The 56,044-nt window shown below is 71.6% G+C and carries 50 protein-coding genes and 3 pseudogenes (1 of these 53 cut by a window edge); 16 read left to right on the forward strand and 37 right to left on the reverse strand.

Annotated features, from left to right (window positions below):
* Positions 1-91 precede the first annotated feature (91 nt).
* Together AB0J04_RS13130 and recO are read right to left on the reverse strand one after the other, a co-directional pair.
* The gene (locus AB0J04_RS13130) at positions 92-943 is read right to left on the reverse strand and encodes an isoprenyl transferase (protein WP_363168461.1); all 852 of its coding nucleotides are present in this window, start codon (positions 941-943) and stop codon (positions 92-94) included.
* A gap of 71 nt (positions 944-1,014) precedes the next feature.
* A complete protein-coding gene (recO, locus tag AB0J04_RS13135; protein WP_363168462.1) occupies positions 1,015-1,764 on the reverse strand; it encodes a DNA repair protein RecO in 750 nt (249 codons plus the stop codon).
* A gap of 112 nt (positions 1,765-1,876) precedes the next feature.
* Between recO and AB0J04_RS13140 the strand changes: the two genes are divergently transcribed.
* Together AB0J04_RS13140 and bla are read left to right on the forward strand one after the other, a co-directional pair.
* Positions 1,877-3,151, forward strand: coding sequence for an MFS transporter (locus AB0J04_RS13140; RefSeq protein ID WP_363168537.1), 1,275 nt, complete (start codon positions 1,877-1,879; stop codon positions 3,149-3,151).
* Positions 3,152-3,225: 74 nt separating this feature from the next.
* Complete coding sequence (bla, locus tag AB0J04_RS13145) at positions 3,226-4,056, forward strand: class A beta-lactamase (protein WP_363168538.1); 831 nt, start codon at positions 3,226-3,228, stop codon at positions 4,054-4,056.
* A 63-nt stretch (positions 4,057-4,119) separates the two neighbouring features.
* Here the strand turns inward: bla and AB0J04_RS13150 are convergent, their stop codons facing one another.
* Entirely contained in the window at positions 4,120-4,611 is a 492-nt protein-coding gene (locus AB0J04_RS13150; RefSeq protein ID WP_363168463.1) for a protein-tyrosine phosphatase family protein, read from the reverse strand.
* Between the two features lie 81 nt (positions 4,612-4,692).
* Here AB0J04_RS13150 and AB0J04_RS13155 point away from each other — a divergent pair, with 81 nt between their 5' ends.
* Positions 4,693-5,241 carry a SigE family RNA polymerase sigma factor gene (locus AB0J04_RS13155; protein WP_363168464.1) on the forward strand — a complete coding sequence of 183 codons (549 nt, stop codon included), beginning with the start codon at positions 4,693-4,695 and terminating at the stop codon, positions 5,239-5,241.
* Between the two features lie 23 nt (positions 5,242-5,264).
* Positions 5,265-6,173: a hypothetical protein gene (locus tag AB0J04_RS13160; RefSeq protein WP_363168465.1), complete on the forward strand. Its 909-nt coding sequence runs from the start codon at positions 5,265-5,267 to the stop codon at positions 6,171-6,173.
* On the opposite strand, the gene AB0J04_RS13165 is transcribed toward AB0J04_RS13160, so the two are convergent.
* From AB0J04_RS13165 to leuA, 5 genes are all read right to left on the reverse strand, one after another.
* A complete protein-coding gene (locus tag AB0J04_RS13165; protein ID WP_363168466.1) occupies positions 6,152-6,877 on the reverse strand; it encodes a response regulator transcription factor in 726 nt (241 codons plus the stop codon). The genes AB0J04_RS13160 and AB0J04_RS13165 overlap by 22 nt on opposite strands.
* The gene (locus tag AB0J04_RS13170) at positions 6,874-8,094 is read right to left on the reverse strand and encodes a histidine kinase (RefSeq protein WP_363168467.1); all 1,221 of its coding nucleotides are present in this window, start codon (positions 8,092-8,094) and stop codon (positions 6,874-6,876) included. The genes AB0J04_RS13165 and AB0J04_RS13170 overlap by 4 nt, the downstream gene beginning before the upstream one ends.
* 55 nt (positions 8,095-8,149) lie before the next feature.
* Positions 8,150-10,234 carry an MMPL family transporter gene (locus AB0J04_RS13175; protein WP_363168539.1) on the reverse strand — a complete coding sequence of 695 codons (2,085 nt, stop codon included), beginning with the start codon at positions 10,232-10,234 and terminating at the stop codon, positions 8,150-8,152.
* Positions 10,235-10,426: 192 nt separating this feature from the next.
* Positions 10,427-11,110, reverse strand: coding sequence for a TerB family tellurite resistance protein (locus tag AB0J04_RS13180; RefSeq protein ID WP_363168468.1), 684 nt, complete (start codon positions 11,108-11,110; stop codon positions 10,427-10,429).
* Positions 11,111-11,296: 186 nt separating this feature from the next.
* Positions 11,297-13,018, reverse strand: a complete 1,722-nt coding sequence (leuA, locus tag AB0J04_RS13185; RefSeq protein WP_363168469.1) for a 2-isopropylmalate synthase — start codon at positions 13,016-13,018, stop codon at positions 11,297-11,299.
* 332 nt (positions 13,019-13,350) lie between these two features.
* Here leuA and AB0J04_RS13190 point away from each other — a divergent pair, with 332 nt between their 5' ends.
* From AB0J04_RS13190 to AB0J04_RS13200, 3 genes are all read left to right on the forward strand, one after another.
* Positions 13,351-14,421 (forward strand): M4 family metallopeptidase, encoded by a 1,071-nt coding sequence (locus AB0J04_RS13190; RefSeq protein WP_363168470.1) that lies wholly within the window; start codon positions 13,351-13,353, stop codon positions 14,419-14,421.
* A gap of 61 nt (positions 14,422-14,482) precedes the next feature.
* On the forward strand, positions 14,483-14,749 hold the full coding sequence (locus AB0J04_RS13195) for a protealysin inhibitor emfourin (protein ID WP_363168471.1): 267 nt from the start codon (positions 14,483-14,485) through the stop codon (positions 14,747-14,749).
* Positions 14,750-14,819: 70 nt separating this feature from the next.
* Positions 14,820-16,148, forward strand: a complete 1,329-nt coding sequence (locus AB0J04_RS13200; protein ID WP_363168472.1) for a GH1 family beta-glucosidase — start codon at positions 14,820-14,822, stop codon at positions 16,146-16,148.
* 16 nt (positions 16,149-16,164) lie between these two features.
* Here AB0J04_RS13200 and AB0J04_RS13205 read toward each other — a convergent pair.
* Positions 16,165-16,278 (reverse strand): annotated as a pseudogene (locus tag AB0J04_RS13205) (NAD(P)-dependent oxidoreductase); the annotation flags it as partial.
* A gap of 19 nt (positions 16,279-16,297) precedes the next feature.
* On the opposite strand from AB0J04_RS13205, the pseudogene AB0J04_RS13210 reads away from it, so the two are divergent.
* Positions 16,298-16,645, forward strand: a pseudogene (locus tag AB0J04_RS13210) (transcriptional regulator); the annotation flags it as partial.
* A 9-nt stretch (positions 16,646-16,654) separates the two neighbouring features.
* On the opposite strand, the gene AB0J04_RS13215 reads toward AB0J04_RS13210, so the two are convergent.
* Positions 16,655-17,071, reverse strand: a complete 417-nt coding sequence (locus tag AB0J04_RS13215; RefSeq protein ID WP_363168473.1) for a cupin domain-containing protein — start codon at positions 17,069-17,071, stop codon at positions 16,655-16,657.
* 84 nt (positions 17,072-17,155) lie between these two features.
* On the reverse strand, positions 17,156-18,109 hold the full coding sequence (era, locus tag AB0J04_RS13220) for a GTPase Era (RefSeq protein ID WP_351917721.1): 954 nt from the start codon (positions 18,107-18,109) through the stop codon (positions 17,156-17,158).
* A gap of 174 nt (positions 18,110-18,283) precedes the next feature.
* Here era and AB0J04_RS13225 point away from each other — a divergent pair, with 174 nt between their 5' ends.
* On the forward strand, positions 18,284-19,594 hold the full coding sequence (locus AB0J04_RS13225; RefSeq protein WP_363168474.1) for an ammonium transporter: 1,311 nt from the start codon (positions 18,284-18,286) through the stop codon (positions 19,592-19,594).
* A complete protein-coding gene (locus AB0J04_RS13230) occupies positions 19,591-19,929 on the forward strand; it encodes a P-II family nitrogen regulator (protein ID WP_363168475.1) in 339 nt (112 codons plus the stop codon). Before AB0J04_RS13225 ends, AB0J04_RS13230 begins: the two co-directional genes overlap by 4 nt.
* Here AB0J04_RS13230 and AB0J04_RS13235 read toward each other — a convergent pair.
* From AB0J04_RS13235 to AB0J04_RS13250, 4 genes are all read right to left on the reverse strand, one after another.
* On the reverse strand, positions 19,823-20,863 hold the full coding sequence (locus AB0J04_RS13235; RefSeq protein WP_363168476.1) for a DUF916 domain-containing protein: 1,041 nt from the start codon (positions 20,861-20,863) through the stop codon (positions 19,823-19,825). The two genes, AB0J04_RS13230 and AB0J04_RS13235, sit on opposite strands and share 107 nt — an antisense overlap.
* A 119-nt stretch (positions 20,864-20,982) precedes the next feature.
* Entirely contained in the window at positions 20,983-22,305 is a 1,323-nt protein-coding gene (locus AB0J04_RS13240; protein WP_363168477.1) for a beta-xylosidase, read from the reverse strand.
* Between the two features lie 173 nt (positions 22,306-22,478).
* On the reverse strand, positions 22,479-22,955 hold the full coding sequence (locus AB0J04_RS13245) for a hypothetical protein (protein WP_363168478.1): 477 nt from the start codon (positions 22,953-22,955) through the stop codon (positions 22,479-22,481).
* Between the two features lie 248 nt (positions 22,956-23,203).
* On the reverse strand, positions 23,204-23,557 hold the full coding sequence (locus tag AB0J04_RS13250) for a cytidine deaminase (RefSeq protein ID WP_363168479.1): 354 nt from the start codon (positions 23,555-23,557) through the stop codon (positions 23,204-23,206).
* Positions 23,558-23,696: 139 nt separating this feature from the next.
* Here AB0J04_RS13250 and AB0J04_RS13255 point away from each other — a divergent pair, with 139 nt between their 5' ends.
* Positions 23,697-24,746, forward strand: coding sequence for a ferritin-like protein (locus tag AB0J04_RS13255; protein WP_363168480.1), 1,050 nt, complete (start codon positions 23,697-23,699; stop codon positions 24,744-24,746).
* Positions 24,747-24,753: 7 nt separating this feature from the next.
* Here AB0J04_RS13255 and AB0J04_RS13260 read toward each other — a convergent pair whose 3' ends face one another.
* The 7 genes from AB0J04_RS13260 to AB0J04_RS13290 form a co-directional block, all read right to left on the reverse strand.
* Complete coding sequence (locus AB0J04_RS13260; protein WP_363168481.1) at positions 24,754-25,113, reverse strand: MmcQ/YjbR family DNA-binding protein; 360 nt, start codon at positions 25,111-25,113, stop codon at positions 24,754-24,756.
* Positions 25,110-26,414: a hemolysin family protein gene (locus AB0J04_RS13265; RefSeq protein WP_363168482.1), complete on the reverse strand. Its 1,305-nt coding sequence runs from the start codon at positions 26,412-26,414 to the stop codon at positions 25,110-25,112. Before AB0J04_RS13265 ends, AB0J04_RS13260 begins: the two co-directional genes overlap by 4 nt.
* Positions 26,411-26,908 (reverse strand): rRNA maturation RNase YbeY, encoded by a 498-nt coding sequence (gene ybeY / locus AB0J04_RS13270; RefSeq protein ID WP_363168483.1) that lies wholly within the window; start codon positions 26,906-26,908, stop codon positions 26,411-26,413. Before ybeY ends, AB0J04_RS13265 begins: the two co-directional genes overlap by 4 nt.
* A gap of 13 nt (positions 26,909-26,921) precedes the next feature.
* Positions 26,922-29,060: a PhoH family protein gene (locus AB0J04_RS13275; protein WP_363168484.1), complete on the reverse strand. Its 2,139-nt coding sequence runs from the start codon at positions 29,058-29,060 to the stop codon at positions 26,922-26,924.
* 181 nt (positions 29,061-29,241) lie between these two features.
* The gene (locus tag AB0J04_RS13280; RefSeq protein ID WP_363168540.1) at positions 29,242-30,375 is read right to left on the reverse strand and encodes a PfkB family carbohydrate kinase; all 1,134 of its coding nucleotides are present in this window, start codon (positions 30,373-30,375) and stop codon (positions 29,242-29,244) included.
* 223 nt (positions 30,376-30,598) lie between these two features.
* On the reverse strand, positions 30,599-31,888 hold the full coding sequence (locus tag AB0J04_RS13285; RefSeq protein ID WP_363168485.1) for a glucarate dehydratase family protein: 1,290 nt from the start codon (positions 31,886-31,888) through the stop codon (positions 30,599-30,601).
* Entirely contained in the window at positions 31,885-32,832 is a 948-nt protein-coding gene (locus AB0J04_RS13290; protein WP_363168486.1) for a 5-dehydro-4-deoxyglucarate dehydratase, read from the reverse strand. The genes AB0J04_RS13285 and AB0J04_RS13290 overlap by 4 nt, the downstream gene beginning before the upstream one ends.
* Before the next feature lie 90 nt (positions 32,833-32,922).
* Between AB0J04_RS13290 and AB0J04_RS13295 the strand changes: the two genes are divergently transcribed.
* Together AB0J04_RS13295 and AB0J04_RS13300 are read left to right on the forward strand one after the other, a co-directional pair.
* A complete protein-coding gene (locus AB0J04_RS13295) occupies positions 32,923-33,711 on the forward strand; it encodes an IclR family transcriptional regulator (RefSeq protein ID WP_363168487.1) in 789 nt (262 codons plus the stop codon).
* Between the two features lie 19 nt (positions 33,712-33,730).
* Positions 33,731-34,024 (forward strand): annotated as a pseudogene (locus AB0J04_RS13300) (ABC transporter substrate-binding protein); the annotation flags it as partial.
* Positions 34,025-34,040: 16 nt separating this feature from the next.
* Here the strand turns inward: AB0J04_RS13300 and AB0J04_RS13305 are convergent.
* The 9 genes from AB0J04_RS13305 to hrcA all read right to left on the reverse strand — a co-directional run bounded on the left by AB0J04_RS13305 (position 34,041) and on the right by hrcA (position 44,530).
* On the reverse strand, positions 34,041-35,030 hold the full coding sequence (locus tag AB0J04_RS13305; protein WP_363168488.1) for an adenosine deaminase: 990 nt from the start codon (positions 35,028-35,030) through the stop codon (positions 34,041-34,043).
* A gap of 114 nt (positions 35,031-35,144) precedes the next feature.
* Positions 35,145-36,050, reverse strand: coding sequence for a ribonuclease Z (locus AB0J04_RS13310; RefSeq protein ID WP_363168489.1), 906 nt, complete (start codon positions 36,048-36,050; stop codon positions 35,145-35,147).
* A gap of 6 nt (positions 36,051-36,056) precedes the next feature.
* Positions 36,057-36,410, reverse strand: coding sequence for a histidine triad nucleotide-binding protein (locus AB0J04_RS13315; protein WP_363168490.1), 354 nt, complete (start codon positions 36,408-36,410; stop codon positions 36,057-36,059).
* 115 nt (positions 36,411-36,525) lie between these two features.
* Positions 36,526-39,726, reverse strand: a complete 3,201-nt coding sequence (locus tag AB0J04_RS13320) for a S41 family peptidase (RefSeq protein ID WP_363168491.1) — start codon at positions 39,724-39,726, stop codon at positions 36,526-36,528.
* Positions 39,727-39,771: 45 nt separating this feature from the next.
* The gene (locus tag AB0J04_RS13325; protein WP_363168492.1) at positions 39,772-40,263 is read right to left on the reverse strand and encodes a hypothetical protein; all 492 of its coding nucleotides are present in this window, start codon (positions 40,261-40,263) and stop codon (positions 39,772-39,774) included.
* A gap of 80 nt (positions 40,264-40,343) precedes the next feature.
* Entirely contained in the window at positions 40,344-41,090 is a 747-nt protein-coding gene (locus tag AB0J04_RS13330) for a 16S rRNA (uracil(1498)-N(3))-methyltransferase (protein WP_363168493.1), read from the reverse strand.
* On the reverse strand, positions 41,087-42,232 hold the full coding sequence (locus tag AB0J04_RS13335; RefSeq protein ID WP_363168494.1) for a nitronate monooxygenase: 1,146 nt from the start codon (positions 42,230-42,232) through the stop codon (positions 41,087-41,089). Before AB0J04_RS13335 ends, AB0J04_RS13330 begins: the two co-directional genes overlap by 4 nt.
* Positions 42,233-42,376: 144 nt before the next feature.
* Positions 42,377-43,513 carry a molecular chaperone DnaJ gene (dnaJ, locus tag AB0J04_RS13340; protein ID WP_363168495.1) on the reverse strand — a complete coding sequence of 379 codons (1,137 nt, stop codon included), beginning with the start codon at positions 43,511-43,513 and terminating at the stop codon, positions 42,377-42,379.
* Positions 43,514-44,530, reverse strand: coding sequence for a heat-inducible transcriptional repressor HrcA (hrcA, locus tag AB0J04_RS13345; RefSeq protein ID WP_363168496.1), 1,017 nt, complete (start codon positions 44,528-44,530; stop codon positions 43,514-43,516). It lies immediately after the preceding gene.
* A gap of 195 nt (positions 44,531-44,725) precedes the next feature.
* On the opposite strand from hrcA, the gene AB0J04_RS13350 reads away from it, so the two are divergent.
* Positions 44,726-45,451 carry an MBL fold metallo-hydrolase gene (locus AB0J04_RS13350; protein WP_363168497.1) on the forward strand — a complete coding sequence of 242 codons (726 nt, stop codon included), beginning with the start codon at positions 44,726-44,728 and terminating at the stop codon, positions 45,449-45,451.
* 31 nt (positions 45,452-45,482) lie between these two features.
* The gene (locus tag AB0J04_RS13355; protein WP_363168498.1) at positions 45,483-46,286 is read left to right on the forward strand and encodes a DUF3097 domain-containing protein; all 804 of its coding nucleotides are present in this window, start codon (positions 45,483-45,485) and stop codon (positions 46,284-46,286) included.
* Between the two features lie 112 nt (positions 46,287-46,398).
* Here AB0J04_RS13355 and hemW read toward each other — a convergent pair whose 3' ends face one another.
* The 5 genes from hemW to lepA form a co-directional block, all read right to left on the reverse strand.
* Positions 46,399-47,631, reverse strand: a complete 1,233-nt coding sequence (gene hemW, locus AB0J04_RS13360; RefSeq protein ID WP_363168499.1) for a radical SAM family heme chaperone HemW — start codon at positions 47,629-47,631, stop codon at positions 46,399-46,401.
* A 48-nt stretch (positions 47,632-47,679) separates the two neighbouring features.
* Positions 47,680-48,732 (reverse strand): Dyp-type peroxidase, encoded by a 1,053-nt coding sequence (locus AB0J04_RS13365; RefSeq protein WP_363168501.1) that lies wholly within the window; start codon positions 48,730-48,732, stop codon positions 47,680-47,682.
* 152 nt (positions 48,733-48,884) lie between these two features.
* Positions 48,885-50,783: a SpoIIE family protein phosphatase gene (locus AB0J04_RS13370; protein ID WP_363168502.1), complete on the reverse strand. Its 1,899-nt coding sequence runs from the start codon at positions 50,781-50,783 to the stop codon at positions 48,885-48,887.
* Positions 50,784-50,999: 216 nt separating this feature from the next.
* A complete protein-coding gene (locus tag AB0J04_RS13375) occupies positions 51,000-52,877 on the reverse strand; it encodes an AMP-dependent synthetase/ligase (RefSeq protein WP_363168503.1) in 1,878 nt (625 codons plus the stop codon).
* Between the two features lie 246 nt (positions 52,878-53,123).
* Entirely contained in the window at positions 53,124-54,992 is a 1,869-nt protein-coding gene (gene lepA / locus AB0J04_RS13380) for a translation elongation factor 4 (RefSeq protein ID WP_363168504.1), read from the reverse strand.
* Positions 54,993-55,181: 189 nt separating this feature from the next.
* Between lepA and rpsT the strand changes: the two genes are divergently transcribed.
* Entirely contained in the window at positions 55,182-55,448 is a 267-nt protein-coding gene (rpsT, locus tag AB0J04_RS13385) for a 30S ribosomal protein S20 (protein ID WP_020127768.1), read from the forward strand.
* A gap of 227 nt (positions 55,449-55,675) precedes the next feature.
* Here the strand turns inward: rpsT and AB0J04_RS13390 are convergent, their stop codons facing one another.
* Positions 55,676-56,044, reverse strand: partial view of a nuclear transport factor 2 family protein gene (locus tag AB0J04_RS13390; RefSeq protein ID WP_363168505.1) — the 3' portion only. Its footprint extends 27 nt past the window's final position; 369 of the gene's 396 nt are visible here — the last part of the coding sequence; its start codon lies off the right edge, out of view; the stop codon is at positions 55,676-55,678.

The following is a 56,044-nucleotide window of genomic DNA, read 5'->3' on the forward strand; positions in this document are numbered from 1 at the left end:
AAGTACGTCCAGTACGAGGACTTCCGGCCGGCACACCGAGAGCACGCACCGGACGCCGCTCCTTGACGGGCGAACGTTGCCTGCCGCGGCACTAGGAGGTGGCCTGCTGGTCTGGAGTCCTTCCCTCCATGGCCAAGAGTTCCTCATTGGGGATCGCGCCGCCGAAACGACGGTCCCGGGAGGCGAACTCCAGGCAGGCCCGCCACAGGTCGCGGCGGTCGAAATCCGGCCACAGCACGTCCTGGAAGACCATCTCCGCGTACGCGCTCTGCCACAGCAGGTAGTTGGAGGTGCGCTGCTCGCCGCTCGGCCGCAGGAACAGGTCGACGTCCGGCATGTCCGGGTAGTACAGGTACTTGGCGAGGGTCTTCTCATCGACCTTGGCGGGGTCCAGCCGGCCGGCCTTCACATCCTGCGCGAGCGCCTGCGCGGCGTCCGCGATCTCCGCCCGCCCGCCGTAGTTCATGCAGAAGTAGAGGGTGAGCCGGTCGTTGTCCTTCGTCTGCTCCTGGGCGACCTGGAGCTCCTTGGCGACCGACTTCCACAGCTTGGGCATCCGGCCCACCCAGCGCACCCGGATGCCGAGCGAGTCGAGCTGGTCGCGGGACTTGCGGATGAAGTCCCGGTTGAAGTTCATCAGGAAGCGGACCTCGTCGGGCGAGCGCTTCCAGTTCTCGGTGGAGAAGGCGTACAGCGAGATGTTCCGCACGCCCATCTCGACACCGCCCTGGAGCACGTCGAGCACCTGCTCGGCGCCGACCTTGTGCCCCTCGGTGCGCGGCAGCCCGCGCTGCTTGGCCCAGCGGCCGTTGCCGTCCATGACGATCGCCACATGCTCGGGGATGAGCTCCCCGGGGAGCTTCGGCGGGCGCGCGCCGGAGGGGTGCGGCTCCGGCGCCGTGTACTCCCGCCGCTGCCGCCCCAGGAACCCGCGTACGACCATGGTGTCTCTGTCTCCCCTGCTTGCTGCTTGCTGCTTGCTGCTTGCTGTTCGCTGTTCGGTGCTCGCTGCTTCTACTTTTCCACGTACCGCAGTGAGCGCAGTCCGCGCTCCAGGTGCCAGTGCAGATAGGCGGACACCAGCCCGCTGCCCTCCCGGACGTACCGCGGCTCGCACGCGTCGGCCGTCTCCCAGTCTCCCGTGAGCAGCGCGCCCAGCAGGACCAGCGTCTGCGGCGAGGGTACGACGCTGCCGGCCACCCGGCAGTCGACGCAGACGGAGCCGCCGGCGGCGACGGAGAAGAACCGGTTGGGTCCCGGCATTCCGCACTTGGCGCAGTCGCCGAAGCTGGGGGCGTAGCCGTTGACGGCGAGCGACCGCAGCAGGAACGCGTCGAGGACGAGGTGGGGGGCGTGCTCGCCGCGGGCCAGGGTCCGCAGGGCCCCCACCAGCAGCAGGTACTGCTGGACGGCCGGTTCGCCCTCGTGGTCGGTGAACCGCTCGGCGGTCTCCAGCATGGCCGTCCCGGCGGTGTAGCGGGCGTAGTCGGTCACGATCCCGCCGCCGTACGGGGCGATGATCTCGCTCTGCGTGCACAGCGGCAGCCCGCGTCCGACCAGCTCGCTGCTGCCCCGCGCGAAGAACTGCACGTCGACGTGCGAGAAGGGTTCGAGACGCGCCCCGAACTTGGACTTCGTCCGCCGCACCCCCCGCGCCACGGCCCGCACCCGCCCGTGCCCGCGCGTCAGCAGCGTGATGATGCGGTCGGCTTCGCCGAGCTTCTGGGTCCGCAGGACGATGCCGTCGTCCCGAAAGAGACTCATCGCACACCGCCAGCGAACCGCCGGGGGCGGAACAGGCTCATGCCCCCCATTCTCGCCTACCCGGACGGGAACGTGTGCCCACCTCTACGACAGGTCCTAGGATCCCCGGGTGGTGAAGCGGGCGCTGGGGCGCGACTTCGGGTGGTTGTGGGCGGCGTACGCCGTGAGTGCCATGGGCACCTGGCTCGCGTTCAACGCGTTCCCGATGATCGCCGTGCTGGAGCTGCACGCCGGGCCGTCCGAGGTGGCGGCGCTGGCGGCCGTGGGCCCGGCGGTGGGGGCGCTGCTGGCGGTGCCGCTCGGACCGTGGGTGGAGTTCCGCCGCAAACGTCCGGTGATGATCACGGCGGACCTCGTGCGCTGCGCGGCGATGCTGAGCGTCCCGGCCGCCTACGCGCTCGGCGCGCTCGGGCTGGGGCAGCTGCTGCTGGTCTCGATGATCGTCGCGGCGGCCGACATCTCGTTCACGGCGGCGAGCGGCGCCCTCCTGAAGAGCCTGCTCCCACGGGAAGACCTCCTGGTGGCGAACGGCCGCTTCGAGTCCACGACCTGGACGGCGACGATGCTGGGCCCGGCCCTCGGCGGAGCCTCGATCGCCCTGCTGGGCCCGGTGGCGATGATCACGGCGGACGCGGCGAGCTACCTGTTGTCGGCACTGGGGCTACGGGCGATACGAGCCCGGGAACCGAATCCGGATCCGGCGAAGACGGTTGCGGACGGCCGCGGGCCGCGGCTCACCGCCGGGGATCTGGTGGTCGGCTGGCGGCATCTGCTCTCCCATCGTGCGCTCCGGCCGCTCTTCCTCAACACGGCTCTCGTGAACGGGCTGATCATGGCCGGGGCGCCGCTGTTGGCCGTGCTGATGCTCGGGCCGTTGCACCTCGCGCCATGGCAGTTCACGCTCGCGTTCGCCGTGCCCTGCACCGGCGGGCTGATCGGCTCGCGGCTGGCCCCTCCCCTGGTCGCCCGCTACGGACGACGCCGCGTGTTGCTGACGTCCGGGACGCTGCGCGTCTGCTGGCCGCTCGGGCTGGCCTTCGTGGGGCCGGGCGCGGGCGGCATGGTCCTGGTGATGGTCGTGGAGTTCGGCCTGATCACCTGCATCGGCGTCTACAACCCCGTCCTCGCCACGACCCGCCTGGAGCTGACGCCGACGGACCGGGTGGCCCGTACGCTGTCGGCGTGGTCGGTCGGCACCAAGGCGACGACGGCCGTGCTGACGGCCCTGTGGGGTGTCCTGGCCTCCTTCACCAGCGCGCGCATCGCCCTCGCCGCGGCGGGAGTGGCCCTCCTGGCGACACCGCTGCTGCTCGCAACCGGACGGCAGGCCGAGGCGTCCGTGACGGGTGAGACACCGGTTCCCGAAGGACGGAGAGAACGATCTTAGGATCGCCCACCACCCACACCGCCCCCACCACCCGCCGCGCGCTCCTCACGGCGGGCGCGGCCACCGCGGCCGCCCTGCTGACCACCGCCCCGGCCCGCGCGACGACCGCGGCCGCCGACCCCGTCACCGCCCGGCTGCGCGACCTCGAAGCCGGTCACGGCGCCCGGCTGGGGGTGTTCGCGCACAACGTCCGCACCCGCCGCTCGGTCAGGTACCGCGCCGACGAGCTCTTCCCGGTCTGCTCGCTGTTCAAGCCCCTCGCGGTGGCAGCCGTCCTGCGGGACCTGGACGTGGACGGCGAGGTCCTGGCCCGCCGGATCCACTACACCGCCGACGAGGTGGTGGCGAACTCCCCGGTCACCGCACTCCATGTGGCCGACGGCATGACCGTCGCCGAGTTGTGCGCCGCCGCGATCCAGGTCAGCGACAACACGGCCGGCAACCTGCTCCTGCGCGAGCTGGGCGGCCCGACCGCGGTCACCCGCTTCGCCCGCTCGGTCGGCGACCGCGTGACCCGTCTCGACCGCTGGGAGCCCGACCTCAACTCGGCCGAGCCGGACCGGATCACGGACACCACGAGCCCGTACGCGATCGGCCGCTCCTACGCCCGGCTGGTCCTCGGGAACGCCCTGAGCGCCCCGGACCGCACCCGGCTGACCGACTGGATGCTCGGCACGGTCACCAGCGTCAACCGCTTCCGCAAGGGCCTGCCCCCGACCTGGACCCTCGCCGACAAGACCGGCGGCGGCTGGTACGGCGCCGACAACGACGCCGGCATCGCCTGGACGCCGGACGGCACCCCGATCGTCCTCTGCGTCCAACTCACCAAGCCGGACCGAGAAGCCGCCTACGACCACGACCTGATCGTGGAAACGGCGGCGCTGCTGGCGAACACGCTGGGCTGAGAGCGCGCTTCGCCCAGGCTGTTCGTGGCAGGCGCCCGGCACAAGGGCGGTCTGGGCGTCGTTCTAACTTCGGCCCTCCGTGTCGTCGGCAGGGCCGAACCGCCGCACGTACCTCCGCTGCCAAGGCGTCTCCACCGCCCGGCGGTCGTAGCCCCGGCGGACGAACTCCACCGCCTCCTGCGGGGGGACGCCGTCCAGGATCGCCAGGCAGGCCAGGGCTGTGCCGGTGCGGCCTCGGCCGCCGTTGCAGGCGATCTCGACTCTTGCGTCGGCCGCCCTGCGCCACGCCTCGAGCAGGGTCGCGCGGGCGTTCCGGTGGTCGGCGGGGAGGCGGAAGTCGGGCCAGTGGATCCAGCGGGACTCCCAGGGGGCCCGCTCGGGGCGCGCGCCGAGGAGATAGACGCCGTACGCGGGCGCGGGGGCCGTCGGGTCGAGTGGGTGGCGCAGTCCGCGTCCTCGGATCAGCCGTCCGGACGGCAGTGCCAGCACTCCGGGTTGTCCCGGCTGCCAGGCCCACGCGTCGGTCTCCGTGTTCTCGTCCAACGTTTCGTCCATTCCCTCATTCGAACGTGGTCGCGGGCGTCGGGCAACCGATTCGGGGTGACCGGTGGTCTGGAGGGCGAGGAGGGGTGCTTGATGCAGGCCGAACAAGAGGAGCGGTTCCAGGAGTTCGTCAGAGCCCGGTGGTCCCGGCTCGTGCGAACCGCCTATCTGCTCACGGGGGACGTCCACCACGCGGAGGATCTGACGCAGACCGCGCTGGCCAAGGCCTACCGGTCGTGGCGGCGGATCTCGCGCAGCGACAACCCGGAGGCGTACGTCCGGCGGATGCTGGTCAGTTGCAACAGCGACCGGTTCCGCAAGCGGCGGGTCAGCGAGGCGCTGACCGCCGCGCCGCCCGAGCGGGCGGGCCGTGACGAGAGCGCCGGGCGGGTGGAGGAACGCGGCTCCCTGCTGGCCGGACTGGCCCAACTGCCGCCGAGGCAACGGGCGGTGGTGGTGCTCCGGTATTGGGAGGACCTGTCCGAGGCGGAGGTGGCCGAGGTGCTCGGCTGCTCGCCCGGCACGGTCAAGAGCCAGGCCTCGAAGGGGCTGGCGAAGTTGCGTACGTATCCAGGGCTGGCCGCCGGTCGCACCGGTGAACGGGTTCAGCCTCAACGTCAGGGGCAGGGAGGCCTTCGGTGAACGGGGCAGAAAATCAAAGGGACTTGGGGTTCGAGCAACGGATGCGGGAGTTGCTCGCCGAGGACGCGTACGCCGTGCAGCCCTCGTCGGCGCCGTATCCGGCCATCCGGCGGCGCGGACTGGCCGAGCGGCGGCGGCGCGTCGCGGTGACCGGAGCCGCGCTGGCGGCGCTGGCCGCGGTGCCGGTGGGGGCGTATGCCGTGGCCGGGGGGAGCGGGGGGCGGGGCGCCGACACGGCGGCTCCGAAGCCGTCGGTCAGCGCCCCGCCCAGTCCGGCCGCGTCCCCGACGACGTCGTCCGGGACACCGTCGTCCGGCGGACCCGCGCGGCCCGCCACGGACGGACAGCTGCTCGACGGGATCACGTTCGCGCAGGCCGCGGACGGGCTGGCGGAGTGTCTGACCGCCGAGGGCGGGCCTGCCCTGTCCGCCGGGGATCTGGGCGAACCCGAGGACTACCGGATCGTCCTGGCGATGAAGAAGACCGGCGACTCCAACGCGCCCGGCGACGGCATGTACGTCGTCGCCGTGAAGGAACAGCCCGCGGGCTTCCGGGTGGTCTGCTCCCTCACGGACGGCGTGTCCTCCGGCATCAGCACCAGCTCGAGCGAAGCCGGCGGGCCGGACGCGGGCCCGGTCGTCCCCGACATCAACGGCGGCGACCTGTACCAGCAGTCGATCATGGACAAGGGGAACTGGAAGCTGCCGTTCCGCTGGGGGGTCATCGGCACGGTCGAACCGTCGGTGGCCGAGGTGACCGTCTCCTACGGCGAGACCAGCGCGACGGCGACCCTGGACCACGGCTGGTTCGTCGCCGTCGGCACATTGAACCGGCAGGTCACGCTCGCCCCGCACATCAAGGGCTTCGACGCGGCCGGCAAGCTCGTCTACGACTCCGACACGGACAGCTCCTACGAGCGAACGCTGCCCTGAGGATCTGTCCTTCCCGGGGTCACCAGTCCCGACTCGTAGGCCACGATGACCAGTTGGGCCCGGTCGCGCGCACCCAGCTTGCCCATGATCCGGCTGACGTGGGTCTTCGCGGTGAGCGGGCTGAGGCCCAGCGCCTCGGCGATCTCGGTGTTGGTCAGGCCCCGCGCGACCAGGGCGAGCACCTCGCGCTCCCGTTCGGAGAGCCCTTCCGGACCGCCTACGGGGGGCGGCCCGGAGGGGCTGCGCAGGAAACGGGCGATCAGCCGGGCCGTCGGTCCGGGCGACAGCAGCGCCTCGCCGGCGGCGACCGTGCGGATGGCGTCCAGGAGCTCGGCGGGCCTGGTGTCCTTCACCAGAAAGCCGGAGGCGCCCGCGCGCAACGCCTCGACGATGTGCTCGTCGGTGTCGTAGGTGGTCAGGACGAGGACGCGGACCCCGGCCAGCTCCTCGTCGGCGGCGATCAGCCGGGTCGCCTCGATGCCGTCGAGGTCGGGCATGCGGATGTCCATCACGATCAGGTCCGGGCGGGTGTCACGGGCCAGGGCGACCGCCTCCCGGCCGGTGCCGGCCTGTCCGACCACCGCCGTGTCCGGCGCCGACTCCACGAGCATCGCGAACGCGGCCCGGACCAGCCTCTGATCGTCGGCGAGCAGCACCCGGATCGGACCCGGAGCGCCCGACGGGTCGTTCCGTGGGACGCTCATCGGACGGCCTCCGTCGGCAGTACGGCACGCACCTCGTAGCCCTCCCCCTCGTCGTCCCTCGGCCCGGCCTCCAGTGTGCCGCCCACGCTGCGCGCCCGTTCGCGCATCCCGACGAGCCCGAACCCGGGCGGGCCCGCCCCGTCGCCCGCCCCGTCGTCGGTCACCGTCACCCGCAGGGCGCCCCGCTCCTCGCGCACCCGCACGCCGACGGCGAGATCCTCCCGTCCGCCGTGCCGCACCGCGTTCGTCAGCGCCTCCTGCACGATCCGGTAGGCGGCCGCGCCCACCGCGGGCGGCACCTCCCCGGCCCCCACCGAGAGCTCGACCTTCGCGCCCGCCGCCCGGGCCGTCTCGGCGAGGTCCGGCAGACCGTGCAGGCCGGGCAGCGGTCCGCGCGCCTCGGGGGCGTCGTTCTCACGCAGCACCTCCAGCGTCGTCCGGAGTTCGCCGCGCGCGTTGCGGCAGGTGTCGGCGATGTCGTCCAGGGCCCCGGCGACGGCGGCGCGGTCGAGCCGGTCGGGGTCCGCGGCCAGGACATGGGCGGCGACGGAGGTCTGCACACCGATCAGGGTGATGGTGTGGGCGAGCAGATCATGCAGGTCACGGGCGATGCGCAGCCGCTCCTCGGCGACCCGGCGGCGGGCCTCCTCCTCGCGGGTGCGTTCGGCGCGCTCGGCGCGTTCGACGATGGCGGCGAGGTACTGCCGGTAGTAGCGGGCGCTCATCCCGCAGAAGAGGACGGCGACGACCCAGCCGGAGATCCGCAGCACCTCCAGCACCCCGTCGGGGTTGGTGAGGCCGTTGATGATCAGCGTCAGGCTCAGGACGGTGGCGCCGGTGAGCAGTGTGCGGCGGGCCGTGCCGCTCGCCGCGAGCGTGTAGAGCGCCACCATGGTCGCGGGGACGGGCGCGGTGTGGTCGTTGTCGAGGACGTGGTAAGGGACGACGCAGGCCACCACCGCGAGCAGCACCGGCAGCGGGCGGTGGCGGCGCCGGGCGAGGGGCACGTGCGCGGTGAGGAGCAGCGTCCAGCCGAGCGCGTCGGGCCGCGGCCCGTCGCCGCCGACGAGAGCGAGGGCGGCGGCGAGGGCGGCCGTCGCCGCGGCCAGCAGCGCGTCGTTGCGGGTGCGGTGCGGGGCGGTGCGGGGGTCGCGGTGGACCGCCGCCATGATCCGCTCGCCCCGGCGGTGCCGCGCCGTTGTCGTGGTTGCCTGCACGGGACCATCCTGCGGCACACGGGCGCCCCTCCGGGAGGGAGGGGCACCCGTGTGCTCACGCCAACTGCCGCTCACGGTCGGCCGGTTCGGGTTCCGGCGCCCGCGACAGCGGTCCCGGCCACCACACCCGCCGGCCCAGTGCCACGCTCGCGCTGGTCACCAGGTAGGTCCGGACGAGGAACGTGTCCAGCAGGACGCCCACCGCGATCACGAAGCCCAGCTCGACGAGTTGCACGAGCCCCATGTTCGTCAGCACGGCGAAGGTCGCGGCGAGGACGAGGCCGGCCGAGGCGATCACCCCGCCGGTCGTGCGCAGCGCGCTGAGCGCGGCGGCCGCGGGTTCGGCGCCGCGCATCGACTCCTCCCGCATCCGGTGCATCAGGAAGATGCCGTAGTCGACGCCGAGGGCGACCAGGAACACGAAGGACAGCAGCCCGAGCCCGGGATCCGTGCCCTCGAAGCCGAACACCGGCCCGAACACCAGCCCGCCGAGGCCGAGCGCCGCGCCCCACACCGCGACCACGGCGGCGACGAGCATCAGCGGCGCGACCAGCGAGCGCAGCAGCACGATCAGGATCAGCAGCACGGAGACGAGGACGATCGGCACGACGACGAGCCGGTCGCGGGCGTTCGCGTCCACCAGGTCGATCTGCTGGGCGCTGGGCCCGCCGACGTAGGAGCCGGTCAGCCGGTCCCGGAGGTTCTCGATGGTCGCCGTCTCGGCCGCCGACTGCGGCGGTGCGGCGGCCGTCACCGCGATCTCCGTCCAGCCCCCGCCGGTGCGGCCCGCGCGGGCGTCGGCGACGCCGTCCGTGTCCCGGATCGCGGCGAGCGTGGCGTCGGCCCGGCCGGCCGGGGTCATGACCTCGATGGCCTGGGCGGACTGTTCCGGGAAGGCCGCGGCGAGGGTCCGCATCGCGGAGACCGACTCGGGCCGGTCGACGAAGGAGTCCTGCTGTTTGACCGCGCCGGGCAGATTCAGCACGCCCAGCGCGAGCGCGCCGAGCAGGACGGCGCCGGCCGCCAGGACGGTCCGCGGGCGCCGGCCGGCGGACGTGCCCATCGCGGAGAACAGCGACCGGCGGGCCTTGGGCGTGGAGCCGTAGGCGGGCACCAGCGGCCAGAACACCCGGCGGCCCAGCAGGACCAGGAGCGCGGGCAGCAGCGTCAGCATCGCGAGCAGCGCGCACAGCACGCCCACGGTGCCGAGGGGGCCCATCCCCCGGTTGGAGTTCAGGTCGGCGGCGAGCAGGCACAGCAGTCCGGCGGCCACGGTCCCGGAGGAGGCGAGCACGGCGGGTCCGCAGCCGCGCAGCGCGGCCGCCATCGCCTCGTACGGCCGCTCCACGCGCCGCAACTCCTCCCGGTAACGGGAGACGAGCAGCAGGGCGTAGTCCGTGCCGGCGCCGAAGACGAGGATGGTCATGATGCCCGAGCTCTGCCCCGACACGGCCGTTCCGAAGGCCTGGTTGAGGCCGTAGGCGACGCCCATGGACAGGAAGTCGGCGATCCCGGCCACGACGAGCGGCACGAGCCACAGCACCGGGCTGCGGTAGATGACGATCAGCAGCAGCGCGACGACCCCGACGGTGGTGTAGAGCAGCGGCCCGCCGAGCGACTCGTACACCTTGCTCGCGTCGGTGGCCAGCGCCCCGGCCCCGCCGACCTCGACCGTCAACCCGCCCTCGCTGTGGGCGACTTGACGGACGTCGTCGACGAAGGCGTCCCGCTTGGTCTCGTCGGTGCCCGGCTCGTTGGTGGCGACCGGGTACATGAGCGTGGCGCCGTCGGCGGACGGGACGCCCTCGGGGGTCCCGGTCAGCGCGTGGTCCCCGGCGATGCGGGCGACCTGCCCGCGGGCCGTCGTGCGGTCGGCGGCGGTGAGACCGCCGTCGCGGTGGTAGACGAGCACGAGCTCGGTGCTCTCGCCGCCCGGCAGCTGCTCCTGGAGCTTCGCGACCCGGGTCGAGTCGGCGCTCGCCGGCAGGTAGTCGGTGACCCGGTCGTGCTGCACGTCGGCGAGCTTGGCGGCGAACGGCGAGGCGAGCGCGAGCACGCCCACCCACAACGCGAGCATCAACCAGGGCACCGCCCTGCGGACGCTCTTCCCTTTCCCGGCACTCGTCTTCCCGGCCCTCATCACATCTCCGGCCCCCATGAGACGGGCCCTCCCTTCGGCACGGCTGTCTGGATACACGTCCCAGACTCCCGGCGCGGGAGGCGCCGTTCGTCGCGCGCAAGGGCGAGTTCGGGGGTACTGCCGGGGGTGGCCGGGCGGCCGCGTTACTCCCCGGGGAGTATCCGAGGAGCGACCGAGAGCGGCCGAGGCGTGTCAGGACGGCGTGCGAGCCGCGGCCAGGAGCCGGGTCACGTCGTCCGCGCAGATGGTGAGGGCCGCGCCCACCGTCGCGAGGGCCTCTCGCTCGGACGGGGTGTACGGGCCGTCCGCCAGGGCGATGCGGGCGCCCTGGAGCAGGATCGATTCTCGTCCTACCGGAGCGAGGTGCGGGGCGAGCGGGTCGAGGGCCTCGTGGAGCTCTATGGCGAGGCCGGCGCCGTAGCTGCGGCCGGTGTCGGTGGCGAGGGCCTCGACGAGGGCGGCGAGCTGTTCCTCCGTGCAGTCGGCGAAGCCGGCCGCGCGCACCGCGCCCGCCGCCGCCTCCAGGGCCGCCCGGGCGCAGGCGCCGCCCGCGGACAGGACCGCGAGGGCGACGGTGTGGACGGCGTCGCGGAGCATCGCCGAGAAGCGCACGGTGGTGGGGTGGTCCAGGACGTCGGTGCCGAAGTGGCGACGGCAGGCCGCGCACTCGACGACCGGGCCGGTCTCGCCGCGCGGCACGACCGGCACACCGAAAACGGTGAAGCGGCGCTGCCCGGTCAGCCGCTGGTAGTTGCGGTCGCCGCCGCAGCCCGGGCAGAAGAACTCGCCGTCGCCCATGGGCGTCCATGCGGTGCGGGTGCCCAGGATGCGCGCACGCCTGGTGACACGGCCGTCTCGTCCCCGTCCTGGCAGCACGTCGCACCTCCGCGTAATGCCGCGGCAACATCGCCGCGTCTGCGTGATGTTAGCCACAGGTAAGACGTGCAGTCAGCACCCTGGAGGAGACCTTTCCGTGACCTCCACGGAAGCGTGGCTGATAAACGACGGGGCCCTGACCGCCGTATACAGCGGTCAAGGCCCCTAAACCACCGGTCAGGGCGGTCAGCGGGTCGCGCGGTTGACGGCGGAGACGACCGCCTTCAGCGACGCACGCGTCGTGTTCGCGTCGATGCCGATGCCCCACAGGACCTTGTCGCCGATCGCGCACTCGATGTACGAGGCGGCCTGCGCGGAGGCGCCCTCGCTCATCGTGTGCTCCTGGTAGTCCAGCAGGCGTACGTCGATGCCGACGGACTCCAGGGCGTCGAAGAAGGCCGAGATCGGACCGTTGCCGGTACCGGTCAGGACCGTGTCCGCGCCGTCGACCGTGGCCTCGACGGTCAGGGTGTCGACGCCGTCGGTGTCGGTCGTGGACTGGCCGGTGCGGACCTGGATGCGGCCCCACGGGTTCTCGGGGTTCGGCAGGTACTCGTCCTGGAAGACGGCCCAGATGGCGCTGCCGGTGACCTCGCCGCCCTCGGCGTCGGTCTTGGCCTGGATCAGCTTCGAGAACTCGATCTGCATCCGGCGCGGCAGGTCCAGCTTGTGGTCGTTCTTCAGGACGTACGCGATCCCGCCCTTGCCGGACTGCGAGTTGACCCGGATCACGGCCTCGTAGGAGCGGCCGACGTCCTTCGGGTCGATCGGCAGATAGGGGACCGCCCACTCGATGTCGTCGACCGTGACGCCCTTGGCGGCCGCGTCGGCCTCCATCGCGTCGAAGCCCTTCTTGATGGCGTCCTGGTGGGAGCCGGAGAAGGACGTGTAGACCAGGTCGCCCACGTACGGGTGGCGCGGGTGGACCTCCATCTGGTTGCAGTACTCCCACGTACGACGGATCTCGTCGATGTCGGAGAAGTCGATCTGCGGGTCGACGCCCTGCGAGAACAGGTTCATGCCCAGGGTGACCAGGTCGACGTTGCCGGTGCGCTCGCCCTGGCCGAACAGACAGCCCTCGACGCGGTCGGCGCCGGCCATCAGCGCCAGCTCGGCCGCCGCGACGGCCGTGCCGCGGTCGTTGTGCGGGTGGACGGAGATCACGACGTGCTCGCGGCGCGAGATGTTGCGGCTCATCCACTCGAAGCGGTCGGCGTGGGTGGAGGGCGTGGAGCGCTCGACGGTGGCCGGCAGGTTCAGGATGATCTCGCGGCCCGGACCGGGCTGGTAGACGTCCATCACCGCCTCGCAGACCTCCAGGGCGAAGTCCAGCTCGGTGTCGGTGAAGATCTCGGGGCTGTACTGGTAGCCGAACTCCGTCTCGGGGCCCAGCAGCTTCTCCGCGTACTCCATCACCAGGCGGGTGCCGTCGACGGCGATCTGCTTGATGTCGTCCCTGGAGCCGCGGAAGACGACCCGGCGGAAGACGGGGGCCGTGGCGTTGTACAGGTGGACGGTCGCCCGCTTGGCGCCCTTCAGGGACTCCACGGTCCGCTCGATCAGGTCCTCACGGGCCTGGGTCAGCACGGAGATCGTGACGTCGTCCGGGATCGCGCCCTCTTCCTCGATGATCGAGCGCACGAAGTCGAAGTCGGTCTGGCCGGAGGCCGGGAAGCCGACCTCGATCTCCTTGTAGCCCATCTTGACCAGCTGGTCGAACATCCGGCGCTTGCGCTCGGGCGACATGGGGTCGATCAGGGCCTGGTTGCCGTCGCGCAGGTCGGTGGAGAGCCAGCGGGGGGCGGCGGTGATCCGGTTGTTCGGCCACGTGCGGTCGGCGATGTCGACCTGCTCGTACTGTCCGTACTTGTGGATCGGCATGTGGCTGGGCTGCTGGCGGTTCGCCATGATGCGGTGGCTCCTCAGAATGACCGGAAGTGTCCGGACGGAAGGACGGCCGACACGCAACACCAAGCTCCGCGGGGAGGGAGTCGGCCTCGACTACAGGCCCTCGCCGCGGCAGCTAAGGAGAAGCAGCCCGAAATGCATAGTGCTCCGCACTGTAGCCGAGCCCCCTGTGCCGCGCGGGTCCGTATCAGTATGCGGGACCACTGGAACCAATGGTGCGAAACGTGCGCCATACCACTCAAAGCCATGGATCGGCCATGTTTGTCACCGTTTTTCACCGATCATGGTTGCCGATGGTGACACCGGCATCACGCAGTGCAAAGGTGCCGGGCATGACGACTCACGGGGGCTTCGAGCCCGTCTTCTGCACCGTCGTACCGCCGCACATCCTCGACCGGCTGGCGCGTAGCGACGACCCCGCTCTCGCCGGCCCCGCCCAGCGCACCCTGCTGCGCGACGGCGAGCTGCGCACGCTGCGCCAGGTGACCACGGAGTACCGCCTGGCGGCCGTCCCGACCGCGAAGGCGCCGTCGGACCAGCCGCTGCGCACGATCTACGACGCCGAGCACGGCACCTCGCTTCCCGGCACGAAGGTCCGCGGCGAGGGCCAGGACCCCGGCCGGGACGCCACCGTCAACCGCGCCTACTCCGGCCTCGGCGCCACCTTCGACCTGTTCCTCAAGGCCTACCAGCGCCACTCGATCGACGGCGACGGCCTGCCCCTCGACGCCACCGTGCACTACGACGAGGGCTACAACAACGCCTTCTGGAACGGCGAGCAGATGGTGTTCGGCGACGGCGACGGCGAGATCTTCGTCGACTTCACCAACTCCATCGACGTCATCGGGCACGAGCTCGCCCACGGCGTCACGCAGTACACGGCGAACCTGACCTACAACGGCCAGCCCGGCGCGCTCAACGAGTCGATGTCCGACGTCTTCGGCTCGCTCATCAAGCAGTACTCCCTCGGCCAGACCGCCGCCGAGGCCGACTGGCTGATCGGCGCGGAGCTGCTCGCCCCGGACGTCACCGGCACCGCCCTGCGCTCCATGAAGGCCCCGGGCACCGCCTACGACGACGACGTCCTCGGCAAGGACCCGCAGCCCGCCACGATGGACGGCTACGTCCGCACCGGCCGCGACAACGGCGGCGTCCACATCAACTCGGGCATCCCCAACCACGCGTTCTACCTGGCCGCCACCGCCCTCGGCGGCTACGCCTGGGAGAAGGCCGGGCAGGTCTGGTACGACGTCCTGACCGGGGGCGAGCTCGGCGAGCGGGCCTTCTTCACCGACTTCGCGGGGCTCACGGTGAAGGCCGCGCGCGAGCGCTTCGGCGACGGCGGGGAGGAACTCCAGGCCGTGGCGAAGGCGTGGGAGCAGGTGGGGGTGCGGATTCTCTGAGTCCGCGGCGCGTTCTCCAAGTGCGTAGCGCATTCTCCGAGTCCGTAATAGACAGGGACCCATGCGTATTCAGGTAGCACGCACGGGCGGATTCGCGGGCATCGAGCGCAGCGCCGGGGTGGACACCTCGGGGCGGCCCGATGCCCGCGCGTTCGAGTCGCTGGCGGAACGGGTCCTCGCCGCCGGCCACCGGTCCCGTCCGGCCGGCGTCCCGGACGGGTTCTCGTACGAGATCACGATCGACGGGAAGACGGTGTACGCGGCCGACCCCCGGCTCACCGAGGAACAGCGCGAACTGATCTCGCGGGTGCTGAAGGAAGGTGCGTGACCAGGCCCGTAACCGGCATTTCCCGTGGGGGCGTTGACTTCCTTACCGATCGGTAAGGATGATCCCGCCCATGGCGAACGATCCGCGCGACGCGGCGCACCCGATCCCCCAGTTCCCGGCCGATTTCCTGTGGGGTGTGTCCACCTCCGCCCACCAGATCGAAGGCGCGGCCGACGAGCGCGAGCCGTCCGTCTGGGACACGTTCACGGCCGAGCCGGGACATGTGAAGGACGGCTCGACGGCGGCGGTGGCCTGCGACCACTACCACCGCTACCCCGAGGACGTGGCCCTGCTCAAGGGGCTCGGCGTGGACGCCTACCGCTTCTCGATCTCCTGGCCCCGGGTGAACTCCCCCGGCGGCCTCGACTTCTACGACCGTCTCGTCGACGAACTGCACGGCGCCGGCGTCCGCCCGGTCCCCACCCTCTTCCACTGGGACCTGCCGGCCGAACTCGACTGGCTGGAGCGGGACACCGCCGCCCGGTTCGCCGAGTACGCGTCGACGGTCGTCGGCCGCCTCGGCGACCGGGTGAACAAGTGGATCACCGTCAACGAACCTGCCGAGCACACCCTGCTGGGCCACGCCCTCGGCACCCACGCCCCCGGCAAGCAGCTCCTGTTCGACGCGCTCCCGGCCGCCCACCACCAGCTGCTGGGGCACGGCCTCGCCGTCCAGGCCCTGCGCGCCGCCGGGGCCACGGACATCGGCATCGCCAACTCGCACGGCCCGACCTGGCCGGCCTCCCGGGAACCCGCCGACCTGGAGGCGGCCGCGTTCTACGACCTCCTGCTGAACAGACTGTTCGCCGAGCCCGTCCTGCTCGGCGAATACCCGGACGGGCTCGGCGAGTTGATGCCGGGCGATGTGAGCGCCGACCTGAAGACGATCTCCGAGCCGCTCGACTGGTACGGCGTCAACTACTACGCCCCGACGAAGGTGGGCGCCCCGCAGGGCGCCGAGATCGAGTTCGGCGGGATCACCATCCCGGCCGAACTCCCCTTCTCCGTCCAGCAGATCGAGGGCGTCCCGGTGACGGACTTCGGCTGGCCGGTGGTCCCCGAGGGCCTGACCGAACTGCTCACGACCTTCAAGGACCGCTACGGCGACCGCCTCCCGCCGGTCGTCATCACGGAGAACGGCTGCTCCTACGAGGGCGTCGACGACCAGCAGCGCATCGCCTACCTGGACGGCCACCTCCGCGCCCTGCACCGGGCGGTCGAGGCGGGCGTCGACGTGCGCGGCTACTTCGTGTGGTCGCTGCTGGACAACTTCGAGTGGGCGGAGGGGTACGCGCGCCGCTTCGGCCTCGTCCACGTCGACTACGAGACGCTCCGGCGCACCCCGAAGGCGTCGTACGCCTGGCTGCGGGACGTCCTCCAGGCCCAGGCCCGGCGCTGACGACGGCCGACCCGGGCTACAGCGCCCCCGCGTCCCGGGCCGACCAGACGGACGGGTGGATCGGCCGGAAGCCCAGGTCCCGGCGGATCCGCTCGGTGGACATGACCCCGAACCACGGGTCGGGGTCGGTCCGGGTGTGCGACGTCCGCGAGGACCGGCCGGAGCACGCCCGCGCGACCGTCGCCAACCTCCGCGCGGTGGCCGCGGCCCGCCCCGACGACCCCGAACCGACCGCCCTGGTCGCCGAACTACGCGCCGGGAGCGAGGAGTTCGCCCGCCTCTGGGACGAGCACGAGGTCGCCCTGCGGCACCGGGCGACGAAACGCTTCCAGCACCCCGTGGTGGGCCTGCTGGAACTGGACTGCGAGGTCCTGCTCAACCACGAGCACCACCAGCTCCTGGTCATCCACCCGGCCCGCCCGGGCACTCAGGCGCATGAGCGGCTCCAGCTGCTGCGGGTGGTGGGCCTACAGGATCTCGCGCCGCACGGTGGGTGAGGCGAGTCCTCACCCGCCGGAGGGGTCGAAACGCAGGTGGCGCCGTTCGGCCAGCTCCTCGGCGCTGAGCACGGTCAGCAGCGGGGTGCCGGGCGGCGCGAACATGGTCACCACAATCTGCGACTGCGCGTCCGGGAGGTTGTTGCCGCCCTGATAGTGGACGACGTCGCCGCCGGGCTCGAACACGGCGTCACCGGCCTTGAGCACCCGGGGCGGCTGCCCTTCCAGCTCGAAGAGGACCTCGCCCTCGGTCACGTAACCGAAGAGCGGCCCGGGGTGCCGGTGCGGCGGCGCGCCCGGGTCACCGGGCGCCAGGGTGATCTTGACGCTCCGCGCCTCGGCGTCAGCCGGAATGCGTGCGGCCGCCCCCGGCATGGTCGTGATGACCTCGATGCCCGGGGGCAGGTGCGTGTGCTCGGCACTCATGTCGTTCCTCCAGCGGTGAAGACTGTCCGAAGTAACGACAGGAGCACCCTGTTGTTTGTGACGCCGTTGCCGGTGACGCCGCGCTCAGAAGCCCAGCTTGCGCAGCTGCTTCGGGTCGCGCTGCCAGTCCTTGGCGACCTTCACGTGCAGGTCCAGGAAGACGGGCGTGCCGAGCAGCGCCTCGATCTGCTTGCGGGACTTGATGCCGACGTCCTTGAGGCGCTTGCCCTTCGGGCCGATGATGATGCCCTTCTGGCTGGTGCGTTCGATGTAGATGTTCGCGTGGATGTCGAGCAGCGGCCGGTCCGCCGGACGGTCCTCGCGCGGGAGCATCTCCTCGACGACCACCGCGATGGAGTGCGGAAGCTCGTCCCGGACGCCCTCCAGCGCCGCCTCGCGGATCAGCTCGGCGACCATGACCTGCTCGGGCTCGTCCGTCAGGTCGCCCTCGGGGTAGAGCGGCGGGCTCTCCGGCAGCATCGGGATCAGCAGGTCGGCGAGCAGTTCGACCTGCTGGTCGCCGACGGCCGAGACCGGCACGATCTCCGCCCACTCGAACCCCAGCTCCTTGCCGAGCTGGTCGAGCGCGATGAGCTGCTCGGCGAGCGTCTTGGAGTCCACGAGGTCGGTCTTGGTCACGACCGCGACCTTCGGGGTCCGCTTGATCCCGGCCAGCTCCTTGGCGATGAACCGGTCGCCGGGGCCCAGCTTCTCGTTGGCCGGCAGACAGAAGCCGATGACGTCGACCTCGGCCCAGGTGGCGCGCACGACGTCGTTCAGCCGCTCGCCGAGCAGTGTGCGCGGCTTGTGCAGCCCCGGGGTGTCGACCAGGATCAGCTGCGCCTCCGGGCGGTGCACGATGCCCCGCACGGTGTGCCGCGTGGTCTGCGGACGGTTGGAGGTGATCGCCACCTTCTTCCCGACCAGAGCGTTCGTGAGGGTGGACTTGCCCGCGTTGGGGCGGCCCACGAAGCAGGCGAAGCCGGCGCGGTGAGGGGCCTCGGCCGGCTGCTCGGATGACTGGTTACGAACGCTCATGCCGCCCATTCTCCCTGATCCACCAAGCCCCGCCGCACACACGAGCGGCAACACCCCCGGCGGTGAGCTCCCGGAAACCTCCACGCAACGAAACGTCACGGAAACACACCTGTACGCGACCCGAAACCGGAACCGGTGACCCTCTGACGAGCCCCCCGCATCGTTGGAGACCCCGTGACTCTGGCCGCCGCCCAAGCGAACACCGGCGACACCGCCTGGCTGCTCGCCGCCACCGCCCTCGTCCTGCTGATGACCCCGGGCCTGGCCCTCTTCTACGGCGGCATGGTCCGCACGAAGAGCGTCCTCAACATGCTCATGATGAGCTTCGTGTCGATCGCACTGGTCACGGTGGTGTGGCTGGCCGCCGGGTACTCCCTCGCCTTCGGCGACGACGCCTTCGGCGGTCTCATCGGCGGCCTGAAGCACGCCGGCATGGCCGGCATCGGCCCGGACAGCGTCCAGGGCACGGTCCCCACCCTGCTCTTCGCCACCTTCCAGCTCACCTTCGCGATCATCACGGCCGCGCTGATCAGCGGCGCGATCGCGGACCGGGCGAAATTCGGGGCGTGGCTGGTCTTCGTACCCCTCTGGGCGCTGCTCGTATACGTTCCCGTCGCCCACTGGGTCTGGGGCCCGGGCGGCTGGATCCTGGACAGCCTGGGCGCGCTGGACTTCGCCGGCGGACTGCCGGTCGAGATCACCTCCGGCGCCTCCGGGCTGGCGTTGTGCCTGGTCCTGGGCCCGCGGCTGGGCTTCAAGAAGGATGCGATGCGGCCGCACAACCTGCCCATGGTCATGCTGGGCGCGGGTCTGCTCTGGTTCGGCTGGTTCGGCTTCAACGCGGGCTCGGCCCTCGGCGCGAACGGCCTCGCGGCCGCCGCCTTCCTCAACACCCTCGCCGCCGGCTGCACCGGCCTGCTGGGCTGGCTCTTCGTCGAGCAGAAGCGCGACGGCCACCCGACGACGCTGGGCGCGGCCTCCGGCGCGGTCGCGGGCCTGGTGGCCATCACCCCGTCCTGCGGTTCGGTCTCGCTCCTCGGCGCGCTGGTCGTCGGCCTCGCCGCCGGCGTCGTCTGCTCCTACGCCGTGAGCTGGAAGTTCAAGCTGAACTACGACGACTCCCTGGACGTGGTCGGCGTCCACCTGGTCGGCGGCGTCATCGGCACGCTCCTCATCGGCGTCTTCGCGGTGGACACCATGACCGGCGGCGCGGAGGGCCTCCTCTACGGCGGCGGACTCGCCCAGCTCGGCAAGCAGCTCGTCGCCGTGATCGTCGTCGCCGCGTACGCCTTCGTCGTCACGTACGGCATCGGCAAGCTGCTCGACAAGGCGATCGGCTTCCGGGCGGAAGAGGACCACGAGCACACCGGCCTGGACCTTACGGTGCACGCCGAGACGGCATACGATCACGGCGTCCTGGGCCACGGCGCCCCGGTCAGCGCGTCCGTCCTTCCCTCCGCTCAGAAGGTCAAGCCCCAGGCATGAAGCTCATCACCGCGATCGTCAAGCCCTACCGCCTCGACGAGGTCAAGACGGCCCTCCAGGAGCTCGGCGTGCACGGCCTGACCGTGACCGAGGCCAGCGGCTACGGCCGGCAGCGCGGCCACACCGAGGTGTACCGCGGCGCCGAGTACCAGGTCGACCTCGTGCCCAAGGTCCGCATCGAGGTCGTCGTCCAGGACGCCGACTCCGAGGCCGTGATCGAGGCGATCGTCAAGGCCGCGCAGACGGGGAAGATCGGCGACGGAAAGGTATGGGCACTGCCGGTCGAGACGGTGGTACGGGTCCGGACGGGCGAACGCGGCCCCGACGCGCTCTGACGAACAGCGCCCCCGCCAGGGCGCCGGCCAGGAACACCACCGTCACCACCAGCCACGGCACTGCCACGAAGGAGGCCGTCGCCGACTCGCTCGTGTCCTTGGCGGTGGCCGTCAGCTTCACGTCCGTCCAGTCGAGCTGAGGGGCGCCCTGCCAGCGTTCGGTGAGGTGGACGCGTTGGCCCGGCAGCAGCTGGGACGGGAGCTTGGCGAGGTCCCGGGTCAGGAGGGTGCGGCCGAAGAGGCCCTGCGCCTTCAGTTCCACCTTCGGTTCGAGGGTGACGTTGCCGGTGTTGTGCAGGGTGTAGGAGATCGTCGCCGTGCTGTCGCCCAGGCCGGGGACCAGTGGCTGGTGGTGGCTGACGCGGACGTCCTCGACGGCGAGCGCCGGGAGCGTGGGACCGCCGACCGAGAGGTAGACCCGGGCGGCGACCGCCCGTTGCACCCCGAGCGCGACACTGCCGCCGCCGTCGGCGACGCGTTCGTCGAGGGCGACGATCGCCCCCGGATGGTCGCCGGGCTCGGCCCCCTCGGGCACCCGGACGGTGAACGGCACGGTGACCGTCTTGCCGGCGGGCACGGTGACCCGTTCCTTCGGCAGCACGGCCCACGCGCCCACGCCGAGCATCCGCTCACCCAGCGACCTCACGGCGAACCCGCCGTCGCGCTCGGTGTTGTAGGCGTCGGCCGCGTACAGCCGGAAGGTGAGAGGCTCGGCCGTCTTGTTGGCGACGACGACCTTGTCCTCGATGGTCTGCCCCGGATCGGCGGAGACATAGAAGTAGGGCCGCGCGGCGACGGCCGAGGAGATCGGGTAGACGGACCAGCTGCCGTTGTCGGCGGCGCGGGCGGACGGCGCGGCGAACAACAGACACAGCAGAAGCGGCAGGAGGCGCGGGAGAACGCGCGGCTGGAGGAGGACATACGGCTTGCGCATGGGTGCGGACCCCCCACGTACGGGCTGCGGCGGCTGGGTGGACGGGCGGGTGCGGACCTGTGGGGCGGGCGCCCGGCCACCGGTGGACGTGGTGCTTGCGCTCGGCTGAGTGTGGGGGGTCAGCTGAGCGTGAGGGTGAGAATCCCGGAGTACGTGCCCGCGGGCGTGAACGCCGGTACGTCGAGGGAGAGTCCGGCGCTCGCGGTGAACTCACCGCCGGCGACCGTCGCGTCCGGGGTGGACGCCAGGGTCGCGCCCGCACTGCCCACGACTCCGGGCGACCCGGCCTGGCAGGTGCTCGGGCTCCCCGCCTTGGTGGTGCAGGCGGGCGTCCAGCTCAGCTTGTCGGCGGTGATCTTGCCGCCGGATGCGCTGAAGTCGGTGACCTTGCCGGTCAGGGACCAGCCCGCGGGTCCACCACGGAAGTCCTTGACCGTCACCGGGTTGAGCGCACCGGTCGAGGCCTGACCCGAGCCGACGTCCACGGTGGACATCGTCACGGCGTCCCCGGCCTGGGACATCGACAGGATGCCCGCCCGGACCGCGGTGGTCAGCTTCTGGCTGCCCTCGGGTATCGGCTGGTCGTTGATGACCACGTAGGCGACCGGACCGGCGCCGACGGCCGAGTTCCAGGCACTGCCCTCGTACGCCACCACACCGGTCGTGGTGAGGTCGCTGACGACGAGCGAGCTCGAGATGTTCCCCTGCCCGTTCGCGACCACGCTCGCCGTGTCCGCGGTCTGGGTCGCCCCGGAGCGCCCGGCCAACGTGACCGTCGCACCCGGCGTGAAGCCGCTGCCGGTGACGGCGACGGCCGCGCCCGGCGCCCCGGACGCCGAACCCAGTGAGATGGCACGGGTGTTGGCCGGCGGGTTGGCGGCCGCGGTGATCGTCTCCGACACCGGGGCCGGCGGGTTGATCACGGTGCAGGGGGTGTCCAGCTCGAGGATGTAGCTGGTGTGGATGTTGTAGTCGCCGGGCGAGAGGGTGATCGCGCCGGGCGAGGTGACCGTGAACGTGCCGTTCATGGAGAACGACGGGAAGGCGCCCAGGCCGGGCACCGGGGGGTTGCTCCTCAGTCCCGCGACGGTGACGTTGCCGGTCTGCGCGCCGCCGAGGGTGACCAGGCCCGTCGGCGTCATGATGTCGGCCGGCAGGTCGAGCGCGGTGGGATTGTTCGCGGCGGGCGTGACCACCGTGTAGGTCACGGCGACGGTGTCGCCGACCTCGGGGCTGGTGTTGTCCACCGTGATCCTCGCGGTGGTGGTGCCGTCGATCGGCGGGAGGCCCGCGAACGGCGGCGGGACACAGTGCGTGGGGAAGTCCACGTTGACAGCGGCGCCGGCCGGACCCGCCAGCGCCCCGCCTGCGGTGACCGCGAGCGCGGTGGCCCCGAGCAGCGATGCCCAGCGCCGTCTTCGGGACCTTCGGGGTGAACCCATGTTTTGCCCCCTCCTCCAGGGTGCGGGCGCAGCGGCTCTTCTGCGCCGACAGGGGGCATTGAGATGCGGATCGCGCGAGAAGTCAATGGAGACGGCGCGACGAACTGATGGACCGTCAGCTTCCTGGTCCCGTACAGAAACTGACGGCCCGTGTGCTCAGTTCCCGACCGCTATCAGTCGAACACGAACGGTCCCGGCAACTGCGTCGAGCTCGTCGTACAGGTGACGGTGATCCCGAAGACCACCATCTTCAGGGAGCCCCCGAGGAAGTTCAGCGAGTCACCGGAGGCCACGGTCCCGTTGAGCGGTCCGACGGTGATCGGGGAGCCGACCGGCATGAGCGGGTTCACGCTGCCGGTGAAGACCCTGACGGGTCCGGTGGAGTTCGCCATCGTGAGCGTCGAGGCGATGCTGTTCGCGTTGATCTGGATCGGCGCGGTGACCGCGGTCGAGGTGAAGGTGATGGTGGCCGAGGTACCGCTCTGGGTGGCCGTGAGGGTGGCGGCTCCGCCGCCGAACAGACCGCAGCTCGCGGTGACGGTCGCCGTCGTCGGTGCGACGGCGACGGCAGACGGCGCGAGCGCCAGCCCGGTGACCGCGAGGGCCCCGGCCAGCAGTGCCGCACCTGATCCGATTCGTTTGCCTCTCATGGAGTTTCCGGCTCCTTCTTTGCTGTGGGGAGACGGACGGCCGAGACGGAACGGTGGGTGCGGACACCAGTGCCGGTGGGGGGTGAATCTGACGGCCCGTCGGATTTACGGTCCCATTGATGCGTGGGGGACGGGAGGAAGGCAAGGTTGAAAACCGGCCGAAGTGCGGCCGGTGCGGATGTGACTGCGTGAGACGGGCGGGAGGGTGGGAGGCGGGGGGGTCAGGGAGGCGGAGCCCGTCTGGTGCGTCAGCCGGTGGAAACGGTGAGTCGTACAGTCCCGTCCAGCGAAGCGACGTGCACGGGAGTCCCCGCGCCCCCCAGATCCCGTACGACGCTCAGATCACCCTCGCGAACCGCCTCCGCCGAGGTCACGACGGCCGCCGCCTCGAGCGACTCCGCCCCGGAAGCCACCGCCATCGCCACCGCCGTCTGCAACGCGCTCAGGTGCAGCGACGGCAGATCCACCGTCACGGCGACATAGGTACGGCCCGTCTCGTCCCGCACGGCAGCCCCCTCGGGCACACCGTTGCGAGCCCGCGCGGAACGGGCCAGGGTGACGATCTTGCGGTCCTCGGGGTCGAGCGCGTTGCTGTCGGTCATTCCCCGAGCATACGAAAAAAGGAACGGGCGAATAAGCCAGTGAATTTTTCACCCATACGTCCTCTTTTACTCGCCTATATCCCCGAGGAGGATCACACAGGTCTCGCCCGCCCCTTCCCCGAAACGAACGGGAGCCGCCGTGGCCACCATCGCCGCCAAGCCGATGCCGATCGCCCAGCTGATGGAGACCCCACACCCCAAGCGCGACCTGGCCTGGATCGAGGCCGGCCTGCAGTCCGCCATCGCCCTGGAACTGGCGACGCTGCCGCCCTACCTGTGCGGCATGTGGTCCATCAAGACCGAGGACTCCGAGGCCGAGAGGCTGATCACGAACATCGTCCACGACGAGATGTTCCACATGGGCATGGTGTGCAACATGATGTCCGCGATCGGCGGAACGCCGTACATCATCGCCGCGGCCCCCATGTACCCGGGCAAGCTGCCGGGCAACGTCCGGCCCCAGATCGACGTGTACCTCCAGGGGCTCACCCAGCAGTACGTCCGTGACGTGTTCATGGAAATTGAGATGCCCGAAAACCCGCTCGCGCCCCTCTACGAGGAGTGGGTCACGATCGGCAAGTTCTACGACGCGCTGCGGGAGGCGTTCAAGACGGTCAACCCGGCCATCGTCGCGGGCCATCAGCTGGCGAAGCAGATCGGCGACAACATGCTGCCGGTGTTCTCGAACGTCGCCGACATCGTGAAGGCGATCGACGTGATCAAGGAACAGGGCGAGGGCACCGGCCACGGGCCCGAAGACCCCACCCTCCCCAAGGACGGGAAAGGCCTGGGCCCGCTGGCCCACTACTACAGCTTCGGGGAGATCTGGAAGGGGCGGAGGCTGGCCCCCTCGCCCACCGGGCCCATGCCGTTCGACTGGATCGGCGAGCCGGTTCCCTTCCCCGAGACGCGCCCCATGGGCAGGCTCAAGACCGAGCGCTGGCCCGACCCTTCGGCGAACGTGCAGAAGCTCCTCAACGCGTTCAACGAGAAGTACACCGAGATGCTCGGCCACCTGGAACAGGCATGGCACAACGGAGACGACGCCGCGCTCGGCCGTTCCGTCGGTGCGATGTTCGGCCTGAAGTCGCGCGCCCACGCGTTGATGAACGAGCCCCTGCCCGGCGACGACAGCCACCGCTACGGCCCCGAGTTCCTCATCCGCTTCCCCGGCGACGACCAGGGCTGAGCCGGAGTCAGGCCCGGTCGAGTCGCAGTCGCTCGGCCCTCGGCAGGCCGGCGACGACCAGGTCGTACGAGTCCTCGACGAGCTCCCTGACCAGGCGGTCGGGGAGCTCGCCCTCGACGGTCACCGTGTTCCAGTGCCGCTTGTTCATGTGATAGCCGGGGGCGATCAGCCCCGGGTGCTCGGCGCGCAGCCGCACCGCGTCGTCCGGGTCGCACTTGAGGTTGACCTTCAGCGGCCGGTCGTCCAGCCAGCTCAGCGCGAACACCTTCCCCAGGACCTTGAAGACCGAGATCTCCGGCCGGAACGGGAAGTCCTCCTCGGCCGCGTTGAACGACAGGCAGAACGCGCGCAGCTCCTCGGACGTCACTCGGACCCGTCCTCCCTCGGCGGGTCGGCCGGGTCCACCGGCTCCACCAGCACCGTCACGATCTTGTTCCGGCGGCCGGCCGCGGCCTCCGCCGTCAGCCGCAGCTTGCGCCCGTCGGGCAGTTCGACCTCGGACGACGCCCCCGCGATCGGCACCCGGCCCAGCGCCTTGGCGAGCAGCCCGCCGACGGTCTCCACGTCCTCGTCGTCGTACTCCTCCAGCCCGTACAGCTCGCCGAGGTCGGTGATGTCGAGGCGGGCGGTGACCCGGTACCGGTCGTCGCCGAGCTCCTCCACGGGCGGCAGCTCACGGTCGTACTCGTCGGTGATCTCGCCGACGATCTCCTCGAGGATGTCCTCGATGGTGACGATGCCGGCCGTGCCGCCGTACTCGTCGATCACGACGGCGACGTGGTTGCGCTCCTGCTGCATCTCGCGCAGCAGGTCACCGGCGTTCTTGGTGTCCGGGACGAACGCGGCGGGCCGCATCGCCGTCGACACCAGCTCGCTCTCCGCATCACGACTGATGTGCGTCTTGCGGACCAGGTCCTTCAGATACACGATCCCCACGATGTCGTCCTCGCTCTCCCCGCTCACGGGTATGCGGGAGAAACCGGAGCGCAGGGCGAGGGTGAGCGCCTGCCGGATGGTCTTGTACCGCTCGATCACCACCAGATCGGTCCGCGGGACCATGACCTCCCGTACGAGGGTGTCGCCCAGCTCGAAGACCGAGTGCACCATGCGGCGCTCGTCGTCCTCGATCAGCGACTCCTTCTCGGCGAGGTCGACCAGCGCGCGCAGCTCCGCCTCGGAGGCGAAGGGGCCGCGGCGGAAGCCCTTGCCGGGCGTGAGCGCGTTGCCGATGAGGATCAGCAGCGAGGGGATCGGGCCCATGATCCGGGCCAGCGGCAGCAGCACGTACGCGGCCGCCGTCGCCGTGTTCAGCGGATGCTGGCGGCCGATGGTGCGCGGGGAGACGCCCACGGCGACATACGACACCAGGACCATCACGCCGATCGCGGCGAACAGCGCCGGGGTCGTGCCGTCGATCTCCTTCAGACAGGCGTAGGTGACCAGCGCGGCGGCCGCCATCTCGCAGGCGACGCGGACCAGCAGCGCCACGTTGAGATAGCGGGTCGGGTCGGCGGCGATCTGCGCGAGCTTGGCGCTGCCGCGCCGGCCGGACCGCACGGCCTCCTCGGCGCGGAAGCTGGAGACGCGCGCGAGGCCCGCCTCCGCACAGGCGGCGAGCCAGGCGACGACGACCAGGGCGATCGCACCGGAGACGAGGGTGATGCTCATGACACGGTCGGTGCCGGCGAAGGCCCGGTCATGCCCTTCTCACCCCGCCATCCGTCCACGATGGCCGCCTGCAGGCCGAACATCTCGGCCTTCTCGTCGGCCTCCTCGTGGTCGTACCCGAGCAGGTGCAGCACCCCGTGGACGGTGAGCAGTTGAAGCTCCTCGTCCATGGAGTGCTGCGTGGGCGCTTCCTTGCCCTGCCGCTCGGCGACCTCCGGACACAGCACGATGTCGCCGAGCAGCCCCTGCGGAGGCTCTTCGTCGTCCTTCGACGGCGGCCTCAGCTCGTCCATCGGGAAGGACATGACATCGGTCGGCCCCGGCAGATCCATCCACTGGATGTGCAGCTGCTCCATGGCGTCGGCGTCCACGACGATCACCGAGAGCTCGGAGAGCGGGTGGATGCGCATCCGCGCGAGCGCGTAGCGGGCGATGTCGAGGATCGCCTGCTCGTCGACCTCGGTTCCGGACTCGTTGTTGACGTCGATCGACATGGTGCTGGCTTGTCTACTTCCGCTTGTTCCGGCCGCCCTTGTGGGTGCCGTTCTCCGTACCGTTCTCGCTGTCGTACTTCTCGTACGCGTCGACGATACGGCCGACCAGCTTGTGCCGGACGACATCCTGGGACGACAACCGCGAGAAGTGGACGTCGTCCAGCCCCTCCAGGATCTCCTGCACCTGCCGCAGCCCCGACTTGGTCCCGTTCGGCAGGTCCACCTGCGTCACGTCACCCGTGATCACGATCTTCGACTCGAACCCGAGCCGCGTCAGGAACATCTTCATCTGCTCGGGCGAGGTGTTCTGAGCCTCGTCCAGAATGATGAAGGCGTCATTGAGCGTGTTGTGCGTCAGCAGGTAGTCCGTGGTGACGTAGAGGGAGTCCTCGGCAGCCACCTGGATGCAGACGGTCTCCTCCCGGCCGGCCGGCTCGATCGAGTCGATGAACCGCATCGGGCGTCCGCCGCCTCCGGCCGCGAGGTACTTGTCGCGCTTGCGGGCGAGACGGAAGGGCTCGATGCCTTCGGGGAGACGGATGTCGACGATGTGGGCGTCGCGGCGGTGCGCGACTTCCCGGCCGTTCGCAAGGCTCGGTTCGCGGCCCTCGGCCGGCCTGCGGCGGGTGTACGCGACTCCGCCCAGCGACTGCACGAGCGCGATCACGTCGTCGCGTAGCAGCATCGACGTCGTCGTGTACTGGATCCGGCAGGTGCGGTCCTTCTGCGTGACGGGACCACCGTCGGAGTCGAGCAGCCCCTGAAGGACGGCCAGTCGCACTTCGGCCGCGTTGTACAGGTAGTCGTCGGGGACGAACTTGGTGTGCGAGCGGGTGCGCAGCAGGTCCAGTTCGCGCAGGACCCGCGTGACGGGGTTCTCCAAGGTGACCACGTCACCCGGGGACTTGATCCGGTTGAGGACGTAGTCGGGTCCGCTCTTGTGGCGCACCGCGACGCCGGGAAGCGCGCCTTCCAGCGCTTGGGCCAGCTCCGGGTCCTCCGTCGCGAAGGACGGTGTCGTGGAACCGGTGAGGCACCCGTCGCCCAGCAGCAGCCCCAGCGCGTACGGGTCCATGGGGACCTCACGCTCGGGGAAGCACACCGGCGCCGTGAGCATCGGCAGCTCATACCGGCGTGCGTGGGCCGCGCGCAGGTTGCCGATCATCTCCCGGGTCTCCAGGACCCGCCACGGCTTGTCGCGACGCTTGTCGTCTCGCGTCCTGACCGTCCACAGGTGCTCGCCGCAGCACAGAGTCCAGGAACCGTCCTGGGCCGTGACGCGGTAGATGTCCTTCTCACCCTGCGGGTAAACGCCGAGGACCGGGGTCGGCTCGCCGTTCGAGCCGATGACCAGGTCACCGACCTGAAGACCACCGATGGGCCGCCAACCGTCGGGTGTAAGGACATTGGTGAAGGTCGGGTGGGCCCTACCCCTCATATACGCCAGCGGCGCGACCTCGATCGTGCCCGAGGCCATCAGCTTCGGGATCGAGTCCGGGTCGAGCATGTCGTGCAGGGCGTCGTACAGGGGGCGCAGGTACGGGTCGATCTTTTCGTAGAGGGTGCCGGGGAGGAAGCCGAGGCGTTCGCCGGCCTCCACCGCGGGGCGGGTCAGGATGATGCGGGTGACCTGCTTGGACTGGAGGGCCTGGACCGCCTTGGCCATGGCCAGGTAGGTCTTGCCGGTGCCCGCGGGACCGATGCCGAAGACGATCGTGTGCTTGTCGATCGCGTCGACGTACCGCTTCTGGTTGAGGGTCTTGGGGCGGATCGTGCGGCCTCGCGAGGACAGGATGTTCTGTGTGAGCACTTCGGCCGGGGTCTCCTGGCCGTCGCTCGTCCCGTTCTCGCTCGCTCGCAGCATGGCGATCGAGCGTTCCACTGCGTCCTCCGTCATCGGCTGCCCGGTGCGGAGCACCAGCATCATCTCGTCGAACAGGCGCTGGATGAGGGCGACTTCCCGTGGTTCGCCGACTGCGCTGATCTCATTTCCCCGGACGTGGATGTCAGCCGCCGGGAAGGCCGTCTCTATCACGCGCAGGAGGGAGTCTCCGGATCCCAGCACGGTCACCATGGGGTGCTGGGCGGGAACGGTGAACTGTGCTCTCGCCTTGCCCTGCGCGGGCGTGTGAGCTGTGGGTGTCTGAGTCATAGGCCGGCCCGAGGGCCTCTACGTCCTCCCGGATGCGTCTCGCCTGCCACGAGGGCGGCCTGGCGAGTTCAAGGGTACGCCAGGGCACTGACAACGCCGTAGGGCTTTTCCCCCGTGCCACCGTGGGGCTTTTGCCCGTGCCGTGCGTGCCCGTACGGCTATGCCGTGCGTGCCCGTGCGGCTATGCCGAGCGGCCGAAACCGATCGTCGGGACCGCTCTGCGCAGCGGCCACGGGGTGGCCTCCTCGGCCGCCGGGACCAGTCCTTCCAGGAACGCGTACCGGCGCAGCGCCTCGGGGTCCTGGCCCTCGACCGACTGGACCCTGCGCCACCAGGCCGCGAGCTCGCACCAGCCGGGGGCGGAGAGCGAGCCGCCGAACTCCTGGACGGAGAGGGCTGCCGTGAGGCCGGCGAAGGCGAGGCGGTCGGCGAGCGGCCAGCCGGCCAGGGTGCCGGTGACGAAGCCGGCCACGAAGACGTCCCCGGCGCCGGTGGGGTCGAGGGCCTCGACGGCGATGGCCGGGACCTCGGCGCTCTCGCCCGTCGCCCGGTCCACCGCGTACGCGCCCTCCGCACCGAGCGTCACGACCGCGAGCGGCACGTGTTCGGTGAGGGCGTGGGCGGCGGCCCGGGGGCAGGTCGCGCCGGTGTAGTTCATGGCCTCCTCCGCGTTGGGCAGGAAGGCCTCGCAGTGCTCCAGGTCGGCGAGGCCGGCCAGGTCCCAGGCGCCGGTGTCGTCCCAGCCGACGTCGGCGAAGATGCGGGTGCCGCGGCGGGCGGCCTGCTCGATCCAGGGGGCGCGCCTGCCGGGGGTGAGGGAGGCGACGGCGGCGCGGGCGGGCGGCGGGCTGTCGGGGGCCCCGTCCGGGACGAGCGCGGCCTCGGGGGGTGGTTCGTGCCCGTGGGAGACCATCGTCCGCTCTCCCTCGTAGGCCATGGAGACGGTGACCGGGGAGTGCCAGCCGGGGACCGAGCGGGAGGTGCTGAGGTCGATGCCCTCGCCCTGTTCGAGGGCGTCCCAGCAGTACTCGCCGTAGTGGTCGTCGCCGAAGGCCGCCGCGAGGGAGGTGCGCAGGCCCAGGCGGGCCAGGGCGGTGGCCATGTTGGCGACGCCGCCGGGGCTCGACCCCATGCCGCGCGCCCAGGACTCGGTCCCGCGCACGGGGGCGGAGTCGAGCCCGGTGAAGATGATGTCGAGGAAGACGGTGCCGGTGAGGTAGACGTCCCACGGCGGATCGTCTGGGGTGCGGCAGGCGGCCAGGGGGTCGACCCAGGCGGCGGCCCGGGCGTCCACCCGGGCTGCGGCCTGCCGGATCCGGAGACTCTGGCCGGCCTTCCCGGCCTGGCTCGTCTGGCCGGCCCCGGCGGGCTGGCGGTGGCGTCCCTCTCCGGTGGACGCGTTGGACGCGGTCACGGTGCGCTCCCTGACGTGGTGCCGATCTGGCCAGTGTGCACCACGCCACCGACAGCCCGCCGTGCGTCACACGCACACCGGGGCGCTCAGCCGCCGCGACCTCCCCCTGGAGAGTGAAGCGCGGCTACCAGCGCGGCACGGCCGGGGTGACCCAGTCAGGGTCGGCGACGCGCATCGCCGCCGCGTCGTCGCGTTCGCGGAGGGCGCCGTCGTCTTCGAGCCAGCGTCGGTGCAGGACCGCGAGTCTGTCGTGGTCGAGTTCGACGCCGAGGCCCGGCGCGTCCGAGACGGTGACCTTGCCGTCGTCGAAGGTCAGCCGTTCGGTGAGGACGTCCTCCGACTGCCAGGGGTAGTGGGAGTCGCAGGCGTGGTGGAGGTCCGGGACGGTGGACGCCACATGGGTCATCGCGGCCAGCGAGATGCCCAGATGGGTGTTGGAGTGCATGGAGATCGCGACGCCGAACGTCCGGCAGATCGCGGCGAGTTGCTGCGTGTTGCGCAGCCCGCCCCAGTAGTGGTGGTCGGAGAGGACGACCTGGACGGCGTCCCGCGTGAACGCCTCCTTGATCTCGGCGAACGTGGTCACGCACATGTTGGTGGCCAGCGGCACCCCGGTCCGCGCGGAGACCTCGGCCATCGCGGGCGTACCGAGCGCGGGGTCCTCCAGGTACTCCAGGACGTCCCCGATCTCCTCGGCGACCTTCAGCGAAGTCGCCACGCTCCAGGCCCCGTTGGGGTCGAGCCGCAGCGGATGCCCGGGGAAGGCCTCGGCGAGCGCCCGGATCGCGGCGATCTCCTCGTCCGGCGGGAAGACCCCGCCCTTGAGCTTGAACGAAGTGAAGCCGTACCGCTCCTTGAAGAGCCGCGCCTGCTCGACGACCCCGGCCGGGTCGATCGCGGCACCCCAGTCGTCCTTCTCGCCGACCACGCCCTCGGGGTGGTCGGCCCACTTGTAGAAGAGGTAGGCGCTGTACTCGACGGCGTCGCGGACCTTGCCGCCGAGCAGCGCGTGCACGGGCAGGCCGAGCGCCTTGCCGAGGGCGTCGAGGCAGGCGACCTCGAAGGCGGAGACGACGGACAGCCGCAGCTTGTCGGCGGTCTGGACGCCGCGCAGTCCGCCGACGTCCACCTGGCCTGAGATCCGGGAGCTGTCGACGGCCACCTCGTCGGCGATCGTGAACAGCCCGTTCAGGTCGCTGACCTGACGACCGGTCAGCTTGTCGGCGAAGGGGCGGGCCAGTTCGAGGTACTTGGTGTCGCCGTACGTCTCGCCGAGGCCCGTGACGCCGTCGGCGGTCACCACCTCCACGATCAGTCGGGGGGTGTACGGCTGGTGCACGCCCTGGGTGTTGAGCAGGGGCGGGTCGGCGACCAGGATCGGGGTCAGGCGGACTTCGGCGATCGTGAGGTTCACAGGGCGGCTCCTACGAGGTCGAGGCCGGTGGTGAGCAGGGCTTTCAGCTGGGCGAGGTCGGCGTCCGACGGGTCGGTGAGCGGGGCGCGCACGGGTCCGACCGGGCGGCCGCGCAGCCGGGCCGCCGCCTTGACCAGCGACACGGCGTAGCCGGGGACGCGGTCGCGGAGTTCGACGAGCGGGACGTAGAAATCGCGCAGCAGCTTCTCGACCGTGCCGTCGCCGCCGTCGCGGCCGTCCTTCAGCGCGGTGAAGAAGGCGTTCGCGATCTCCGGGGCGAAGGCGTGGACGGCGGAGGAGTAGGCGGGGACGCCGACGGTCGCGTAGGCGCGCGCCTGGATCTCGGCGGTGGCGGCGCCGTTGAAGAACAGGAAGCCCTCGGGGGCGGCGAGCGTGAGGCGCTGGAGGCGGTCGAGGTCGCTGTGGCCGTCCTTGAGGCCGATGACGGTCGGGATGGCCGCGATGCGCCGCAACGAGGCTGCGGTGAAGGCGACCTGGCCGCGCTGGTAGGCGATGAGCGGGAGCCGGGTGCGCTCCGCGATGTGCTCCAGCTGGGCGACCAGGCCGTCCTGCGGGGCGGCGACCAGGTAGTGCGGGAGGACGAGGAGCGCGTCGGCGCCGGCCTCCTCCGCGATGCGGGCGAAGCGGGCGGCCTGCGCCCAGCCGTAGCCGATGCCGGCGACGACGGGGAGGCGGCCGGCCGCCTCCTCGACGGCGATGGTCACGACCCGGCGGTACTCGTCCTCGTCCAGGGAGAAGAACTCGCCGGTCCCGCAGGCGGGGAAGACGGCGCCGGGGGCGGTGGCGATCTGGGCCGCGACGTGTGCGCGGAAGCCGTCGGGGTCGAGGGAGCCGTCGGCGTGGAAGCTCGTGAGCGGGAACGAGAGCACGCCTTGTGCCATGCCCTCCCGCAGGCGTCGGACCGTGTCCCTGTCGAGGCTCACTCTCAGCCATCTCCCCATGTAGATGTTATCCACGTATGAAGATGAAGGTTAGATATGCGAACCGCCGTCGTCAATGGCTACGCTCAGCGCATGTCAGAGACAGGAGGCGTCCGGGAAGTGAAGTCGGCCGCGCGCACGGTCGAACTGCTCGAACTGCTCGCCGCGCGGGGCGACCGGCCGGCCCGACTACAGGAGCTGGCGGACGAGCTCGGCGTGCCGCGCAGCTCGATGTACGCGCTGTTGCAGACCCTGATCGACCGGGGCTGGGTCCGCACGGACATCACCGGCTCGCTCTACGGCATCGGCATCCACGCCCTGCTGACCGGCACCGGCTACCTCGACTCCGACCCGCGCGTCCGGCTGGTGCGGCCCTGTCTCGACGAGGCCTCCGAGGCCCTGGGCGAGACCATCCACCTCGGGCGACTGGACGGCCGGGGCGTGGCGTATCTGGCCACGCGCGAGTCGCACGAATACCTGCGCACGATCAGCCGGGTCGGGCGACGACTGCCGGCACACGTCGGCGCGCTCGGCAAGGCGCTGCTGGCGGAGCGGCCGGACGAGGAACTGCCGGAGGGCCCGTACGAGGCGCTGACCCCCAGATCGCACACCACCCGGGAGGCGCTGCTCGCCGACCTCGCCGAGGTGCGGGCGCGGGGGTACTCCGTGGACCGCGAGGAGGGCGTGACCGGCATCGTCGGCTTCGGCTTCGCACTGCGTTACGACACTCCCGCGCAGGACGCGATCAGCTGCTCGGTGCCGGTGGCGCGGCTGACGCCGTCGCACGAGGAGCGGATCGTGGCGGTGATGCGGGAGGCCAGGGCGAAGATCGAGGCGACGGCGTCGGCGACGGGTGCGGGCGGGGCCGTGAACTGGCGTTAGAGGCACGGCCTACGACTCCCTGCCGGCGGCGGGCGCGGTGGACGCGGGCACGGAAGCCGGACTGGACAAGCCCTTCACCCCCATCACCACCGAGGCCCTCGCCCAGACCCAGCCGGACGTCATCCTGATGACGACCAAGGGCCTGGACTCGGTCGGCGGCCTCGACGGCCTCCTCCAGATCCCCGGCATCGCCCAGACCCCGGCGGGCCTGAACCGCAGGGTCGTCGACCTGGAGGACGGCGTGCTGCTGAGCTTCGGCCCGCGCACGCCCCTCGTCATCGACATCCTGGTGGACCGGATCCACCAGGCCTGACCCCCGACCGGCGGGCTCAGAAGGTGTAGGCGTCGACCTCGGCGAGATACCGGGACCGCCGCTCCTCGTCGTCCTCCAGGAAGGAGGCGACGAAGGAGTTGCGGGCCAGTTCGCGCAGCCGCTCCTCGGTCAGTCCGAGGGCGGTGCGCACGGCGTCGAAGTTGTCGCCCGCGTAGCCGCCGAAGTAGGCGGGGTCGTCGGAGTTGACCGTGCACAGCAGCCCGGCGTCGAGCATCGCGGGCAGCGGGTGGTCGGCGAGGACGTCGACGGTCCGCAGCCGTACGTTGGACAGCGGGCACAGCGTCAGCGGGATCCGCTCCCGCACCAGCCGCTCGACCAGCGCCGGGTCCTCCATGCACCGCAGCCCGTGGTCGACGCGCTCCACGCCGAGGACGTCGAGGGCCTGCGTGATGTACTCCGGCGGTCCCTCCTCACCGGCGTGCGCGACCCGCCGCAGCCCGAGCGCGGCCGCGGCCTCGTACACCTCGCGGAACTTCACCGGCGGGTGCCCGACCTCCGCGGAGTCCAGGCCGACGCCGGTGATCCGGTCGAGGTAGGGCTTGGCGGCCTCCAGCGTCTCGAGCTCGGACTCGGCGGATTCGTCGCGCAGGAAGCAGAGGATGAGGCGGGTGGAGATGCCGTGGTCGGCCTCGCTCCTGCCCAGCGCCCGCCACAGCCCCTCGACCACGGTGCCCATGTCCACGCCCCGGGCGAGGTGGGCCTGCGGGTCGAAGAAGATCTCCGCGTGCCGCACGCCCTGCGCGGCGGCGCGGGCCAGGTAGGCGTCGGCGAGGTCCTCGAAGTCCCGCTCGGTGCGCAGGACCGCCATCAGCTCGTAGTACAGGTTCAGGAAGGACTGCAGGTCGTCGAAGGCGTATGCCTTGCGGAGCGCTTCCGTGCCGGCGTAGGGCAGCGCCACCCCGTTGCGGGCGGCGAGCTCGAAGGCCAGCTCCGGCTCCAGGGTGCCTTCGATGTGCAGGTGCAGTTCAGCTTTGGGGAGGGACATCAAGGCATCGTACGGCTGCTCCCGCTCGGATTCCGCCTTGCGATGTCTGCGCCGATCACCCCCGCTGACCTGCTTTTCTGCTGGGGGTCCGGGGCTCGTCCCCGGAACGGTGCACTATCGGCGTTTCGGAACCGGCACTCGCAGCAGGTCGTGCGCCACGGTCAGCTCGCCGTCGAACCCGGCCGCCCGAGCCTGCCGCTCGAATTCGTCGGGATCCGTGTAACGCTGGCTGAAGTGGGTGAGGACGAGGTGCCGCACGCCGCCGTCACGCGCGACCCGAGCAGCCTGACCTGCCGTCAGATGTCCGTGGTCGACGGCGAGTTGTTCGTCCTCGTCGAGGAAGGTCGACTCGATGACGAGCATGTCGGCGCCGTCGGCGAGCGTGTGCACGCCCGCGCAGAGCCGGGTGTCCATGACGAACGCGAACCGCTGTCCGCGGCGCACCTCGCTGACGTCGTCGAGACAGACGTCGCCGAGGGAGCCCTCCCGCTGGAGCCGGCCGACGTCCGGCCCCTTGATGCCGTGCTCGGCGAGCCGCTCGGGCAGCATGCGGCGGCCGTCGGGCTCGACGATCCGGTAGCCGTAGGACTCGACCGGGTGCGAGAGCCTGGCGGCTTCGAGGCGGTAGGAAGGGGTGGTGGCGAGGAGTCCGTCCGCGTCGACCGGGGCCTCGGTGATGCCGACGGTCTCGCGGTAGGCGGTGGAGTAGCGCAGCCGCTCGAAGAACCGCTGCCCGGAACGCGGGTAGTGCGCGGTGACCGGGTGCGGGACCTGGTCCAGGTTGATGCGCTGGATGACGCCGGCGAGGCCGAGGGAGTGGTCGCCGTGGAAGTGGGTGACGCAGATCCGGTCGAGGTCGTGCGCGGCGACCCCGGCGCGCAGCATCTGGCGCTGGGTGCCCTCGCCGGGATCGAAGAGGATGCCCTCGCTGTCCCACCTCAGCAGGTAGCCGTTGTGGTTGCGGTGCCGGGTGGGGACCTGGCTGGCGGTGCCGAGGACCACGAGTTCGCGTACGGACACGGCGACCTATCCGGGGGGCCAGTGCAGACCGCGGCCGCCGAGGACGTGCGCGTGCGCGTGGAACACGGTCTGGCCCGCGCCGGCGCCGGTGTTGAAGACGATGCGGTAGCTCTCCAGCTTGTCCTCGTCGGCGACGGTCTGGGCCTCGCGCAGGACGTCCGCGGCGATGGTCGGCTCGGCGGCGGCGAGATCGGCGGCGGTCGGGTAGTGCGCCTTCGGGATCACCAGGACGTGGGTGGGCGCCTGGGGGTTGATGTCCCGGAACGCGACGGTCGTCTCCGTCTCACGGACGATCGTCGCGGGAATGTGCCCCTCGGCGATCTTGCAGAACAGACAGTCGTCCTGCGGTTCCCCTGCCATTCGGTCCCCTCGGTAGTGCGGGTGAGTGTGCGCATCGTATCGCCGTCGGGTGCGGGTCACTCGTGGTTGATCGCACCCCGCGGCGGAGCCGCATACCGATACAGCCCCGCGCCCCTCAGGTGGGCATGCCGGGCGGCGTTTTCGCCGGTCGCTCCTCCAGGGCCGCCAGCGCCAGGCGTACCGCCTCGTCCAGTTGCACGTCCCGCTGCGCCGCGTAGTCCTGCGGAGCGCAGACCACCTCGACGTCCGGGTCGACGCCGTGGTTCTCGACGCCCCAGCCGTAACCCTCCAGCCAGATCGCGTACTTGGGCTGTGTGATCAGCGTTCCGTCGACCAACCGGTACCGGCTGTCGATCCCGATCGTCCCGCCCCACGTGCGGGTGCCGACCACCGGCCCGATCCCGAGCGCCTTGATCGCCGCGTTGACGATGTCCCCGTCCGACCCGGAGAACTCGTTGGCGACGGCGACGACCGGCCCCCGGGGCGCGTCCTCCGGATAGCTGGACGCCCGCATCCCGCGCGGCACGTCCCATCCGACGATCCGCCGCGCGAGCTTCTCGACGACCAGTTGCGAGGTGTGGCCGCCGCGGTTCTCCCGGACGTCCACGATCAGCCCCTCCCGCGCCACCTCGACCCGCAGGTCACGGTGGATCTGTGCCCACCCCGGCGCCTGCATGTCGGGCACGTGCAGATACCCCAGCCGCCCGCCCGACGCCTCGTGCACATACGCCCGCCGGTCCGCGACCCACGCGTGGTAGCGCAGCGCCTCCTCGTCCGCGACCGGGACGACCACCGCGTGTCTCGGCTCGCCCCCGCCGGACGGCGAGATCGTCAGCTCGACGACCTTGCCCGCCGTCCCGACGAGCAGCGGTCCGGGCCCGGTGACCGGGTCCACCGGCTGGCCGCCGACGGCGACGACCGCGTCCCCCGCGCGCACCGCGACGCCCGGTGCGGCGAGCGGGGAGCGGGCGTCGGGGTCGGAGGTCTCCGAGGGCAGCACGCGGTCGATGCGCCAACTGCCGTCCTCATGACGGGAGACGTCCGCGCCCAGCAGCCCCTGCCGGGCGCCGCCCCGGCCGCCGCGCGGCATGACGTAGGCGTGCGAGGTGCCGAGTTCGCCGTGCACCTCCCACAGCAGGTCGACGAGGTCGTCGTGGGTCGCGACCCGATCGAGCACGGGCCGGTAGCGGTCGAGGACGCCGTCCCAGTCGACGCCGCCGAGATCCGGCCGCCAGAAGTTGTCCCGCATGATCCGGCCGGTCTCGTCGTACATCTGCCGCCACTCCGCGGCCGGGTCGACGATGCGGCGGATCCGGCTGAGGTCGACGGTGATGTTGCTGTCGCTGTCCTCGTCGCCGGAGGCGCGCCGGTCGCTGGGGACGACCTTGAGCTTGCCGTCGGTCCACAGCAGCAGCCGTTTGCCGTCGCCGCTGACCTCGAAGCCGTCGGCGTCGGCGCAGAGGTGTTCGAGGCGCTGCTGGGCGAGGTCGTAGCGCTCCAGCTCGGTGTCGGGATCGGGGTCGTCCGGGGTGGCGCGGGAGGCGCCGAGGACACCGCGCACGGGGTGCCGCAGCCACAGCACGCCGTCCTTCGCCGCGGCCAGCCCGGAGTAGCGGCCGGCCTCGACGGGGAAGGGCACTATCCGGTCGGCGAGGCCCTCCAGGTCGATCCGGGTGGTCGGGGTGCCCTCGCTGTCGGGCGTCTCCTCCTTCTCCGGCGCCTCGAACGGCTTGCCGTGCCGCTGCGGGCCGAAGGGGGACGGCGTCGTCGCCGCGAGGGTGATGAGGTGCGGGCGGGCGCCGGCCACGAAGGAGAGGTCGAAGGCGTGCTGGTCGTAGACCGGGTCGAAGGCGCGGGTGGAGAGGAACGCGAGGTGCTTGCCGTCGAGGGTGAACGTGGGCGCGTAGTCGCGGAAGCGCAGCGGGGTCGCCTCGGTGACCGACAGGTCGGTGACGCCTGCGAGCTTGAGCTGGCTGAGCGGGCGCGGCCCGGGGTGCGACCAGGCCAGCCATGCCGAGTCCGGCGAGAAGACCAGGTCGCACACCTCGCCGTCGGGGCTGCTGTCGACCTCGCGGACCTCTCCGGTCTCCCGCTCGACGAGCAGCAGCCGTCCGTCGTGCGCCGCGACGGCGGCGCGGCTGCCGTCGGGCGCCATGGCGAGCTCCAGGACCCGCCCGAGCCGTCCGGCGGCGAGCCGGCGCGGGGTGGCGCCGGGGACCGGACCGGTGGCCGGGGCGAACTCCAGCGCGTCCTCGCCCTCCGCGTCCGTCACCCACACGGCCCACTCCTCGCCCTCCGTGCGGAAGGTGCGCGGCAGCCTGGCCCGGACGCCGGGTTCGGCGGCGAGCGCGCGGGCGGGTCCGGCGCGGTGGGTGACCCAGTGGACGGCTCCGCGCACCTCCACGGCGCTGCCGCGCGCGGTGTGGTCGGGGGCGGCCCCGCCCAGCCAGCGGGCGGCGGTCACCGGGTAGGGGCGCCGGTCGGTGCGCTGGCCGCCGAGGCGGACGTCGAGGCGGCGGGGTTCGGCGCCGTCCAGATCGTCCAGCAGCCACAGCTCACCCGCGGACATGTACACGACCCGCGTGCCGTCACCGGCGGCCTGCCGGGCGTAAAAACCGTCGAGAGGTGTGTGGCGGCGCAGGTCGGAGCCGTCGGCGAGCGACGAGTACAGGGCGCCCGTGCCCTCGTGGTCGGACAGGAACGCGATCCGGTCCCCCGCCCACACCGGGTACTCGATGTTGCCGTCCAGCTCCTGGTGCAGCCGGACGAACCCGCCGTCGCCGTCCCGGTCGATCCACAGCTTGCCCGCCGTGCCGCCCCGGTAGCGCTTCCAGTGGGCGGCCTCGCGGCCCATCGGCGCGGACAGCAGCACGGTGTGCGGCCCGTACGCGACGCCGCCGACGGGCCCGTACGGCAGGGTCGTCGGCGGTCCGCCGTCCACCGGGACGGCGCGGGCCCAACTGCGGCGCAGGGTGGCCTGGTCGTGGGTGCTGACGGCGAGGACCCGGCCCTCCGGGGTCCAGCCGCGCACCCGGGTCTGCCAACTCCCCCAGTACGTCAGCCGGGTCGACGGGCCTCCGTCCACGGGGGCGATGTGCACCTCGGGGGCGCCGTCCCGGGTGGAGGTCCAGGCGACGGTGGTGCCGTCGGGCGAGATGCGCGGGAGGGAGACCGGCATGTTGTCGGCGCTGACCCGCCAGGCGCGGCCGCCGTCGAGGGGCGCGAGCCACACGTCGTCCTCGGCGGCGAAGGCCACCAACTCGCCGTGCAGGTGCGGGAATCTGAGATACGCAGCAGGCGTCGCGGACTGTGTCACCGGATCACTGTATGCAACGGCGAGCCCGCTGGTCAGGGGTTTCGATCACTTACCTGTGCCATTGTCGCCATCGCGGACGGTCTCGGTGACCGTCACCGTCACGGTGACCGTCGGCCGGGCGCCGGGCTGCGCGGAGCCGGACGGTTTGACGGGCGACGGCGTCGCGGACTTGCAGTCGCCGAGCCCGGTCACCCGGAACACCTGTTTCTTCCCCACGACGGCGGTCAGGTCCCCGCGCACACACGCCCCGTCGACCGCCCGGGCGACCTCGCCGGTGACGGTGATGTCCCGTCCGTCGCCGGTCTTCCCCCGGCAGTCGACGGAGGCGACGGTCCCCGCCTTGTCCGGGTCCTTGTACTGGGCCGTGCAGGTCAGCCAGCGCACGTCCACGTCCCGCCGCCCGAGTTCGGCCGTCGCCGCCTCGTCGGTGGTGTACGCCACCGACATGCTGCTCAGCCCGCCCGGATCACAGGCCACCACGCCCCCCGCCGACACGACGGCGCCCACGAGAAGCAAAATCCGCCTCAATGCCCCCATGGAGGGCAGCGTGCCACTCGACCGGGCGGCGCGGTAGCCCGTATGCGGCCACGCTCGGGACCGCGCTCACGGTCGGCAGGTCAGGACCAGCGGCCGGTTCTGCCCAGGATCAGGGCCGCGGCCGCCGTGCCGGCGGTCGAGGTGCGCAGGACGCTCCGCCCGAGCCGGTACGCCTTCGCGCCCGCCTCCTCGAAGAGCGCCAACTCATCGGGCGACACGCCCCCTTCGGGGCCCACGACGACCACGATCTCGCCCTCGGTGGGGAGTTGGGCGAGGGCGAGGGGCTCGCTGCGGTAGTCGCGGTCCTCGTGCAGGACGGCGGCGAAGTCGGCCCGCGCCAGAAGTGCCGCCACCTGCTTGCTCGTCGCGGCCTCGGCGACCTCGGGGAAGCGCACCCGGCGGGACTGCTTGCCGGCCTCGCGGGCGGTGGCCCGCCACTTGGCGAGCGCCTTCGCCCCGCGCTCCCCCTTCCACTGCGTGATGCAGCGCGCGGCCGCCCACGGCACGATCGCGTCGACGCCGGTCTCGGTCATCGTCTCGACGGCCAGCTCACCCCGGTCGCCCTTGGGCAGGGCCTGGACGACGGTGATCCGGGGCGCTTCGACGGCCTCCTCGATCACCTCTGCCAGGCGCACGACCAGCCGGTCCTTGCCCTCGGCGGCGACGACCTCGCCCTGCGCCCAGCGTCCGGCGCCGTCGGTCAGGACGACCTCCTCGCCGGCCCGCAGCCGCTTCACGGAGACGGCGTGCCGGCCCTCGGGACCGTCCAGCACGAACTCGGCGCGGCCGGCGGGCAGTTCGTCCACGACGAAGACGGGCGCGGTCATCGGTCGCCGCCGTCCAGGTCCGCCGGAGCGTCCACTGCGAGCTCCGACAACGCTGTCCGGGCCTCGACGAGTTCGGACAGCAGGACCTCCACCAGCTGCCCGGCGGGCAGTTCGCGGGCCAGCCGGTGGCCCTGGCCCGCCCACAGGGCCATGCCCTGCGCGTCGCCCGCCTTGGCGGCCGCCTTGCGCAGCGGCGAGGTGAGGTGGTGCACCTCCGGGTAGGCGGCGGGCGCGTACGGCCCGTGCTCGCGCAGGAAGCGGTTGACCAGGCCGCGGGCCGGGCGGCCGGAGAAGGCGCGGGTCAGCTCGGTGCGGACGAACAGGGGGTTGGTCAGCGCCTGCTTGTGCACGGCGTGCGCGCCGGACTCGGGCGTGGCGAGGAACGCGGTGCCCAGCTGGGCCGCGCTCGCGCCGGCCGCGAGGACCGCGGCGATCTGGCTGCCGCGCATGAGGCCGCCCGCGGCGACGATCGGCAGGCCGACGGACGCGCGGACCTGGGCGACCAGGGAGAGCAGGCCGATGCCGGCGCGGTCGTTCTCCGGGTTGTCCCGGTGGGTGCCCTGGTGGCCGCCGGCCTCGACGCCCTGCACGATCACCGCGTCGGCGCCGGCCCGCTCCACGGCGAGGGCCTCGTCGACGGTGGTCGCGGTGACCAGGGTGAACGTTCCCGCGCGGCGCAGGGAGTCCAGCGCCTCGCGGCTCGGGACGCCGAAGTGGAACGACACCACCGGCACGGGGTTGTCGAGCAGCACGGCGAGCTTGGCGTCGTAGCCGTCGTCACGGCCGCTGTCGGGGTCGCCGAGCTCGGTCTCGTACCAGGCGGCCTCACCGGCCAGCTGATGGGCGTAGACCTCGACGGCGCCAGAAGGGGGCGCGGCGTTGGCCGCTCCGGTGGAGCCGGTGCTCGCACCGGGATACTCGGGCTGCGGCATGAAGAGGTTCACGCCGAAGGGGCGGCCGGTGAGACTCCGCAGTTGCTTGATCTCCTGGTACATGCCGTCGGCCGTCTTGTATCCGGCGGCGAGGAACCCGAGCCCGCCCGCCTCGGCCACGGCCGCGACGAGCTGCGGGACGGAGACACCGCCCGCCATCGGGGCCTGCACGATCGGATGCGGGAAGAGATCGGTCAGTGCGGAGGACATGACGGCATGTTGTCACGTCCTCCGAACAAGTCCGAATCCGGCCGTCCAACGGCATAGGCCACCGGCATGCGTGCCGGTGGCCCGTACCCTTCGGTCGTCTTTCGGCCATCTTTCAGTCGCCCTGCGGCGGCCTCCGCCCGGGGCTCAGCGCCCGTTGAAGGCGTCCTTCAGCCGCGAGAACAAGCCTTGCTGCCCGGGCTGGAACTGACCCGTGGGCCGCTCCTCGCCGCGCAGCTTCGCGAACTCGCGCAGCAGCCGCTCCTGCTCGGGATCGAGCTTGCTCGGCGTCTGCACCTCGACGTGCACGATGAGATCGCCGCGCCCGCCGCCCCGCAGATGCGTGACGCCCCGGCCGTGCAGCGGGATCGACTGGCCGGACTGGGTGCCGGGCCGGATGTCGACCTCCTCCAGACCGTCCAGCGTCTCCAGGGGCACCTTCGTGCCGAGCGCGGCCGCCGTCATCGGGAGCGTGACCGTGCAGTGCAGGTCGTCGCCGCGGCGCTGGAACATCGCGTGCGGCAGCTCGTGGATCTCCACGTACAGGTCGCCGGCGGGACCGCCGCCGGGGCCGACCTCGCCCTCGCCCGCCAGCTGGATCCGGGTGCCGTTGTCGACACCGGCCGGGATCTTCACCGTGAGCGTGCGACGGGAGCGGACGCGGCCGTCACCGGCGCACTCCGGGCAGGGCGTGGGAACCACGGTTCCGAAGCCCTGGCACTGCGGACACGGCCGCGAGGTCATGACCTGGCCCAGGAAGGACCGCGTGACCTGCGACACCTCACCGCGACCGCGGCACATGTCACACGTCTGGGCGGTCGTGCCCGGCGCCGCGCCCTCACCGCTGCAGGTGGTGCAGACGATCGCCGTGTCGACCTGGATGTCCTTCGTCGTGCCGAAGGCGGCCTCCTCGAGGTCGACCTCCAGCCGGATCATCGCGTCCTGGCCGCGCCGGGTGCGCGAACGCGGCCCGCGCTGCGACGCCGTCCCGAAGAACGCGTCCATGATGTCCGAGAAGTTGCCGAAGCCACCGGCCCCGAAGCCGCCCGCGGCTCCGCCGCCCGCCTGGGACAGCGGGTCGCCGCCGAGGTCGTAGACCTGCTTCTTCTGCGGGTCCGACAACACCTCGTAAGCGGCGTTGATCTCCTTGAACCGCTCCTGGGTCTTCGGATCCGGGTTGACGTCCGGGTGCAGCTCGCGCGCGAGCCGCCGGAAGGCCTTCTTGATCTCTTCCTGCGACGCGTCGCGGCGCACGCCGAGGACGGCGTAGTAGTCCGTGGCCACTCAGGACTCCGCCAGGATCTGTCCGACGTACCGTGCCACCGCTCGTACCGCTCCCATCGTTCCCGGGTAATCCATGCGGGTCGGTCCGACCACGCCGAGTTTGGCGACTGCCTCGCCGCCCGAACCGTAGCCGACCGACACCACCGAAGTGGAGTTGAGTCCCTCATAGGCGTTCTCGTGACCGATGCGTACGGTCATGCCCGAATCCCCCGCCTCGCCAAGGAGTTTGAGGAGCACGACCTGCTCCTCCAGGGCCTCCAGGACGGGGCGGATGGTGAGGGGAAAGTCATGTCCGAAGCGGGTGAGATTGGCGGTGCCGCCGATCATCAGCCGCTCCTCGTTCTCCTCGACGAGCGTCTCCAGCAGGGTGGAGAGCACCGTCGTGACCGTGCCGCGGTCCTCCGCCTCGAAGGCTTCCGGCAGGTCCTCCACCAGCCGCGGCACATCCGCGAACCGGCGGCCCGCGACCCGGCTGTTGAGCCGCGCGCGTAGATCCGCCAAAGACGTCTCCCCGAAGGGCGCCGGGCAGTCCACGAGCCGCTGCTCGACCCGCCCGGTGTCCGTGATCAGCACGAGCATCAGCCGGGCCGGCGCGAGGAGAAGCAGTTCCACGTGCCGCACGGTGGACCGGGTCAGCGACGGGTACTGCACGACCGCGACCTGCCGGGTGAGCTGCGCGAGCAGCCGAACGGTCCGGGCCACCACGTCGTCGAGGTCGACGGCGCCGTCGAGGAAGTTCTGGATGGCCCGGCGCTCCGGGCCGGTCATCGGCTTGACGCCGGCCAGCTTGTCGACGAACAGCCGGTAGCCCTTGTCCGTGGGGATCCGCCCGGCACTGGTGTGCGGCTGGGCGATGAACCCCTCGTCCTCCAGGGCGGCCATGTCGTTGCGGACCGTCGCCGGGGACACGCCGAGGTTGTGCCGCTCGGTGAGCGCCTTGGAACCGACCGGCTCCTCGGTGCCGACGTAGTCCTGGACGATGGCGCGCAGCACCTGGAGCCTGCGTTCACTCAGCAACCGCGCACACCTCCAGAAGTCGTCCCCAGTCCCCTGGGCGCCTGTCCTGACACCTGCCCTGACACTGTCCCTGGCACTCGTCACATCCGAGTGCCAGCGTTCCCCGGCCCAGTGTACGGCTGTGGGGTACACCCGGGGCAAGGTCGGCCGACGGCGGTCGGTCGGGCGGGGGCGATATACGGCTAGCGTCGCGGTATGACGGTGACTTGGGAAGAGCTCGGGTGGGAGCGGGTCGCGGCCGGGGTCGGAATGTGCCGGCTGCCGGGCTGGGACTGCACGGCCGGGCTGGTCGTCGGGGCGGGCGCGGCACTGATGGTCGACGCCGGGTCGAGCCTCGCGGAGGGAGCCCGGCTGCGGGCGCAGGCCGAGGAGCTCACCGGCGGCCGTGTGACCCATCTCGCGCTCACCCATCCCCACTTCGACCATGTCTTCGGCGCGGCCGCGTTCGCGGGCGCCGAGGTCTTCGGGGCGGTGGGCGTGGACACCGTGTCGGCCGAGGAGCTGCGGGCGGACGCGGTGCGAGGCGGCCTGGCCGAGACCGCGGCGACGGAGGCCGTGGACACGCTGGTCCGGCCCCGTCACCTGGTCTGCGGCGAGTGGACCCTCGACCTGGGCGAGGGCCGCCAGGTCCTGCTGGCCAACGTGGGCCCGGGCCACACCGCCCACGACCTCGCGATCCTCGTCCCCGCCGCCCCCGGCTCGCCGGAGGTGGTCTTCTGCGGCGACCTGGTCGAGGAGTCCGGCGAACCGCAGGCGGGCCCGGACGCCGTCCCCTCCCACTGGCCCGCCGCCCTCGACCGGCTCCTGGACCTCGGCGGCGAGGACGCGCTGTACGTGCCGGGTCACGGGGCGGTGGTGGACGCGACGTTCGTCCGGGCCCAGCGGGACGCGCTGGCGGCCAGATTCGGCGTGTCGTCCTGATCGCGCCCGAGCTTCTCCTATCGTCATCCGAATGCGCCAGTACTCCGCCGATCTGACCCCGCCGTGGAAGAAGCCCCGGCCCGTCCCCGAGGTCGCGGCGGAGCCCGGCCTGGTGGTGGAGGAGCCGGGCACCGGTTTCTGCGGCGCGGTGATCCGCTGCGAGGCGGGCACGGTGACCCTGGAGGACCGCTTCGGCAAGCACCGTGTGTTCCCGCTGGAGCCCAGGGGCTTCCTGCTGGAGGGCCGCGTCGTCACGCTGGTCAGGCCGCCCTCAGCCGGTCCCGTACGCCCCACCCGCACCGCCTCCGGTTCGGTGGCCGTCCCCGGCGCACGCGCACGCGTGGCCCGCGCCGGCCGCATCTACGTCGAGGGCCGGCACGACGCCGAGCTGGTCGAGAAGGTCTGGGGCGACGACCTCCGCGTGGAGGGCGTGGTCGTGGAGTACCTGGAGGGCGTGGACGACCTCCCGAAGATCGTCGCCGACTTCGCCCCGGACCGGGACGCAAAGCTGGGCATCCTGGTGGACCATCTCCTCCCCGGCACGAAGGAATGGCGCATCGCCCAGTCGGTCACCAGCGAACACGCCCTGGTCGTGGGCCACCCGTACATCGACATCTGGGAGGCGGTGAAACCGTCGTCCGTAGGCATCGAGGCATGGCCCCGCGTCCCCCACGGCCAGGACTGGAAGACGGGCGTCTGCCGCGCCGTGGGCTGGCCGCCGGAGAACACGGGGGCGGTGTGGCAGGCGATCCTGGCACGAGTGAGCTCATACCGGGACCTGGAACCGGAACTGCTGGGCAGGGTCGAGGAACTGATCGACTTCGTGACCGTCTAGTTTTCAGCCCGTCCGGCGTTTGAGGACGAGGCCCTTTCGGGGCCGAAGCGGGGGTCTGGGTGCGGCAGCCCCCAGGGATGGGACGGGAAGGGGCGGCGGGGGCGAAAAACCCTCAGTCCACCAGGTCCCGCACCACCGCGTCCGCCAGCAGCCGCCCGCGCAGCGTCAGCACCGCTCGGCCCTCCTCGTACGGCTCCGCGGCCAGCAGGCCCTCCGCCAGCGCCCGCCGGGAGGCCGCCAGACCGTCCTCCTTCAGCAGCGACAACGGAACCCCCTCCCGCAACCGCAGCTCCAACAGCACCCGCTCCACCCGCCGGTCCTCCTCCGACAGCAGTTCCCGCCCCGCCCCCGGCGACCGCCCCTCCGCCAGCGCCGCCGCATACGCGCCCGGATGCTTGACGTTCCACCACCGCACCCCGCCGACATGGGAGTGGGCGCCCGGCCCCGCGCCCCACCAGTCGGCGCCCCGCCAGTACAGCTCGTTGTGCAGACAGCGCCCGGCGGCGGAGGTCGCCCAGTTGGAGACCTCGTACCAGTCGAAGCCCGCCGCGGACATCACCTCGTCCGCGATCAGATACCGGTCGGCGTGGACGTCGTCGTCGGTCATCGGAACCTCGCCGCGCCGGATCCGGCGCGCCAGCTGCGTGCCCTCCTCGACGATCAGCGCGTAGGCCGAGACATGGTCCGGGCCGGCGCCCAGCGCGGCGTCCAGCGAGGCCCGCCAGTCGTCGTCCGACTCTCCGGGCGTCCCGTAGATCAGGTCCAGGTTGACGTGCTCGAAGCCGACCGCGCGGGCCTCCGCCACGCAACGCTCGGGGCGGCCCGGCGTGTGGGTCCGGTCCAGCACGCGCAGCACATGCTGCTTGGCGCTCTGCATGCCGAAGGAGATCCGGTTGAAGCCGCCCCGGCGGAGGGTGGCCAGGTAGGCGGGGTCGACGGACTCGGGGTTGGCCTCCGTCGTCACCTCCGCGTCCGCCGCGAGCCCGAACTCGTCGCGGATCGCGCCCAGCATCCGCACGAGGTCGGACGCCGGCAGCAGGGTCGGCGTGCCGCCGCCGACGAAGACCGTGCGGACCTCGCGCGGGTCGTCGCCGAGGACCTTGCGGGCCAGCCGGACCTCGTCGATCAGCGTGTCCGCGTAGTTCTCGCGGGAGGCGAGGACCCCGCCCGTGCCGCGCAGCTCGGTGGCGGTGTACGTGTTGAAGTCGCAGTAGCCGCAGCGGGTCGCGCAGTACGGGACGTGCAGGTAGAACCCGAGGGGGCGGTCGGCGGCGCCGACGAGCGCGGGCGCGGGCAGTGCACCGTCGGTGGGGACGGGCTCACCGTCGGGGAGTGCGGAAGGCATGGGGTCCATTGTCCCGCACGTCGGCACCGCCCCGTTTCTCGCGACGCCTCAGCCCAGCAGCTCCGCCCCCAGCGGCCGCCCCGGACGCGCCCCCGGCAGGACGTACGCCACCGCCGAGCCCCGGGCCTCGCTGAACCTGCTCAGCTCGTCCTGCGCGGACATCCGCCGCTGCACCCGGGTGAAGAGCGCCGGGTCCCGCATGAAGGCGAGGAACAGCAGGCCCTGGTCGGTGGGGCCGTCGGCGTAGGAGTAGCCGCGGCGCAGCATCCGGGCGCCGGCGTCGAGGCCGGGGCCGGCGGCGCGGACGTGGGAGTGCGGCGGGGCGTCCCGGCCGCCTTCCAGCGGGCCGCCGTCCGCGCGGCGACGGCCGATGATCTCTTCCTGGCGGTGCACGGAGAGCCGCGCGAAGTCCTCGACGCGCAGATGGACGCGCCGGACGACGAGGTAGGTGGCGTCGCCCGTCCAGACCCAGCGTTCGCACTCCTCGGGGGTCGGGTTGGCGCTGCCGTTCTTGAAGCCGAGCAGGTCGCGTGGGGCGCCGTCGGCGTCGGGGGACGGCGCCAGGAAGCCGGCCTGCCGCCAGCGCGGGCGCAGGGCGTCCCCGGCCAGCCGGGTCAGGGTCGCGGCGGCCGCCTCGGTGGCGTCGGCGCTGTCGGCACACAGCTGTACGAGCACGTCACCGCCGCAGCGGGCGGGATCGAGACGCTCGCCGGGGAAGGGCGGCAGCTCGCGCAGGGCGGCGGGCGCGGGGACGCCGAGACGGGCGGGCAGCCGGGGGCCGATGCCGACGGTGGTGATGAGAGCGGCCTCGGCGGACCCGCGCTCCACCAGCGTGCGGGTCCACGCGCCGAGCACGGCCTTCAGCGCACGCACGCCCGCCGCGCCGCGCAGCTCGGGATCGAAGTCGTACGCCAGCAGCAGCGCGGTGGCCTGTTGCGGGGTCGTCACCCCGGCCTGGCGGACGCCGTGGGGGGCGGGCCCGTGGGCGCCCTGCGGCTGATCGGCTTCACGGGTACAGGCGGTCACGGTCAGCCCGATCCCCGCGCCGGCGATCAGGACGCGTCGACGGGTGGGCGCGTCAAATACATCATTCTTCGCCATCGGCACGAAACGGACGATACATCCGCCGGGTCCGACCACCCCGTCTCCCTCGCCCGAACCCGCCGTCCCGCCCGAACCGGCTGTCCTGCTTGAACCCGCCATCCCGCCCGAACCCACTGTCCCGCCCGAACCCACTGTCCCGCCCGAACCCTCTATCCCGCTTGAAGCACCAGGAGCGCCAGGTCGTCCTCCGGCGGCTGCTCGCCGAACTCGTGCACCAGACGTCGGATCCGCGCCGCGATCAGCTCCGCGTCGAGCCCGGCGCACCCGGCGAGCGCGGTGGCCAGGCCGTCGCCGTCGTCGAACTGCCGGGAGCCCGACCGCCGTTCGGTGACCCCGTCGGTGACGCACAGCAGGCTGTCTCCGGTCCGCAGTTCCAGGCTGTCGCTGGTGTATGTGACGTCCTCGATGACCCCGAGGAGGGTCTGCGGGCGCCCTGCGGTGGCGACCGAGCCGTCCGGTGCGAGCAGCAGCGGCAGCGGGTGGCCGGCGGAGGCGAGGGTGCAGCGGACGCCGCCCTCGAAGGGGGTCAGTTCGCCGTAGAGGAGGGAGAGGAAGCGGGTCTGCGGGCCCTCGCCCGGCCCGGCGGGGCCGACGAAGGCGCGGGCGGCGGCGTCGGCTGCCTCGGTCGCGTCGTCGAGGAGGAGCTGGTTGAGGCGGTCCAGGACGTCGGCGACGCGGTAGCCCTCGCGGGCCAGCAGCCGCAGCCAGGGCCGGGCGAGGCCGATGACGACGGCCGCCTCCGGGCCCTTGCCCTGGACGTCGCCCACCGCGAAGCACCAGCGGCCGTCGCCCGCCGGGAAAAGGTCGTAGAAGTCGCCGCTCGGCCCGCCCTGCTCGCGCGGCTCGTAGACGAGGGCGCTGTGCACGCCGGGAATCTCCGCGACCGCGCCGGGCAGCAGCCCGCGCTGCAGGACGGCGCTGATGGTGGCCTGGCGGGCGTACTGCCGGGCCGCGCCGATGGCGAGCGCCACCCGGCGGCCGAGGTCCTCGACGAGCCCGGTGACCTCGTCGGGAAAGGCGGGCAGTCCGGCTCGGCCGATGACCAGGGTGCCCAGCGGGCGGCCGCCGGCGATCAGCCGGTAGGCGAGCGACGCGCCGCGCGGGCCGAGCACCGTGCCGGGCCAGGGGAAGGCCTCGGGTCCGGACTGCGGGCCGCCGTCGGGCGGACACGGCGGATCCTTCTCCAGGGCGCGGCGCAGTTCCTCGATGAGGTGCTCGCCGCCGTGCCAGACCCGGGCCAGCCGCGGACCGGGCCCGCCGGCCCAGTCACCGCGCCCGCCGACCTCGTCCTCCAGCCAGACCGCGCACCAGTCGGCGAGCCGCGGCACGAGGAGCTGGCCGGTCAGCGCGGCCACCAGGTCCTCGTCGAGCTGTCCGGCGAGCAGGTCGGAGGCCTCGGCGAGGAAGGAGAGGGCGCCGCGGTTGAGCCAGTCCGGGTCGCCCCGTCCGACCGGCTGCGGCTCGGGGGCGAGGGCTTCGAGGAGGCCCGGGGCGGGGCCGTCGACCGGACCGAGGTCGTAGGGCTCGGCGCTCGGCACCAGTCGCGCCCACACGGTCTTCGTCCCCCTGCGGTACGTCACCCCCCAGGCGTCGGCGAGCGCGGCGACCAGGCGCAGGCCGCGGCCGTACTCCGGCATCTCGTACGACGGTGTCCCGTGCGGCTGTTCGGGCGCGCCGTCGCGTGGGGCGCGGGAGGGGTGGTGGTCGGAGACCTCGACGACGACCGCGAGGCAGCCGTCGGGGTGTCCGGGCTCCTCCTCCAGCCGGCACACCAGCTCGACGTCGGTGCCGGCGTGGACGACGGCGTTCGTGACGAGCTCGCTGACGACGAGTATCGCGTCCTGCGCACACCGCTCGCCGAGCTCCCCGGGGCCGGGCAGGCCGGGGCCGGCCCACTCCGTCAGCGCGGCGCGGACCAGGTCGCGGGCGGTGCCGGGCGCGAGGGGGCTGCCGGCCAGGGTCGTACGGGTGTGCGGGAGCCCGCCCGAGTGCGCGGGCGCGCCGTCGGCACGGGAGACGGTCTCCCGTTGGGTCGGAATGGCCCCCATGCGCAGCTCCCCGGACGGTTCGGATGCCCTCAGGGTGACAGACCGATCCCGGCCATGAGCGCTGGGTTACCGAAGTGGGCCGTCATGAGCGAGAAGCGTGCTGCGCAGGTGTACACGTGTGTACGCGCGTGCTCGATGACGCACGGTTGAGGGGCGGAATCCGAGCATTCGGACTCCGCCCCCGCTCCGGCGCACTGGCCTAATACGGGTGGTGCGTCACGCCTCGCGCGCTCCGGCGTACATCTCGTCGATGAGGTGCTTGTACTCCCGCTCCACGACGGGCCGCTTCAGCTTCAGGCTCGGCGTGATCTCGCCGTGCTCGACGTCGAGGTCCCGGGGCAGCAGCCGGAACTTCTTGATCGTCTGCCAGCGCTGGAGGCCCTCGTTGAGCTGCTTGACGTAGCCGTCGACGAGCTCGACCGTCGCGGGGGCGGCGACGACGTCGGCGTACGACTTTCCGGCCAGTCCGTTCTCCTTCGCCCAGCCCATGAGCGAGAGCTCGTCGAGGGCGATGAGCGCGGTGCAGAAGTTCCGGTCGGCGCCGTGCACCAGGATGTTGGAGACGTACGGGCACACCGCCTTGAACTGGCCTTCGACCTCGGCGGGCGCGATGTACTTGCCGCCCGAGGTTTTGATCAGGTCCTTCTTGCGGTCGGTGATCTTCAGGTAGCCGTCGGGCGAGAGCTCGCCGATGTCGCCGGTGTGGAACCAGCCGTCGGCCTCGAGGACCTCGGCGGTCTTCTCGGGGAGCCCGTGGTAGCCCTCCATGATGCCGGGGCCGCGCAGCAGGATCTCGCCGTCCTCGGCGATGCGCACCTCGGTGCCGGGCAGCGGCTTGCCGACCGTGCCGGTGCGGTAGGCCTCGCCGGGGTTCACGAAGGAGGCCGCGGACGACTCCGTCAGGCCGTAGCCCTCCAGGATGTGGATGCCCGCGCCGGCGAAGAAGTAGCCGATCTCCGGCGCGAGGGCCGCCGAGCCGGACACGCACGCGCGCAGGTTCCCGCCGAAGGCCTCGCGGATCTTGGCGTAGACGAGCGCGTCGGCGACCTTGTGCTTGGCGCCGAGCCCGAAGGGGACGGCGGCGCTGCCGGTGCGGCGGAAGTTGTCCTGTGCGGCCTTGGCGTACTCGCGGGAGACCTCGACGGCCCACTGGAAGATCTTGTACTTGGCCCCGCCGCCCGCGCGGGCCTTGGCGGCGACGCCGTTGTAGACCTTCTCGAAGATGCGCGGCACCGCCGCCATGTACGTCGGCCGGACGACCGGCAGATTCTCGATGATCTTGTCGACGCGGCCGTCGACGGCGGTGACGTGCCCGACCTCGATCTGGCCGGAAGTGAGCACCTTGCCGAAGACGTGGGCGAGCGGCAGCCACAGGTACTGCACGTCCTCGGCGCTGATCAGCCCGGTCGCGGCGATCGCCTTGGCCACGTAGGACCAGTTGTCGTGCGGGAGGCGGACGCCCTTGGGGCGGCCGGTGGTGCCGGAGGTGTAGATGAGGGTGGCGAGCTGGTCGGAGGTGATCGCGGCGACCCGCTCCTTGATCAGCCCGGGCTCCTGCGCCAGCCGGGCCGCGCCGCGCTTCTCCAGCTCGTCGAGGGTGAGGATCCAGTCCTCGCCGGTCTCGACGCCGGCCGGGTCGATGACGACGACGTGAGTGAGAGCGGGCAGCTCGGCGCGCTGCTCGACCGCCTTGGCGAGCTGGGCCGCGTCCTCGGCGATCAGCACCCTGCTCTCGGAGTCCGAGAGGATGAACGCCGACTCGTCGGCGTTGGTCTGCGGGTAGACGGTGGTCGTGGCGGCCCCGGCGCACATGATGCCGAGGTCGGCCAGGATCCACTCGTACCGGGTGGCGGAGGCGAGCGCGACGCGCTGCTCGGCCTGCACGCCGAGCTCGACGAGGCCGGCCGCGATCGCGTAGACCCGCTCGGCGGCCTGCGCCCAGCTCAGCGACTTCCATTCGTCGGGGCCCGCGCCGGACGCGGCCGGCACCGGGTACCGGTAGGCCTCCGCGTCGGGCGTGGCCGCCACGCGCTCCAGGAAGAGGCCCGCGACCGACGGCGGACGGTTCTCGATCAGTGTCTGTGTGTCGCTCACGACATCCTCCGGGGCCCGCGGCGTTGCTGGCTCAATGCGGCTGGTGGCTGGCTGCTGTTGTTTAACTCACGAGTAACTATTGAGCAGGCATCAGAGTAAGCGGCGACTGGCCAGCGCGTAAGGGGCTCCGGGTGATCGATTTCCACCGGACGGAGCACAGAACGCGCCACAGAACGTGCCACAGGACGCACCAGAGCCCGCCGCGCTCTCGCGTGACGGGCCCCGGAGGATCGGCGTACCGGGCGGCTACTTCTTGCCCTTGCCGGATCCCGCGTTGTCGTCGCTGCTCAGGACGGCGATGAAGGCCTCCTGCGGAACCTCCACGGAACCGACCATCTTCATCCGCTTCTTGCCCTCCTTCTGCTTCTCCAGCAGCTTCCGCTTACGGGAGATGTCACCGCCGTAGCACTTGGCGAGGACGTCCTTGCGGATGGCGCGGATGGTCTCGCGGGCGATGACCCGGGAGCCGATGGCCGCCTGGATGGGCACCTCGAAGGCCTGCCGCGGGATCAGCTCGCGCAGCTTGGCGACGAGCCGCACGCCGTAGGCGTACGCCGCGTCCTTGTGCGTGACGGCCGAGAACGCGTCCACCTTGTCGCCGTGCAGCAGGATGTCGACCTTGACCAGGCTGGAGGCCTGCTCGCCGGTGGGCTCGTAGTCGAGGGACGCGTAGCCGCGGGTCTTGGACTTCAGCTGGTCGAAGAAGTCGAAGACGATCTCCGCGAGCGGGAGCGTGTAGCGGATCTCGACCCGGTCCTCGGAGAGGTAGTCCATGCCGAGCAGGGTGCCGCGCCGGGTCTGGCACAGCTCCATGATCGAGCCGATGAACTCGGAGGGCGCGAGGATCGTGGCGCGTACGACGGGCTCGTACACGTCGTCGATCTTCCCCTCGGGGAACTCGCTCGGGTTGGTGACGGTGTGCTCGGAACCGTCCTCCATGACCACGCGGTAGACCACGTTGGGCGCGGTGGCGATGAGGTCGAGCCCGAACTCGCGCTCCAGCCGCTCCCGGATCACGTCGAGGTGCAGCAGGCCCAGGAAGCCCACGCGGAAGCCGAAGCCGAGCGCGGCGGACGTCTCCGGCTCGTACACCAGCGCCGCGTCGTTGAGCTGGAGCTTGTCGAGGGCGTCGCGCAGCTCGGGGTAGTCGGAGCCGTCCAGCGGATACAGGCCCGAGAAGACCATCGGCTTCGGGTCCTTGTAGCCGCCGAGCGCCTCGGTGGCCCCCTTGTGCAGGGTGGTGATCGTGTCGCCGACCTTGGACTGACGGACGTCCTTCACACCGGTGATGAGGTAGCCGACCTCGCCGACGCCGAGGCCGTCGGCCGACTTCATCTCGGGGGCCGAGACGCCGATCTCCAGCAGCTCGTGCGTCGCGCCGGTGGACATCATCCGGATCCGCTCGCGCTTGTTGAGCTGGCCGTCGATGACACGCACGTACGTCACGACACCGCGGTAGGAGTCGTACACCGAGTCGAAGATCATGGCGCGCGCGGGGGCGTCCTGGACGCCGACCGGCGCGGGGACCTCGGCCACGACCCGGTCCAGCAGCGCCTCGACGCCCAGACCGGTCTTGGCGGAGACCTTGAGCACGTCCGCGGGGTCGCAGCCGATGAGGTTGGCGAGCTCCTCGGAGAACTTCTCGGGCTGGGCGGCCGGAAGGTCGATCTTGTTCAGGACGGGGATGATCTTGAGGTCGTTCTCCATCGCCAGGTAGAGGTTGGCGAGAGTCTGGGCCTCGATGCCCTGGGCGGCGTCGACAAGGAGGACGGTGCCCTCGCAGGCGGCCAGCGACCGGGACACCTCGTACGTGAAGTCCACGTGCCCGGGGGTGTCGATCATGTTGAGGATGTGGGTCCTGCCCGGGTCCTCGGTCGGAGCCCAGGGCAGACGGACCGCCTGGGACTTGATCGTGATGCCGCGCTCACGCTCGATGTCCATGCGGTCGAGGTACTGAGCACGCATCTGCCGCTGATCGACCACTCCGGTCAGCTGGAGCATGCGGTCGGCGAGCGTGGACTTGCCGTGGTCGATGTGCGCGATGATGCAGAAATTGCGGATCAGAGCCGGGTCGGTACGGCTCGGCTCGGGCACATTGTTAGGGGTCGCGGGCACGCAGGGTCCTGTCTCTTGAGGCGCCTTGTGCCTCGGGTCGGATCGATACGTAGGCTCCATGGTCCCATGGGCGGCGACCGGGGACCGGTTTGGGCCGTTCTCGCGTCCACTGGTAACGTGGGCAGCTGTGTCTCATGCCCTCTCAGCACGGGGCACATTCGAAACCAGGAAATAGAAGAGGCTTACTTCGTGGCGAACATCAAGTCCCAGATCAAGCGGATCAAGACCAACGAGAAGGCTCGGCTGCGCAACAAGGCCGTCAAGTCCTCCCTGAAGACCGCGATCCGCAAGGCCCGCGAGGCCGCTGCCGCGGGTGACGTCGAGAAGGCCACCGAGTACCAGCGCGCTGCCGCGCGTCAGCTCGACAAGGCCGTCTCGAAGGGCGTCATCCACAAGAACCAGGCCGCCAACAAGAAGTCGGCGCTTGCTTCCAAGGTCGAGACCCTCAAGGGCTGAACCCTTATCTGATCTGATCGCCGGAAGGACTCGGGCGGGCCCTCTCTATCCGCCCCCGACCGGCACCCACGGGTCCGCGCACGGCCTGCGTTCGCCACGCGGGCGCGGATCCAACAGCTTGATCGGCTTGAACCGAGGCCCCGGCACTCCGCCCTTCCCCAGGACGGCAGCCGGGGCCTTCGGTATGCCACGACCAGAAGGCGTTGCTCTGCCACCAGAGGTTTGCCCTACGACCAGAAGTCGTTGCTCTGGTCGATGCTCTCGAGGCACTCGTCGAGGTCGGTGATCTTGTCGCCGACGATCCGGAAGACGATGCAGCCGTTCTCGTCGATGTGCTTGCCGTTGCGGTCGGCGGTGAAGCGGTGCATGGCGACGGCGTGTCCACGGCCGTCGACAAGGATGCTCTTCATCTCGACGTGCATCGAGCCGCCCGTCTCCGAGAAGAGCCGACCGTACATGTCGATGATCGCGTCGGTGCCCTTGAAGTCCCCCGAGAGGGGGTGGGAACCGGGCACGTGATGGGTGCAGTCCCCGGTCATCATGCCTCTGAGGGCGTCCATGTCACCCCGTGTGAAGGCCTCGTATCCCTTGCGGAC

Origin of the sequence: Streptomyces sp. NPDC050263 (assembly GCF_040655955.1) — a bacterium.
Classification (GTDB): domain Bacteria; phylum Actinomycetota; class Actinomycetes; order Streptomycetales; family Streptomycetaceae; genus Streptomyces.

What these genes read in the sequence shown, in the direction of transcription:
- AB0J04_RS13350 (WP_363168497.1), top strand. Translation starts at nt 44,726, where the DNA reads ATGACGGTGACTTGGGAAGAGCTCGGGTGGGAGCGGGTCGCGGCCGGG.
- recO (WP_363168462.1), bottom strand. Translation starts at nt 1,764, where the DNA reads ATGAGTCTCTTTCGGGACGACGGCATCGTCCTGCGGACCCAGAAGCTC.
- AB0J04_RS13230 (WP_363168475.1), top strand. Translation starts at nt 19,591, where the DNA reads ATGAAGCTCATCACCGCGATCGTCAAGCCCTACCGCCTCGACGAGGTC.
- AB0J04_RS13370 (WP_363168502.1), bottom strand. Translation starts at nt 50,783, where the DNA reads ATGGGGGCCATTCCGACCCAACGGGAGACCGTCTCCCGTGCCGACGGC.
- AB0J04_RS13275 (WP_363168484.1), bottom strand. Translation starts at nt 29,060, where the DNA reads ATGACTCAGACACCCACAGCTCACACGCCCGCGCAGGGCAAGGCGAGA.
- leuA (WP_363168469.1), bottom strand. Translation starts at nt 13,018, where the DNA reads ATGGCGAACCGCCAGCAGCCCAGCCACATGCCGATCCACAAGTACGGA.
- AB0J04_RS13315 (WP_363168490.1), bottom strand. Translation starts at nt 36,410, where the DNA reads ATGGCAGGGGAACCGCAGGACGACTGTCTGTTCTGCAAGATCGCCGAG.
- AB0J04_RS13235 (WP_363168476.1), bottom strand. Translation starts at nt 20,863, where the DNA reads ATGCGCAAGCCGTATGTCCTCCTCCAGCCGCGCGTTCTCCCGCGCCTC.
- AB0J04_RS13245 (WP_363168478.1), bottom strand. Translation starts at nt 22,955, where the DNA reads ATGAGAGGCAAACGAATCGGATCAGGTGCGGCACTGCTGGCCGGGGCC.
- AB0J04_RS13175 (WP_363168539.1), bottom strand. Translation starts at nt 10,234, where the DNA reads ATGAGGGCCGGGAAGACGAGTGCCGGGAAAGGGAAGAGCGTCCGCAGG.
- AB0J04_RS13355 (WP_363168498.1), top strand. Translation starts at nt 45,483, where the DNA reads ATGCGCCAGTACTCCGCCGATCTGACCCCGCCGTGGAAGAAGCCCCGG.
- ybeY (WP_363168483.1), bottom strand. Translation starts at nt 26,908, where the DNA reads ATGTCGATCGACGTCAACAACGAGTCCGGAACCGAGGTCGACGAGCAG.
- AB0J04_RS13200 (WP_363168472.1), top strand. Translation starts at nt 14,820, where the DNA reads ATGGCGAACGATCCGCGCGACGCGGCGCACCCGATCCCCCAGTTCCCG.
- AB0J04_RS13195 (WP_363168471.1), top strand. Translation starts at nt 14,483, where the DNA reads ATGCGTATTCAGGTAGCACGCACGGGCGGATTCGCGGGCATCGAGCGC.
- AB0J04_RS13335 (WP_363168494.1), bottom strand. Translation starts at nt 42,232, where the DNA reads ATGTCCTCCGCACTGACCGATCTCTTCCCGCATCCGATCGTGCAGGCC.
- AB0J04_RS13155 (WP_363168464.1), top strand. Translation starts at nt 4,693, where the DNA reads ATGCAGGCCGAACAAGAGGAGCGGTTCCAGGAGTTCGTCAGAGCCCGG.
- AB0J04_RS13365 (WP_363168501.1), bottom strand. Translation starts at nt 48,732, where the DNA reads ATGGCGAAGAATGATGTATTTGACGCGCCCACCCGTCGACGCGTCCTG.
- AB0J04_RS13265 (WP_363168482.1), bottom strand. Translation starts at nt 26,414, where the DNA reads ATGAGCATCACCCTCGTCTCCGGTGCGATCGCCCTGGTCGTCGTCGCC.
- AB0J04_RS13150 (WP_363168463.1), bottom strand. Translation starts at nt 4,611, where the DNA reads ATGGACGAAACGTTGGACGAGAACACGGAGACCGACGCGTGGGCCTGG.
- AB0J04_RS13325 (WP_363168492.1), bottom strand. Translation starts at nt 40,263, where the DNA reads ATGGGGGCATTGAGGCGGATTTTGCTTCTCGTGGGCGCCGTCGTGTCG.
- AB0J04_RS13330 (WP_363168493.1), bottom strand. Translation starts at nt 41,090, where the DNA reads ATGACCGCGCCCGTCTTCGTCGTGGACGAACTGCCCGCCGGCCGCGCC.
- AB0J04_RS13215 (WP_363168473.1), bottom strand. Translation starts at nt 17,071, where the DNA reads ATGAGTGCCGAGCACACGCACCTGCCCCCGGGCATCGAGGTCATCACG.
- AB0J04_RS13295 (WP_363168487.1), top strand. Translation starts at nt 32,923, where the DNA reads ATGTCAGAGACAGGAGGCGTCCGGGAAGTGAAGTCGGCCGCGCGCACG.
- era (WP_351917721.1), bottom strand. Translation starts at nt 18,109, where the DNA reads ATGAGCGTTCGTAACCAGTCATCCGAGCAGCCGGCCGAGGCCCCTCAC.
- hemW (WP_363168499.1), bottom strand. Translation starts at nt 47,631, where the DNA reads ATGCCTTCCGCACTCCCCGACGGTGAGCCCGTCCCCACCGACGGTGCA.
- AB0J04_RS13165 (WP_363168466.1), bottom strand. Translation starts at nt 6,877, where the DNA reads ATGAGCGTCCCACGGAACGACCCGTCGGGCGCTCCGGGTCCGATCCGG.
- AB0J04_RS13250 (WP_363168479.1), bottom strand. Translation starts at nt 23,557, where the DNA reads ATGACCGACAGCAACGCGCTCGACCCCGAGGACCGCAAGATCGTCACC.
- AB0J04_RS13240 (WP_363168477.1), bottom strand. Translation starts at nt 22,305, where the DNA reads ATGGGTTCACCCCGAAGGTCCCGAAGACGGCGCTGGGCATCGCTGCTC.
- AB0J04_RS13305 (WP_363168488.1), bottom strand. Translation starts at nt 35,030, where the DNA reads ATGTCCCTCCCCAAAGCTGAACTGCACCTGCACATCGAAGGCACCCTG.
- AB0J04_RS13130 (WP_363168461.1), bottom strand. Translation starts at nt 943, where the DNA reads ATGGTCGTACGCGGGTTCCTGGGGCGGCAGCGGCGGGAGTACACGGCG.
- AB0J04_RS13190 (WP_363168470.1), top strand. Translation starts at nt 13,351, where the DNA reads ATGACGACTCACGGGGGCTTCGAGCCCGTCTTCTGCACCGTCGTACCG.